Here is a 57482-nt window from a genome sequence, read left to right as displayed (position 1 = left end):
GGTTCGTATAAGCAGTGTATCGCCTTTGAGTCAAAAAACTTTAGACCCAAAAGGCAAAAACCCGGCACGCGGTAAACGCAGCCGGGTTTTTGCCGTGGACGCCGGGAGTCAGCCCGATTTCTGTGCGTTCAGCGAGGTGAAGAACGACGTAATACTAGTGGCGGTCTGCTTCAACTGCCCGACCACCAGGTCCATGGCATTGTACTTGGCGGTCAGCGTGGCGGTCAGGTTGGTGACATGCAGATCCAAGGCCGCCTGCTGATTGGTCAGGTCAGTGGACTGAGTCTTCAGACTGGTGCTGCGCTGATCGAGCAATCCGCCGGTCTTGACGTAAGGATCGATAGCCTTGGTCATCCGCGCCAACAGACCGTCCGCACCAGAGTTTGCGGTAGTGCCGGTAAACAGCGTCTGCACCTGGCCACTCAGACCATCGGTGGTCATGGCCCTGGTGAACGTGGCGCTGTTGAAGTTCAACTGCCCCGTGGTCTGGTCGGTTGCCACCCCCAGCTGAGAGAGTACCGCCAACCCACTACTCGCCCCCGGAGTGGTGAGCGCGCCACGTATGTCGGCGATCAGCGAGCGCGGCAACGAATCGCCGGTAAACGCCGCTGAAACGGTTGGTTTGCCATTGGCATCCAGGGTCGCCGTACTCAGCGTATTCACTGTCTGCATCAGGGTATTGTAGGCACTCACGAAAGTCTGGATCGAGGTCTGCAGACCGGTGGTGTTGGTGCCCACGGTAACCGTCGAGCTTCCCGCCGCAACCAAGTTCAGTGTCAGCCCACTGACAGCACTACTGACGGTATTGGTCTTGCTGGTAACCGTCAGACCATCAATGGACAGGTTCGCATCCTTGGCCAACGCAGAGACCGTCCCCGAGCTCGTCGCCGACGGGGGATTGCTCATCACCTGAGTGCCATCGATCGCCAGCCCGGCAATACCGCTGACCGACAAGTCGGAACCGGCTCCCGTGGTAGTCGAACCGAGCACCAGGCGCGAACCGTTGCTGTCGGTCACAATGTTGGCGGAAATACCATTGGCCGACAACGTGGAGTTGATCGCATCCCGCGTAGTCTGCAAGGTGGCATTGGCCGGGATGGTGACGTTGTAATTAGTGCCATTCTGACTGATGGTCAGGGTACCACTCGGAATGGCACTAGTCGCACCACCGGCAAACGAAGCACTGGCTACCTTCGAGCCCGTGGCAAGGTTAGTGACGGAAATGCTGTAGGTACCCGCTACCGCAGTATTATCGGTGGTGGCCGTCAAAGTCGACGGAGTCCCCGATGTTGCCGAAAAACCCGGGAACTGTGGAGTGGTTGTACTGTTAAGATTGGTCAGCGCGGTCTGGAACGCTGTCAGCGCGCTTTTCAGCGAGCCCACGCCAGAAAGCTTCAGCGTGTTGCTTTTTGTCTGAGTGTCGATCTGCGACTGCTTGGCCGACTTATCGGCACCGACCAACGCATCCACGATCGAACTGATATTCAGGCCGGAACCCAGGCCCGTACTCGTTGAAATTGGACTTGCCATGCCTATCTCCCCACAATTTGCTGCCAGTCTTTTGACCTTTGCCAGCGCCTGAAGAACTTGCAAACACTATTCATGCCAGCTGTCAGGCTTTCGCGTCGAACAGCACGTGGCTCGCCGAACTCAAGTTGTCAGCCAGTTTCAAGGCCTCTTCGCTGGGAATCTGTCGCACCACCTCGCCGGTCTCGCTGGCGATGACCTTGACCACGACTTGCCCCGAGTGCTCGTCGATGGAAAACTCCAGATTGCGCTTGATCGACTGCACGAACTTTTCGATATCCTGCACAGCCTGCTTGAGCCTGTCGGAAGACCCCGAGTCCTTGCTGGTGGCCGAAACGGCTTTTACCGTATCCGCCTGAGGCGCCGTGACCGTTTTATCGGCAACAGGGCTTGAACTGGTCGGCGTAACAGCTGGGTAAGACGAATTAAGCTTTACACTCATGTCCACGTCCATCACCTCTCAACGTGAAAAAGCGAGAGAGCGCGACCAGCACACTCCCCCGCCAAAACTCATTCCGAAATTACTGAAGCAGCTTCAGTACAGCGGAAGGCAGTTGGTTGGCTTGAGCCAGAACAGAGGTGGAAGCCTGTTGCAGGGTCTGGCTCTTGGTCAGCTGAGCGGTTTCAGCAGCGAAGTCGGTGTCCTGTACGCGACCTTGTGCAGCGGTCACGTTCTGGGTCACGTTCTGCAGGTTGGAAATGGTGCTGGTCAGACGGTTCTGCGAAGCACCGAGGTTGGCACGGGTAGCACCGATTGCAGCGATTGCGGCGTCGATCGCGGTGATCGCGTTATCGATGTTCGATGCCGCGGCGGCGCTGGTAGCACCGGTCAGAACCAGAGTACCGCTGTCCACGGACATGCTGGCGGCGTCGAACTTGGAGCTCAGTACCAGGTCGATGTGGTTAGCCGAACCAGTGTTGGAGCCCACTTGCAGGGTAACGGTACCAGCCGAGCCGTCCAGCAGGTTTTTGCCGTTCAACTGAGTGGAGTTGGCGATACGAGTCAATTCGTCCGACATCTGGGCGAATTCAGCGTTGGTCGCTTTCTGGTCAGCAGTACCGTTGGTGCCGTTACGGGCTTGAACAGCTAGTTCACGCATACGCTGCAGGATGTTGGTGGATTCTTGCAGCGCGCCTTCAGCGGTCTGCGCCAGGGAGATACCGTCGTTGGCGTTTTTAACCGCAACGTTCTGACCACGGATCTGGCTGGTCATGCGAGTGGAGATCTGCAGGCCGGCGGCGTCGTCCTTGGCGCTGTTGATTTTCAGGCCCGAAGACAGGCGCTGCATGGAAGTGGACAGGGCGTCTGCTGCGTTGCTCAGGTTCTTCTGAACATACAGCGAAGTCACGTTGGTGTTTACGGTTAAAGACATGACGAAATCCTCGTTGGTTGGGTACTGCGGCTTCCGGCCCTGGCAAGCGCCGGGTATGGCCTAGAGAACCTTCGTAATAGTTATCGTCGGGATTGCAAGTTGCTTGAGGGCTTTTTTTAAAAATTTTGCCATCACCCTGCCACCCCTTGGAAAACAAGGACTTGGCGCCTCGTCCCAGGAGAAAAAATGACGTCAGGGAATTGCCGCCGACTCCAGCAACCCCACCAACTCATACTCCATCCAATCGGCCAGCCCCAACCAGTCCTGTGACTCCTGGCACGCCAACATGCGCGTCAGCAGTTGCGCCCACTGTTGCCGGACCTCCTGCGGCGCGCCTTGCAATGCCAGCTGAGCCGTGTCGAACACTTCGACCATCTCCAATGCCGCCTCCACATCACGCCCCAGGCGAAACAGCCCGGCACATTCGCGAGCATCCTCGATGCACTGCGCCAACCGATTCATCGCACAAACTCCTGGTCGAATCCGCTGCCGAGGATCCGGGCCCCCGCCCGACTGCTGTTCAGGAAAGTCACCTGCGGATGACAGGCGATATAGCGCTCCAGTTCAACCAGGTAGCGACGGAAGTTCAACTGGGTCCTGACCCGCTGCCCCTGGCCATCCAGCACCCAGTGCCGTGCCAGCTCGACACCCGGGCCGAGATCGCCATCCTTCCAGCCCGCATGCGTCTTGTTCAGCGGGAAAGCGAAGTCGGCGCCGAACAGGGTGATGCGCGCCGCGCCCATCTTCACCGCCAGGTCGACCGCTGGATGCAGGACGCTACCCCCGACGAATAGCAGACCTCTATGAAACTGCTCGCGGACCGAGGCATAGATCGGGCTGATGGAACAACCGCCGTAGCGCGGACCTTTCCAGGCGTGCAACACCTGGGGATCGCTCAACGGCATATAGACCAGGGGAATACCGTCGGACGCTTCGGGGGGCAAATGCCGAAAACCGATGCGCTGGTCGATGCTGACCACGATATCCGGCCTGATCCCGTGCTCGCGCAAGGGCCGATAAGCGGTGTCGACACTGATGAACAAGGGGCGGTCCGGCTGCTCGCCGATCGCACGCAACTTGTCGAACTGCTGCTCCAATGTCGGCCCGGTGCCAATCACATAGATGTGCTGGCCCACGCGCGTCGAAAACAGCTCGGCCACATCGCGATCGGCACCGAACACCTCGCGCGTGTCCCGTAGACGTTGAACTATCACCGCGGACCTCGGATCGAATTCACGGTTGTTGAAGCTCAGGAGCACCTCGCCAACCAGACGATCACGCATCCGCGCATTGCAATCATCGGCCAATGCCAGTTCGGCCGGCAGCGCGAAAAACGGCAGAAGAATCTCGGGATGATCGGCGGCATAGCTCAATTCAACCCGCGGATCGTCCAACCACGAACGCTGGTCCAGCAGGCCCAGTACCAACTTGAACAGCGCCCCATTGAGGATATGGACGCGCAGGCGCTGCAAGCTCGGCAGCTCCAGCAGGACCTGTTGCAGATCGCCCAGCCCCGTACCGTACAGGTGCAGCAAGGGGCTGCCCGGCTGCAGGCTGGCGGCCTGTAGCCGGGCCTCGGCGACGCGATCGTGCCGACTGGTGAGCTGAATCCCACCCACGCTCAGGGTTGAGCCGAGCCCCTCCACCAGTTCGACCGCCAGCGACTCGCTGTCCTCGGCCAATAGCCGCGCCAACAGGCCCGGCCAACGAGCGCCGATGACCTGCAAGTTGTCCTCGAAATTTTCACTCATGCCATCTCACTCAACATCCACGCAAAAAAATGGCGCTCAAGGTTATTTCACCTGGAGCGCCCTTTCAGAAGCGTTAAACACTCAAGCCCGCTGAATGATCGCAGAGCCCCAGGACAAACCCACGCCAAAGCCGCTGAGGGCCACGCGCTTGAACGTGGAATCGAGCACATGTTTTTCCAGCAACAACGGAATGCTCGAGGATACCGTGTTACCGGTCTCGACCATATCCTTGATGAACTTCTCGGGTTCACCCTCGAAACGCCGTGCCACCGCATCGACGATCGCCGCACTGCCCTGGTGGATGCAGAATGCATCGATATCGTCCGCTTGCAAGCCGGACTCTTCCAGCAACTCGTGCAGGTGCGCCGGGACCTTGAGCAAGGCGAAGTTGAATACCTGGCGGCCATTCATGAAAAACACGCCATCGCTGACCTTCAGGTGTGGCGCGCCGGAACCGTCGGTGCCGAACTTGGCCTTGCCCAGCTGCCAGGGCGCGCCTTCGCCCATCCAGGTTGCCGTCGCCGCATCACCGAAGAGCATGGTGGTGTTGCGATCTTCGGGGTCGACGATTTTCGAATACGGGTCGGCGGTCACCAGCAGGCCATTCTTCAGGCCAGTCGCTTCCATGAAACCCTTGATCGCGTAAATGCCATAGACATAACCGGAGCAGCCCAGGGAAATGTCGAACGCGGCCACGCTGGTCGGCAAGCCGAGCTTGTCCTGGACGATGGCGGCGGTATGCGGCAGGCCTTCTTCATCGCCGTTCTGGGTAACCACGATCAGCACGTCGATGGATTCGCGCGTGAGCTCGGGATTGCGGGCGAACAGCGCGTTCACGGCCTCGACGCACAGGTCCGAGGTTTCCTGCTCGTCATCCTTGCGCGGCAGGAAGGCCGAACCGATCTTGCCGAGGATGAAAGCTTCATCCTTCTCGAATTTTGCACCTTGTGCGTAATTGTCCACGCCGGCTACAGGCACGTAGCTCGCAATGCTTTTTATGCCAATCATTACGGCTTCCCAATAATAAACAGCTGAAAACCCTCGCTCACCAGGACCGAGGGCTGCCGACAAACAGAGATTCGACGCCGCCCCACGGGGGAGCGACTGCCGGAAGAACAAAAGGCTATCACCGGACCGGTCATGGGCCAGGCGCCATCTTCCAGGTCGATACAATACAGTGAAGATGCGCGTTATGACTCGCAGGTCACGCTATTTTGCCGAATCTGCCCTACAAAGGGCTATTCGACCAGTGGCCAATCCAGCGGCGTCCCGCGCTTGATGGCCTGCCGGGCACTGCGCCCGAGCACGGCGTCAAGATGCCTGGGCGCCAATCCCAGGCCAGGGCGGATCGCCCGCAGGTTGTCGGCGCTGAAGGTTTCCCCAGCCACCATGTCCCGGGTGACATACAGCGAACGGCGATACACCAGGGACTTGCGTTCCGCTTCGGTGACGCCATAGTGCACCTGGCCCAGCGCCTGCCAGGCGCGTTCGGTCTCGACTACCAGGCTGGCCAGTTCGGCCGGCTCCAGGGAAAAACTCGCATCCACGCCGCCATCGGCCCGATCCAGGGTGAAATGCTTTTCCACCACCGTTGCCCCCAGCGCCACCGCCGCCACCGCCACCCCGACGCCCATGGAGTGATCGGACAAGCCGACCTGGCAGCCAAACAACTCCCGCAGATGAGGAATGGTCCGCACATGGCTGTTTTGCGGGCTGGCCGGGTAAGTGCTGGTGCATTTGAGCAGCACCAGGTCCCGGCAACCGGCGGCCCGGGCGGCGCGCACGCTTTCATCCAGTTCGGCGACGCTGGCCATGCCGGTGGAAATGATCAGCGGCTTGCCGGTCGCGGCCACGCGCCGGATCAACGGCAGGTCGGTGTTTTCGAAGCTGGCGATCTTGTAGGCCGGCACGTCGAGGCTTTCGAGAAAGTCCACCGCCGTTTCATCGAAAGGCGTGGAAAACGCCAGCATGCCCAGCTCCCTGGCGCGGGCGAAGATCGGCGCATGCCATTCCCAGGGCGTATGGGCCTTTTCATACAAGGCATAGAGCGACGAGCCGGCCCACAGGCTACCCGGGTCCTGGATGAAGAACTCGCCTTCGTCCAGGTCCAGGGTCATGGTGTCGGCGGTGTAGGTTTGCAGCTTGAGCGCATGGGCACCGGCCTTGGCCGCGGCTTCGACAATACGCAGCGCCAGCTCCAGCGACTGGTTATGGTTGCCGCTCATCTCGGCGATGATGAACGGCGGCGCGTCCGGGCCGATCAGCCGCTGGCCGATCTTGAAACTAGTCATGGCATTGATCCTTTACCACTCGCTCGAAACGGCAAACCGACTGGACATAGCCGCCGTGACGGAACAATTCGATGGAAGCCGGGTTGTCCGGCAGTACCTGGGCGGCGATCACCGTCACCTGCGGCCAGTGCTCGCGCACGGCGGCTTCGCCACGCGCCAGCAACGCCCTGCCCCAGCCCAGGCCGGCACGCTCCTGGAACAGGTACAGGGAAACTTCGACGCGATCCCCCTCAAGATCGTAGCGCAGCACGCCTACCGGACCATCCGCGGCCTCGGCGATCAGTAACAGGCGTCCGGGATCGAGCAAGCTCGCGGCCAGCCAGGCCTGATGCGCCGCCCAGGCAATGGGCTCGGGATTCAGGGAGGCACGGCGTACCGACTCGGCATTGCGCCCGTCGAACAACAGACGCGAATCTTCCGCCGTGGCCCGACGCAAGGCCAGGCTCGGGCCAGCCAAGGCCACGGCGAAACGCCGTGCCCCCAAGCCATCGACCAGACGCCGCGACTGTGCAGCCAGACTGCGCCGCAGGCTGATATTACCCAGGACAAAACCGATGGCCTGACGGAGTCCGTCGACATCCACCTCATCGCTACGGCCCAAGTAGACATGCACACCGGCCGCGGCCAATCGCTCGGCATTGGCCCGCTGATTTTCCGCCACTGCAATGCACAGGGTCGGCAGGCCGAGGACGGCGCGTTCCCAACTGGTACCGCCACCCGCCCCGATAAACAGGTCCACCCGCGCCATCAGCGCGGCGAAGTCGCTGACGAAGGTCCGTACCCGCCAGCGCGGACGATCAGCCGCCATGGCCTGGATCGACGCCAGCATCGGATTGGCGGTCCCCGCGATGAAATCCACTTCCAACTCGCCGAAATCCGCCAGGGCGCGCATGGCTTTCCAGGTTTCTCCAGCCGCATCCAGGCCACCAAAATTCACCAGCACCCGACGTGGCTGCAAGGTGATCGGCACGGGTGCCTGGCGGAACTCGTCACGAATCAGCGCATAGCGCGGGCCAAAAAGCTCACGACAGGGTTGTAGGCAGCGGTTGGCATACTCGGGGTCGCCGGCGGTGAAGTTCTGGTCGAAGAGAATATCCACGGCATGTCGACGATTATTCAGGTCGTCGATGGCCGCGATACGCCGCGCCCACTGGCGAGCGGCGGTTTGCCAGGCGTGATCGAGACCATAGTGATCGACGACAATCCAATCGAACCCCGGCTCGGCGCCCAGACAGCTACCCAGCGCGGCGATATCCGCCTGCCACGGCAAGGGCGCCTCGATACCCGCCGCGGGCTCCTCGCCCGCGTACGCGGCCGGCAACGCCAGAGCCCGAAAACCCTGCTCGGCGATGCGCGCCAGCGAATGGCCGGGCAAGGCCCGACAGGCGAACAGCACTTCGGCGCCAGCGCCGCGCAGCACCCGCGCCAGCGTCAGGCAGCGCGCCACATGTCCGCTGCCAATGGCTGGCGAGGCATCCGCGCGAATCAGCACTCTCATGCTTCCAACTCTCCAGCGGCGAGCAAGGCAGTGTAAAGATACTCGGCGCGCCGCCAATCCTCTTCGGTGTCAATGTCCTGGACCAGATAGCGCGGCAGGATGACCGGCAGGCTTCTTTCCGAATACAGCACATCGCCCCGCAGCCAGGCTTCGCCGCGCCCCCAGTAGAACTGCCCGGCGTCCTGAAAGGCCACTGGCAAATCCTGGGAGCGGGTCAGGCGGTATTCGGGATACAGCGCGGTCAACGCGCCGTGCGCGTCGAGCGTCAGCGCACGCTGGACGGGAAAACCGAACTCGCAGACCGAAAAAGCAAAGGACTTGTCAGCCTGTTCCAGCAGCAGATCACGCCCCTGGCGCAGAAAACGTTTCTGCAGCAACGGCGCCGTGGCATAGATGCAGCAGGCCAGGGCAAAGTCCTCGCCAGCCCGGCGCAGGACCTCCACGGCATGGGCCATCACCGCCGCCGTGCCGGTGAAGTCGTCGGCCAGGGCCGCCGGACGCAGAAAAGGCACCTGTGCGCCCCGGGCTCGGGCCAGGCTGGCGATTTCCTCGTCATCGGTACTGACGATCACGCGCTCGAACAGCCCCGAATCGAGCGCCAGGCGAATCGAACGGGCAATCATCGGCTCGCCATGGAACAACTTGAGATTCTTGCGCGGGATGCGCTTGCTGCCACCGCGCGCCGGAATGATTGCAATCGCGCTCAAGGACGTTTTTCCAGCAGGAACCAGTTGATATCGTCGGTCGGGAACTGCGGATCGCGGTGGTAACCGAAGCCGTAGTCCAGCAGTTGCAGGTCCGGGTAACGATCAAGCATTTCCCCGGCGAAATCGCGCTTGAACAGTTTGCCACTGTTGCCGCGATAGGACACTTCCACCGGCACCGGATTGTAGTACTCGGCAATCAGGATATAGCGCCCGCTCAGCCTGTACAGCTGCTCATAGGCCATCGCCAGCAACTCCGGCGCCAGGTGAATCAGCACGCCCTTGCTCAGGGTCAGATCGAAGGTTCGCTCCGGTGGGTAATCGAACAGCGAGCCGTGCCAGATCTCGGCGATGCCCAGGCCACGTGCCTGCTCGCAGGCCTTGGCATTGATTTCCACGCCCTGCAGGGCACAGCCGGGCAGGAGTTGATGCAAGGCTTGCAGATTGTTGCCGGTATTGGTGCCCAACTCCAGCAGGCTGGCGAGCCGGCCGGTGCGCGCCAGGGCCTTGGCGAACAGCGCCAGGTTGGCGGCAACCAGCGCCTGCCCCTGGTTGCGACCTACGTACTGATCGCCGAAGTCGCCACGCCAGAACACTTCCTGTTCGCTGAACTCACGCATGTCGGGTGCTTATCCTCGGATCATTGAGTGTCGTTTAACCGACAAGGTTTCGTAGCTGTTCGACCACATAGTCCTGCTGCGCCTCGGTGAGCAGCGGGAACAACGGCAGGCTGAGAGCTTCGCTGAAATAGCGCTCGGCTTCGGGGAAGTCGCCGTCCTTGAACCCCTGCTCGCGGTAGTAGGGTTGCAGGTGCACGGGAATGTAATGCAGGTTCACGCCGATGCCGGCCGCCCGCAACCGCTCGAAGACTTCGCGTTGGCTGAGCGGGATCCGCTCCAGTTGCAAGCGCACCACGTACAGGTGCCAGGCGGACTCGGCACCGGCCTGGGCCACCGGCAGCCGCAGCGGCAGATCGGCCAGCAAACGCTCATAGCGGGCGGCCAGCTCACGGCGCCGGGCGACAAAACTGTCGAGTCGGGCCGTTTGCGACAGCCCCAGTGCCGCGTGCAGGTCGGTCATCCGGTAATTGAAACCCAGCTCCAGTTGCTGGTAGTACCACAGCCCCTGCGCGGGAACCTTCATCTGCGCCGGATCGCCAGTGATTCCATGGCTGCGCAGGCGGCGCAGGCGTTCGGCCAGTTCGGGTCGGTTGGTCAGGACCATGCCGCCTTCGGCCGAGGTGATGATCTTCACCGGATGGAAACTGAAAATGGTCATCGCGGCAAAGGCACCGCAGCCCACCGGTCGCCCAAGGTAGGACGCGCCGACCGCATGGGAAGCATCCTCGATCAGGGTGAAACCATAGCGCTCGGACAATTCGGCCATGGCGCGCATATCGCAACTCTGGCCGGCAAAGGCCACGGCCACCACCACCTTGGGCAGGCACCCGCCCGCCTCGGCGATTTCCAGCTTGCGCGCCAGCAGGCGGGCATCAAGGTTCAGAGTCTGGGGGTCGATATCGACAAAGTCCACCTCGGCCCCACAGTAGCGGCCGCAATTGGCCGATGCGACAAAGGTGTTGGGGCTGGTCCACAAGCGGTCCCCCGGCCCCAATCCCGCCGCCAGGCAGGCGATATGCAGGGCCGCCGTGGCATTGCACACGGCCACGGCGAAATCGGCCTGGCAATGTTCGGCCAGCGCCGCCTCGAAACGCGGGATGGTTGGCCCCTGGGTCAACCAGGGCGATTTGAGCACCGCGACCACCGCGTCGATATCGTCCTGTTCGATGCTCTGGCAGCCATAGGGAATCTGATACGGCGTCATACCGGCAACCCGGCATGCAGATCGGCAATCTGCCTCACATCGAGGAAATCCGGATTGGTATCGGAACGGTATTCGAAGTCCTCGCTGACCGCCTTGCCCTGCTCACCCAGCCCATCCACGGCGAAATCGACATCGACGCTGGTGAAGCGGATCGACGGCTGAATGGTGTAGTGGTCGGCGAACTCCAGGGTCATGCGCGCATCGTCCAGCGGCACCATCAGTTCATGCAGTTTCTCGCCCGGGCGAATGCCCACCTGCTTGTGTGGCAGGTGCCCGGCCATGCCGGACGCCAGGTCGACGATACGGATCGACGGGATCTTCGGCACGAATACTTCACCGCCGTGCATGCGCGCGAAGCTGTCGAGGACGAACTGCACGCCGTGGTCGAGGGTGATCCAGAAGCGGGTCATGCGCTCATCGGTGATCGGCAGCTCGCGGGCCCCCTCGGCGATCAGCTTGTTGAAGAACGGCACCACCGAGCCGCGTGAGCCGGCCACGTTGCCGTAGCGCACCACGGCAAAGCGGGTCGCCTGCTCGCCGGCAATGTTGTTGGCGGCAACGAACAGCTTGTCCGACAGCAGTTTGGTCGCACCGTACAGGTTGATCGGGCTGGCTGCCTTGTCGGTGGACAGGGCCACGACTTTCCGCACGCCATTGTCGATGGCCGCGGCAATGATGTTTTCCGCCCCGTTGACGTTGGTGCGGATGCATTCGGTGGGATTGTACTCGGCCGCCGGCACCTGTTTCAGGGCCGCGGCATGCACCACGAAATCGATGCCGCGCATGGCCAGGCGCAGGCGCTCGGCATCGCGCACATCGCCGAGGAAATAGCGCATGCACGGCGCGTTGAACGTCTGCTGCATCTCGTACTGCTTGAGTTCGTCGCGGGAGAACACCACGACGCGCCTGGGCTGGTACTGCTCCAGCAGGCGACGGATGAAGTTGCGCCCGAACGAGCCGGTACCGCCGGAGATGAAAATCGATTTGCCGTTGAACATGTGGTGAGTCCCTTTAACTGCCTGCCAGGCTTAAACGAGCAACTGTGCCCAATCCACAGGGCTGGCACTGCCCAGGCTGAAGCCTTTGCCGCTCAAGGACAGGTGCTGGTTGTAGGCCGGGTCGTGCTGGAAGCTCGCGGCCCATTTCTCACGCAGAACCGCCAGGGCCTGAGGCGCCTCGGGCAAGGTACCGGGGTGCAGAACCTGCACCTGCGGCGTCCACGACACCAGGGCACCGACCTGGCCGATCTTGAGGCACAGATCAACATCGCTGAAAGCCTCGGCGAAGTCGCCTTCATCCAGCCCGCCGACCGCCTCGAACAGCGCCTTGCGTACCATCAGGCACACCGAGGAGACCGCCGAATAGTTCTGCTCCACCACCAGGCGTTGCATGTAGCCCTTGGCATCCTTCTTCTCGCCGACGAAAGGCGAACCGACGCCGCCGTTCAAGCCAAGGATCAGGCCCGCCTGGGAGATCTTCGCATCACGGCTGTAGAGCTTGGCGCCGACCACACCGACTTCCGGGCGCAGGGCCTGGTTGAGCAGGGATTCGATCCAGTTGGGGTTGACCACTTCGCTGTCTGCCGCGAGCAGCAGCAGATAGTCGCCCAGTGCCTGGCGCGCCGCCGCGTTGCAGAAAGCCGAGGTGCCCGACCAGTCGGATTGCAACACACTGACCTTGCCGGCCTGCGGTTGTGCCTGGAGCCAGCTCGCGAGTGCTTCGCCATAGCTCGGCTGATCGGCCACCAATACTTCATATTTCAAGTAACGGGTTTTTTGCAGGACCGCGTCCAGGCAGCGTTGCAGCTCGGCGAAATCCGCCTGGCCGTGGAGGATGATCGACACCAGCGGGCGCTCGGCATGCCGATAATCGACAAAATAGCTCCCTGGCCGTTGCGAAGTGACCTGGGCCTTGTAGCCGCGCGTGCTCAGATGGCGGATCAGCGCCAGGCGCTCATGGGCGTTCTCCTCGATCGACGGCACGCTGCAAATCAGCAGCGGTTCGTCCAGATGGGCCAGCCCGGCCATGCCACCCTGCTCGATAAGACGCAGCAACAGATCAAATTCCAAGGCCTTGCTGAAGTCGGCCTTGTAGCCGCCGACCTCCAGCAACACTTCACGGCGGATCAGCCAATGCCTGGCCATCAGGGCCGGCACGCTTTGCAGCAGATCGAGGTTGAAGCCCGGGCGGAACACGTCGCTCAGGGCGCCATTGGCGTCGCGCTGAATCTCATCGGTGGCCACCGCGCGGCAACCGTCGGCTTCGCGCAACTCCAAACCGGCGCGCAACAGACCGCTGGCGGTGAACTCGTCACCCGCCTCGCTCAGCAGCACCCAGTCGCAAGGCAACTGGCGGATCGTCTGGTTCAGCTTGTCGACCAGATTGCCCGGAGTCACCCGAATGAAGTGCAAGGTGTTCTGCAAGGTGGTTGCCGCCTGCGGCTCGCCCGTGGTGAAGACGACGATCCGGAAGGCTTTGCTGTGCCCTTCCAGCAGGCTGTCGAGGGTCACCTGCAGCTTGCCGATATCATTCTCCAGGTCCAATACCAACAGGCCAAAGACCGGATCGCTCCCCTGCGCGAACTGGTAAGCGCCAATCGCCTCAAGTTCGCGGGTGGACGGCTCGCGGACTTTCAGCCAGTTGAGCAGGCGTCCCGAGAGCATCGCCTCGAAGGTCGAGTGGTTGTCATCGGTACAGACGGCATCCAGGCGCTCGGCCCAGGCGAACATATCCCGTGCCTCGTCCTCTTCGCCCAGGCTCTCCAACTGCCGGGCCAGGCGCTTGACCACCCGGCGATTGAACAGGTTGCATTCCTGGGCCTGCCAGAGACGGTCCACCACGCTTTCCGGGGTATCGTTGTTGTGCGGGCGCATCAGGTCGTCCTGACGGGTCCACACCCCCTCCAGTCCCTGCAACTGCACGCGACCGGCCGGCATCGCATGGAGCAGGAATTCGAACTGGGTCAACTGATCGAAAAACGCCTGGTTGTAGTAGGGCATTTCCATGTACTGCTTGGGTCCAAAGCGCCGTACGGGGGCTTCTTTGATACTGACCCACTTGGACTCGAAAAGCCCTTCCATGGTCAGTGCCCGCCCGGTACGCAAGCTATCGGTCATGGCTTCGAAACTTTCCAGGGCAAAGGCCTTGGCCTGTACCGGGTCGAGCCCTTCGATAGCAGTCGGCAACGACGCCAGGAACTCGGCAAAAGCCTCCCGCTCGGCCACTGACTTGGCATCGGTGTAGGTCAGCGAGTGGTAGACCTCGGTGCTGTGTTCCGAATCGCCATAGTTGACCTCACGGACCACGTAAGGGATCGGCAGGATCCGCGCCTTGGCCCTGGCGAGCATGTAGTAAACATGACCAATTTCCTGCCATTGGAAACTGGTGCCTTGCGGTAAGGCAGAATGCCAGTCACGCATCAGGGCGGTACGGTGGACGGCGTAGAAAGGTGGCAAATACTGGAGCATATAGTCCAGCACACGATCCTGGGCCCGCTCGGAGGCGTAGTCCTCACAGACTTTCTTGTCGCGACGGTAGTAGCTGACGCTGCCCGCCAATGACAGATACATCATGCAGTAGCCATGGCACATGCCATAGTCGGCATTGTTCTCCAGAAAGGCTACCGACTCGCCCAGCGCGCCATGCAGGATAAAGTCATCGTCGGCGGCAAACACCATGTACGGCGTGGTCACGCTCATCACGCCGTGGGCGAACTTGTTCTGCAGCTTCCAGTAGTCGTACTGAGGTACATGCAGGTACTCGACCGAGTCGTATCCGTGCGCGACCTCGGCATAGGCCACGGGCGAGGAATCCAGCACCAGCAGTTTGCAAGGCAGCGCACCATAGAACTTGACCGCCCGGCGCAAAAACGCCGGCCGGTTATGGGTGACCAGCACCACCGTCAACAAATCGCCCAGGAGTTGCAAATTGCCCTGGAGCGGTGCCTGTTCAGAAACGTACTTGCCTTGCATAACCTTTCCCCAAAACTGCCGAATCGACCAATGAACCCAGGATGACGTTGCTAATCAGCGAACCCGGCGCAGATAACCGTCAGGTGCAACGGTGACCAGCAATTTGTTCTCCAGCTGTTTGTCGATCTCGAAATCACGGTTCTCTTCCAGGTATGCCCAGACCGCAGTCTTCGGGTTGTCACCCGGCCCCCATGGACGATCGGGGAAGAATTCCGGCGGCATATCCTCGACCACGGTGTCCATCACCACACAGTAGCTGCCGACCGAGACCAGCGGTGCGTACAGACGCAACTCTTCCAGTACGTGATCGTGAGTATGGTTGGAATCAAGAACCAGGATGACCTTCTTGCCCTCGGCGGCGGCACGGACCTGTTCGGCGGTCGACTGCGCGATGCTCGAGCCCTCGATCATGCGGATGCGCTTGCTCATCGGATGGCTCTCGATGGCCTCGCGGTTGTGCCGGCGGATATCAAGGTCGATGCCCAGCACTTCGCCGTGCCCCTGCAACTCCAGCAAGGAGGCGTAATAGATGATCGAACCACCATGGGCGATACCACACTCGATCACCAGATCCGGTTTGACCTGCCAGATGATCTCCTGCATCGCCATCATGTCCTGGGGCAATTGAATGATCGGCCGGCCCATCCAGGAGAAGTGGTAGCTGTACTTGTGCTTGGCCGACTCGTTGAAGAAATCGCGGGCCAGGCCCTGGAGTTTTTCATCCTGGCCCTGGGCGGCGATTTCGGCCTGGCATTCAGCTTCGAAAGCTTGCATAACGGTCTTGGTCATTGTCTGGTCTCGCAAAAGTTCATTGAAAGGAGGCACTGTCGACGGCGTGGTAGACGTAGCGTCCAGCCGTCATGCGCTTGATTTCTTCGAGGTAATTGGAATTCATCACAAACAGGTTGGCACCGATGGGCAAGTTATCCAGGGCCTCCTGCGGCGACGAGACACGCACACCGCTGAGCGGCAGGTAGCGCCCCTGCTTGGCCGGGTTGATATCCACCACCTGGTCCACCGCCACCCCCGCCCGCTGCAGGAACAACGAATAGATCACGCCCTTGGAGGACGCGCCCCAGATACAGGAACCTTGTTCGGGCGCCTCGCGGATAATGCCGATCGCCTTGGCCAGGCTGCCGGTGAAATCATCCGGCAATTGCTGGCGTCGCACCGGCTCGGTCGGCGTCAGGCGCAGACTGCCGAGGTCGGCGACGATGTACAGGTACTGCCCGCCAAACAGGTGCCCGGCTTCATGCACAGTGCCGAACAAACGGCGCAAGTCATCGAGACGGAAGTAATTCACGTGTTCATAGAACAGGTCGAACCAGGCCCGGTGCTCGACGATCCAGTCGAAACACGGCACCTCGATATAAATCTGTCCGCCCTGATTGGCCTCGGCCATCGCCGTCAGGAAGGCCAGCGGGTCGGCGATATGCTCCAGTACATGACGCAACACCAGGGCATCGGCGGCCAGGCCCAGGCCACGAGTGAACGGCGCCTTGATCACCTCGGGATTGCTGCCCTCATAGGCTGGATCGATGCCGGTGATGGCATAGCCCAGGCCGCGCAGCAGCTCAAGGAAATAGCCCTTGCCACAACCGACCTCGATCAGGCTGCGGCCCTTGAAGTGCCGGGCAATGATGCCTTCCACATCGTTCAGGTGCTGCTGGAACTGGCCGGAATGGGCCTGTTCGTTCTGGTAATCGCTGTCGTAGCTCAACTTGTTGGCATCGAAGGCCTGGTTGAAAATCAGCCCGCTGACTTCATCCTGCACCAACACGATATCGGCGCTAGCCGAAGCCCTGGCCGAGGCCGCGTCGGCAAAGGTGCGGTTCTGCAGGACCGGCAGATCGCTCGCTCGATACAACTCATGCGCCATGTTCGACTCCCAGTAGCTGTTGCAAGCGCTCGGCCACGCCCCAAAACGCCATCGGCTCGTGACTGGCATAACCGTAGTGACCCAGGTTGAGTTCAATGGACGAGCCGCGCTCACGCAGGCGCTGCTCGACCAGGGTCCTGACTGCTATCGGCCGGCCACTGGCACAATTGACCACGCCGGAAAAATCCCGCTGTTCCAGCAGCCGGGCCAGGTAATCGGTGGCCACTTCAATGGCCAGGTAGTCGCGCAGTTGCTCGCCCGCCGACATGTTGAAGTGACTGTCGCCGGCCTCGATGGCGCGGTCCAGGCTGGCCAGCAAACTGTTGGGATTCTGCCCCTCGCCGTACAAGTAGAACAGGCGGGCCCATTGCAGGTTGAACGGTTTTTGCTGGCGCAACGTCTCCAGGAACAGGCGCAGGGTATTCTTCGCCAGGCCGTAGGGATTGCTCGGCTGCGCCGCTGTCGTTTCGCTCAACGGCCCGCTCTGCATGCCATATTCGAAGCAGGTGCCGGTCACCAGCACCTGCGGCACACCGGCCTCGACCGCCTGCTTGATAAAACGATAATCGGCGAACAGGTTATGTTCGAAGTGAAACAGCCCCTGGTAGTTCGGCAATCCTGGCCAGGCCAGGTGCGCCAGGGCATCGACGCCCTCGGTCAGGGTGGTCACGTCAAGGTCCGTGGCATGCAGGTCGGCACAGAGGAATTCCACCTCATTGATCCACGGCAGGCTTCGGGCGGTTTCAGGATCGCGGGCGACAGCCCGTACCGAATGTCCGCGCGCCAGCAAGGCCGAGACCAGATGGCGACCGACAAAGCCGGTCGCACCGGTCACCAACACGTTGAGCGCGCTCACAGGACCGTCAACTCGGGAACGGCGACGACAAAGCGTCCGCCCCACTCACGCACGCTGGCCTGTTGCTGACTCACTTCCTGCAACAGGTTCCACGGCAACACCAACACGTAGTCCGGTTTTTCCGCTTCGATACGCTCGGGCGAGACCACGGGAATACGACTGCCTGGCAGGAACTTGCCCTGTTTGTGCGGGTTGGCATCGGCGACCCAGGCCAGCAGGTCGGGCCTGACCCCGGCATAGTTGAGCAAGGTGTTGCCCTTGGCCGCCGCGCCATAACCCACCACGCGCTTGCCCGCGGCCTTGGCCTCCAGCAAGAACCGCAGCAGGCCGTGCTTGATGCGCTCGGCGGCCGGGGCCAGGGTGGCGTAGAACGCCGGGGTTTTCACCCCCGCGGCCAGCTCGGCCGCCAACACCTGTCGCACCACCGGCTGCGGCGCGCGCCGCGAACCGTCGACGCGCTGCACGAAGACCCGCAGGGAACCGCCATGGGTCGGCAAGCCAGCAACGTCGAAGATCTCCAGGCCGTTGCGCTCGCACAAGGCTTGCACGGCGGTCAGCGACAGATAGGAGTAGTGCTCGTGATACAAGGTATCGAACTGCTGCCCGGCGATCAGGGCGAGCAGGTGCGGGAACTCGAAGGTCGCCACCCCCGTGGGCTTGAGCAGCGTTGCGAAGCCCTGGAGAAAATCATTGATGTCCGGGACATGGGCCAGCACGTTGTTGGCTGCCATCAGGTCGGCCGCCCAGCCCTCCTCGCGCAACTGCAACGCGGTGTCCCGCCCGAAGAACAGCTCGCGGATCTCCAGGCCCTTGTCCCGCGCCGCCTGCGCGGTGCTACGGGTTGGCTCGACGCCCAGGCAAGGGATGCCACGCCCAGCCACATATTGCAGCAGGTAGCCATCGTTGGCGGCTACCTCGACCACCCGGCTGTCGGCGGTCAGCGCGAAGCGCTCGACCATCTCCGCCACATAGCGCTCGGCATGGGCCAGCCAGGTACTGGAAAACGAGCTGAAGTAGGCGTAGTCGGCGTCGAACAGGCTATCGGCGCGGGTGTAGTCCTCGGTTTGCACCAGCCAGCAGCTCTGGCACACCGCGACTTTCAATGGTACCCATGGCTCCGCCTGATCCAGCTGGTCAGCCCGCAGATAAGCGTTGGACGGCGGTGCGGTGCCCAGATCGATCAGCGGCAAAACCAGCGGGGTACCGCAACCTCGGCAGTTCATAAACGCACTCCAGGAAAAGACGCGTCGATCAGGGGGTGACTGGCATCCCTGGCCGACAGATTTTTGACAGCCTCGGGCCAAACGATGGCCAGGCGTGGGTCGAGTACCGACAGGCCGCCCTCACAGTCCGGCGTGTAGTCGGCGCTGTGCAGGTACAACAGCTCGGCATCGTCGCTCAGGGCCTGGAAACCATGGGCGAAGCCGGCGGGAATCAACACGCTGCGACCGTCGCCAGCCCGCAAGTGTTCGGCATGCCAGTGCAGGAAGGTCGGTGAATCCACACGCAGGTCGACCGCGACATCCCAGACCTCACCGCGCAGGCAGGTGATCAGTTTGGCTTCCGGCGCCTGTGCGTTCTGATAATGCAGTCCACGCACGCTGCCGCGCTCACGGGTACATGAATGATTGATCTGGCGGATATGGAAAGGCTCGCCGAACGCGCTCAGGCTGCCTTCGCAAAACAGCCGGGAGAAATGCCCGCGCTGATCGGCGTGATGTTTGTGCTGCACGCTGAACAGGCCCTTGAGGGGCAAGTGATGAATCAGGAACTCACTCAAAGCCCACCCCGGTACAGATTCAGTTGCGCCAGGGTCACGCTGCGCATGTCCTCGCCGTTTTTCCAGGCCAGGTGCCAGTCGAGGGTGTGTTCCAGACATTGCTGCAATGACCAGCGCGGTTGCCAGCCAAGCAATTGCCGGGCGCGACTGCTGTCCAGGCGCAACAGGCCGGCCTCATGCAGTTCACTGGGCTCGACACGCAGACCCGGCGCTTGTGGCCAGCGTTCGGCAAGCCGCCCGACCACGTCGCCGACACTGCACATATCGTCTTCACCCGGCCCGAAGTTCCAGGCCCCGGCCACTTCCGGCCCGCGCTCATAGAGCGCGGCGGCCAGTTGCAGGTAACCGGCCAGTGGCTCCAGCGCATGCTGCCAGGGCCGTACCGCCTGTGGATAACGCAGGGTCACCGGCTCATCCGCCGACCAGGCCCGAAGTACATCGGGAATCAGCCGCTCCGGGGAAAAGTCGCCGCCTCCCAGGACATTCCCGGCCCGCGCGGTTGCCACCGCCAGACCATGGGCCTCGTAGCGTTCAGCAGGAAAAAAGGAGGCCACGTAGGACTGGGCCAGCAGCTCGCAACAGGCCTTGCTGCTGCTATAGGGATCATGGCCGCCGAGGGCTTCGTTCTCGCGATAGGGCCAGGCCCATTCCTGGTTGGCGTAGACCTTGTCGGTGGTGACCAATACACAAGCGCGCACGCCGCCGACCTGGCGAATCGCCTCCAGCAGATTGAGGGTGCCCATGACATTGCTCGAATAGGTGCCGAGCGGATCGCGATAGGCCTCGCGCACCAGCGGCTGGGCCGCCAGGTGCAGGACGATTTCCGGTTCGGTCTCGGCGATCAGCTCCAGCAAGGCGCCCAGGTCGCGCAGGTCACCGCGCTGGTCGTTGAGGCTTTCGTCGACGCGGGCCAGGGCGAAAAGACTGGGCTCGGTGGCCGGGTCCAGGGCGAAGCCGCTAACCTCGGCTCCCAGGCTCTCGAGCCACAGCGCCAGCCAACTGCCCTTGAAACCGGTATGGCCGGTCAGCAGGACCCGTTTGCCGCGCCAGAAGGCCGGGCTCAGTCCCACTGCTTCCATGGGGCCTCCCCGCTCTGCCACAGTTGCTCCAGGTGATTCTTGTCACGCAGGGTGTCCATCGGGTGCCAGAAACCGTCGTGCTGGAAGGCGTTCAGTTGCCCCAGGGTGGCAAGTTCCGTCAACGGTTCGGCTTCCCAGACGGTACTGTCGTCACTGAGCAGCGATAGCACCTTGGGCGACAGGACAAAGAAACCGCCGTTGATCCAACCGCCATCGCCACGGGGCTTTTCGATAAAGCCACGGACCATGTCGCCATCGCGCTCCAGCGCGCCGTAGCGACCTGGCGGCTGTACGGCGGTGACCGTCGCCAGTTTGCCGCTGGAGCGATGGAAGTCCACCAACGCGCCGATATTCAGGTCCGAGACGCCGTCACCGTAGGTGAAGCAGAAAGCCTCTTCGTTTTCCAGGTAACGTCCGGCACGGCGCAAGCGGCCGCCGGTCATGGTGTCTTCGCCGGTATCGATCAAGGTCACGCGCCACGGCTCGCTGTAGTTCTGGTGAACGTCCATGCGATTGTTGCTCATGTCGAAGGTGACGTCGGAGGTGTGCAGGAAGTAGTTGGCGAAGAAGTCCTTGATGGCGTAGCCCTTATACCCCAGGCAGATCACGAAGTCGTGGATACCGTGGGCGGAGTACTGCTTCATGATGTGCCAGAGAATTGGCTTGCCGCCGATCTCGATCATCGGCTTGGGCTTGAGGTGCGATTCCTCGCTGATCCGCGTGCCCAGGCCACCCGCCAGAATAACTGCCTTCATCAACGTCCCCTCTTGTTCGACACAGGGCCTGTTCAGGCGCTGTGGGACTTCCCAGACTGCCGGGTCAAATCGCGGTAATCGGCTCACGGCCCGTGGGCCGCGCCGCCAAATGCACGATTTATGGCGATATGCAGGGGGACTTGCAGGAAACGCGCCAGCTCCACAGGCCGGGCCCGCCGAAGACGCCTGCGCAAACCCTGAGCCGGCTTGCCGGCGATGAGGTCCGCGAGATCGAGGCAAGACTTGCCGGCCTCTTCGCCGGCAAGCCGGCTCAGGTTCGCGTCATGCTTGAGAGGGGGATCAATCGGCCAGCCAGCCGTTCTCCCAGTAACGCAGGTTGTCGCCGCGCAGCATGTAGTCGCGCAGGACGATCTCGCGCAGTTCGTCACCCATGCGGTAGCTGGCATCGGGGTCGGCCAGGTGCATGCGAATGGCCTGCAGCCATTCATCGGTGGTATTGGTCTTGACCTTCGTGCACGGCAGGTACCCGGTATAGGCCTTGGTATCGGTGCAGATCACCGGATAACCGCAGGCCCCGTACTCCAACAGGCGCAGGTTGCTCTTGCAGTCATTGAAGATATGGAACTCCAGCGGTGCCAGGGCCAGGTCCAGGTTCAGGCTCGCCAGCTTCGCCGGGTAGACCTCCAACCCGATAACCCCATGGAACTCATGCATGTAGGGGCGCAGCTCCTCCGGGCACATGCCGAAAAAGACCCAATCGACTTCCGTCGCCAACTCGCGCACGACATCGGCAATCACCGCCAGGTCGCCGGAGTGACTGGTGCCGCCACCCCAGCCGACGCGGGGCTTTTTCGAGGTGCGGCGCTGGCCCTTCAAGCCCGTCCACAGATGCGTCGCGAGCATATTGGGAACGACACGAATATCACTGTGCATGGACGACAAGGCATCGGCCAGAGGCGCGGTCGACACCACGACCCGATCGCACAGGGCTATGCCACGACGAACCAGCGCCTCCATCTCGTCACGGGTCGGCATATTGCGGACGTGGGCGTTTTTCTTGGTCGGCTGAATCACATAGTCATCCAGCTCGTAGATGCGCCGGGCATTCGAGTAGGTCTTCAGCGGCACGCATTCATTGATCGGCCCTTCGGTATAACGCCCCTGCAGCACGATAACGTCAGGAGACTGACGCTCCACCTCGATAATCGAGGGCATTTCATACATGACCCGCCCGACCGCTCGCCCCGCGGCCTGCAATTCGATCAATGGCTGCGTCACCCGATAGTGGCCGATGGCCGAGGCATTGACCGGAATAGCCAGGACCTTCGGCAGGCTGCGAACTGAAAACGGACTCCACCCGGACAGCAGACCCGGCTCGAGACCGAAACTGCCGTTGCCCAGAGTGCGCAGGCTCAGGTTGGGATTGTAGGCAGGATCGCGAGCGATGACCGGCAACCAACGCAAGTAGAACGCCTCCTGCTCACGCTCGCGGGAGACTTGTTGATCCGCCTCGAGCGCGACGCTTGGGCGAGCCCCCAGGGCCAATTGCGCATGAGGGGTCCAGACCACCAGATAACCGCCGCGCCCGATCTTCAGGCACAAATCGACCTCATGCAGTGTCTGGCCCAACAGTGCTTCATCCAGCCCCTGGACGCTGTCAAACACGTCCTTGCGCACCATCAGGCAATCGGCGCCGACCGCACTCAGGTCATGGGCCACCTGCAAACGATGCATATAACCCGCGGACTGCCGGGGCTCGCCATAGAAAGGAATGCCCGCCGGCCCGTGCAATCCAAGCACCAGGCCGGCGTGCACCACTCGTCCGTCGGCATTGAACAGCTTGGGGCCCACTACGCCGACTTCCGGACGCTGCGCGTGGTTCAGCATCTCGTCGAGCCAAACGCCATCGGTCACAACCAGGTAGGGGCTGAACAACAGCAGATAGTCGCCCCTGGCGTGTCCGGCAGCGGCATTGATAACAGCCGCACTCTCCTGTTGTGTAAAGGTCAGGACGCGCAAACGCTCACTGCCCATGCTGGCCATGGCGCTCAGCCAGGCCAGCGTCTCGGGATTTTCACTGCCATTGTCCACCAGCAGCAGCTCGTATTCGCTGTAAGCGGTTTTTTCCAACAGACTTTCGACACAACGCTGCAACGCCGCCAACTGATCCTTGCAGACGATGATGATCGACACCAGCGGTCGATCGGCGTGCAGATAATCCACCCGATTGAACAGCGCCTGCCCCCTGTCACGCAGTTCATGAGCCACGCCGAGACGCCACAGATGCGCCTCGAGCACCTGCGCGTTCAGTTCGAGCAACGCCGGCAATGACATCCATTGGGAAAGCGACAGTACAGACTCCACCAACACTTCGGCGACATGTCCGACCGCCTGGGTACCGACCTGCTCGACCATTCGCCAGAGCAAGTCGTGAGGCGCCAATTCGCCATGGCGCGACTCGAAGCCACCGAGCGCCAGGAAAGGTTCGCGCTTGAAGGCCAGCACACGCCCCACATAGGGGTAGCTGCGCATCAGATCCAGGTTGAAATCGGGTTTGAAAACCGGCTCCGCCGGCTCGCCGTCGCGCAAGCGACCTTCGTCGCTGTAGAAACAGACTGCTTCGCTCGTCTGAACGATACGATCGGCCAGCACCAGGAGCGCGGGCTCGACCAAACGATCGCCGGCATGTAACAGATAAAACCAGTCAGCCCCCTCGACCTGAGCCAACAGCTCATTGAGTTGCTGCTGCCAATCCTCTTGCAAGGGCAAGGTAAACACCCGGTCCAACAGGACGGCTTCGCTGCAGGCATCGGACAGTACCAGGGTCAATTCCGGCGGATAGAGCTGCCCGGCCAGACTCTGCAGGGTACTCTCCAGGCCGGCGACACCGGTTTCCCGATCGATGACCACGGCCACGATCTTCGGCTGCCACGACCACTCGAGCAGGGCATCGGGTAGCAGCTTGCGCTCGGGCTCGGTCAGGGTCCGACAGGCCAGCCACTGGGCATACATTTCGGAAAAACTTTCGCTGGTAACACCGACTCGCCAGATCTCGGTGGTCTGCTTGGTCCCCAGGGTCCGCAGCAACGCCAGCTCACCCCAGACGCGTGGCGACTCTTGGGCACGGGTCAACGGCAACAAACGGACCCAGCCATGGGCCGGCGCCGATTCGCCACTGCGCGCCTTGAGCATCTGTACCAACCATTCACGCTCCGAGAGCACTGCCTCGCGCATCGCCTGCTGTCGATTGGGACGCTCCGGATAACGACGCTCGACACTCAGGACATGGTTGAGCATCACCATATTGCCGCGACGCAACAGACAGATGTAAAGCGCGAGCTCCAACGAAGCGACAAAACAATGGTCCGGCTGGGTCAAGGCCGGCAACCATTCCAGCACATCCGCGCGACGCAACAGCGCATTGCTGAAGCCTCCCAGAATGTTGACCGGAAAGGTCTCGAAAATCGCCAGCAGGTCCTCACCCTTGAACACTGAGCAATTGGGGGCCAGCGTCGCATTCTCCAGCCGCACCGGAAGCTGCATATCGTCGGCGTCCCAGAACATCCGCTGTGCCAGCACCAGATTGACGTCGGACTGCTCGACCAGAACCTGCGCCTGACGTTCGATACAGGCACCAAACAGCTGGTCGTCATCATAGAGAAACTTGATGAACTCACCCTGGGCCAGCTCGAGGCCCGCGAGCACGTTACCGACATGGCCGAGCTTGTGCGAGTGACGGACATAGCGCACCGTCCGGCCACCCTCTGCGTTCGCGGCCTCGACCAAACGGCCGATCTCGTCACCCTGGCTGTCATCGCAAACGATGACTTCAAGATTACCGTAGCTCTGGTTCAACGCACTGTGCAGGGCTTTGCCAAAAAAACGTGGATTGACGGCGGGAATGACGAGGCTGACGAGTGGGGCTGGATTCACGACGGGGCTCGCAAGCGGCGGGACTCACCCGAACGGACGAGCCACTGGAACCGCTGAAAAAGGCGGTTGATAGAGACGCGAGAGCAGTGATCGCTCTCGCGCCCGGGTCGAATCAGATCTTGTTGAACAGGCCCAACTGGCTGATCTTGCTGAACGCCAACTGCGCCGCCTGCAGCATGGTCTGCTGCAGGGTCAGACGGGTCATCACCTCAGCCGGGTCGGAGTCGCGAATCGCCGATTGGCTGCTGGTGTTGGCCAGCACCAGGCTCTGGTTGGTGGCGCTCTGGTCGTCCAGGGCCTGGCCTCGGGAACCGATCGAGGTGACCGCGCTGCCGGCCTGATTCATCGCGCTGGTGATATTGCTGATACCGGCGCCCATTGTCGCCAGCAGCTTCTGCTGGGCAACCGGGTTACCGTCGGCCGGTGTATTCAGCGCCGTGATCATCTGGTTCAGCGTGTCGAGGATATTCTGGGTCTGGTGATTGTTGGGCTGGACCACAAACTGGTCGCCCGTCGCTGGCGCACCGCTGAAGGTCAGGCTGACACCCGCCGCCGTCGCCGTCGAACCGGCCATGGTGCCCGAGGACACCGGCCTGCTGCTGGCCGTGACCGGCGCCGCGTACAGGTCATAGGCCGTGGCGCTGGTGAACTTGAGGATCGCACCGCCAGGAGGGAAGGTACTGTCGTAGGCCGCCTGGTTGGTCGTGGTCGCCGCAGTCACCACCGCCGTCGATGGGTTGCCCGCGCTGCGCGAGGTATTGAAGGTGTCCGGCTGCGCAGCCAGGGTGAAGGTATGCCCGGCAATCACGGTATCCGGTACATCGCCGGACTTGAGGTTGATGTTCAAGCCCAGGTCCACCCCGCGGAAGGTGACCGTCTGGTTCGCGCCATTGCTGTTGCTGATCACACCGTTCTGGCTGGCTTCGGAGGTGACATCGGTGCCACCCGCATCGGTGATCTTGATCTGTGTGCTGCTGAGGAAACTGATGGTGTAAGGCTGGCCGCCGGCAAACTTGGCGTCATAGGTCGAATTGTTGCTGACCTGGCCGTTGGACAGGGTCACCCGCCCATCGTCCACGGCCGGCGCAGTCATGGTGGACTGGGTACGGGCGGTGTTGATCGACTGCTGGAAAGCTTCCCAGCCAGTGATGTTCCCGGCCACCGCGGTATTCTCGCCAATCGCCAGGTTCAACTGCGACTGATCACCGTTGTAGCTGTAGGTACCGTCCGAATTGGCGGTATACGGCGGGGTATTGGTCTTCGAACCCGCGAACAGGTAGTTGCCGTTGGCGTCCTGGCTGTTCATCAGGCCCAGTATCGTTTGCTGGACCTGGCCGAGCTCCTGGGCCGCCGCCTGGCGATCGGCGTCGGTCTGGGTACCGTTGTTGGCGGCCAGCGCCAACTCGCGGGCACGCTGCATCGAACTTTGAATCGAAGTCAGGGCAGTCTCGGACTGGCTGTATGCACCTTTCAGCGAGTTGATATTGCTGGCGTACTGGGTCAACGCAGCACTTTGCTGACCCAACTGCAGCAGCCGCGCCGCGCCCACCGGGTCGTCGGCGGCGGTATTGACCTTGACCAGGCTGCTGGCCTCGGCACTGGTCTTGAGCGTGTCGTTGTAGCCGCGCTGATAGTTGGCGGCCGTGGTTTCGTAATACTGGGCGGTGGAAATGCGCATGAATCACGACTCCTTAAAGGCTGCTGATCAGCGTGCTGAAGATGGTTTGGGCGGCCTTGATGATCTGCGACGCTGCCGTGTAGTACTGTTGGTACTTGACCAGGTTGGCGGATTCCTCGTCGAGGTTGACACCGGACAGGGAATCACGGGAGCTCTTGGCGTTGGTCAGGATCGTCGTCGTGGCCGTATTGTCCGAGGTGGCCTGGGCCGCCTTGGTACCGACGTTGGAGACCAGCGTGCCGTAGGCGCCCGAGAGACTGCTGCCCTTGTTCGCTGCATTGGTGCCCACGGTCTGCTTGGTTTGCAGGGCGATCATCGCGGTGCTGTTGCGGTTGTCCGAAGAACCGGCGCCGGTCATGGACATGGTGAAGCTTTCGCCGGTTTTCGGGTTGCCGCTGACCGTGGTCTGAACGGTGAAGGTCTTCTGCACGCCTGCACCGTCCAACACCGGGTTGCCGCTGGAGTCGACCATGTTCACTTTCAGGTTCAGGGTGTTCGCCTGCCCCGGCACGATGGTGCCGGTGCCCATCACGTTGCCCTGGGCATCGGTCAGGGTGTAGCCCTGGGTCCCCGCCGACGCCCCCGTGCCAGGAGCACCGAAGACGATCTTGGCCGGCGTGCCGTACTTGATGGCATCCTGCAACTGGGCGTTATTCGTCGCGTTGGCGGTACCCAATTGGTCGACCAGGGTCGGCTGGGTGTAGGTGCCGCCATTGTTGGCGCTGGTGACGCCAGTCAGCGGCGCCGCCGCGGCAATGTTCTGCGCGTTGGTCATCACCGTCTGGATGTCACTGGCGCCGCTACGGGTCGGGGTTACCTTGAACGTGTCGCCGGCACTCATCGCGCCACCGCCATTGAGGCTCAAGGTGATCCCGTCGATCACCGGAGCTGGCGTGGTCGTGGTGCTGAAGGCGCCCATGTTGGTGCCATCCGAGCGGATGACGCTGTAGTTGGTCGCGCTGCTGAAGGTTACCTGATAATCGTTGGTGGTCAGCGCACCGGTGTCGGCGATGGTTACGTTCAGGTTGCCGGAGCCGGCGCTGTTGTTCGAACTGGCAATACTGCGCTGACTGATCAGGGCCGCGCTGTTGATATCGTTGAAGATCGCCGAACCGAAGTTGCCGTTCTTGTCGATACCCTGGGCCTGCTGCTTGTTCATCTGGTCGGCCGTGACCAGGGCAATGCGCCCCAGCTCGTTCATCGACGGGTCGAGCACATCGCTGCGATAACGCAGCAGACCACCGATCTCGCCGCCGGTCACGGTAGAAGTGATATCGACGGTACTGGTGCCACGATCCAGCTGCAACGCCGACTGGCTCGGGTCGTTCTTGCTCGGCACGGCGGACAGGGTGTTGGTACTGTTGCCCATGACCAGTGGCTGACCGCTGCCGATGTAGACGTCATAACTCGAACCGCGCTCGACCACCTGGGTCCCGACCAGTTGGGACAACTGGCGAACCGCCTCGGTGCGCTGGTCCAGCAGATCGTTCGGCGAGCCGGCGGAGGTGGCGATCTTGGAGATCTGGTCGTTGTACTGGGCGATGCTGCTCGCCAGCTTGTTGACCTGGCTGGCCATGTCCGACAGGTTGGTGTTGATCCCGGTGTTCTGGTTGTTCAACTGCTGGGCGATGGAGTTGAACTTGGCGCTCAAGGCCTGGACGCTGTTCAGCGTCGTCTGACGGGACGCATCATCCGTCGGGCTGCTCGACACGCTCTGCAGGGAGGAGAAGAACTTCTGCAACGATGCGGTCATGCCGGTGTTGGTATCGGACAGCATGGTGTCCGTCGGCGTGACCTGGGCCAGGTACGAGGACGAATCGCTACTGAGCGAGGTCGCGGTCTGCAACTGCGAATCCAGGTAGGCGCTGTAGACCCGACGGACGTCCGCCAGGGTCGTGCCGGTGCCGATGAATACGCTGCCGTATTTCTCCGAGGGATTGGTGCTCTGCACGGTCTGCTGGCGCGAATAACCGGCGGTATCAACGTTGGAAATGTTGTTGCCGGTGGTTGTCAAAGCCGTCGAGGCCGCGTTCAACCCCGTCATACCGATATTGAGCAAGCTCATGATTCAGACCTTATAAATTCGTGGAAGCGCCCGCCGCAGCGTAGTTCTGGTAGCTCTTCATCTGTTTTGCTATTTGCGAAATCTTGCTGGCGTAGTCCGGATCGGTGGCATACCCGGCCTTTTGCAACTCGCGTACAAACTGTTCCGGTTTATCGGCCGACTTCAGCACATCTTGATAGCGATTATTGCTTTGCAACATGGTCACCAGGTCGTGGAAGCTGTCCTGATAGGAGGCATAGGAACGGAAGTCCGCGGTCTCCTTGACCATCCGGCCATTCTTGAACTCGCTGGTGATGGCGCGAGCCTGGGGCCCCTGCCAACTGCTGCCGGCCTTGATGCCGAACAGGTTGTGACTGCTGCTGCCGTCCTGCTGGCGCATGACCGATTTGCCCCAACCGGTTTCCAGGGCCGCCTGGGCCACCAGATAACGGGGGTCGACACCGATGCGCCTGGCCGCCTGCTCCGCCATCGGCAGCATGGTGGCGACGAATTCGTCGGCCGAGCTGAAGGCGTGCTTGGCCGGCGCCAACGGCGGCTGGGCCACGGCGCGACCGTAGATCTGCATGCCGCTGGCCGGCACCCGGCTCAGGCTGCGGGCAGCCTGTCCCTGGAGCAAGGAATCGGTGGAGGCACTGTTGCGCTCCGGCAAGGCCTGGGTATTGACCGCGGCCAGGCTGCCATCGGCCGACGGTACCAGTCCGGCCACCAGACGGTCGGTCAACTTGCTCGGCAGGGACAGGCGGCGCTGGTTGATCTTGGCCATATCGTTGCGCAGGCTACCGTCGCTGTTATGCAGCGGACTGGCGACCCGCGAAGCCCATAGCGGATGCTGGCCATTGGAGCGCACGAACGGTGAAGCCGAGGTCGCCGTCGTGGTGGTCCCGGCGCCGATCGGTGTCTCCACCGGCGCTTCGACCGCAACCGTACCGGCTGGCGGCCCAACCTTGAGCCCACCCTCGGAAGGCCGCGTCGGTTTGTTCTTGGTCATCTGCCGCACCAGCACATCGGCCAAGCCGATACCACCACCCTGGCGCGACATGGTCACGGCCAACTGATGATCGTACATTTCCTGGTATTGCTTGGTCGTCGGCGTATTGAGCGGATTGTCCTTGGCCAGCACATCACTGGCCGAGCGCGCGGACTTGAGCATTTCGCCGATGAACAGCGATTCGAACTCCTGCGCCACTTTGCGGATATTGGCGTCGCTGTCGCGATTGCCGACCTTCAGGTTGTTCAGTCGATTCAGGTCGCTGTAGGCACCGGAGTCGCTGGTGCTGACCAGCCCGCTCTTGCGCATGTCCATATCGACGGCCTCAAATCACGATCAGGTCGGCTTGCAGGGCGCCGGCCTGTTTCAAGGCTTCGAGAATCGCCATCAAGTCGCCTGGCGCCGCTCCAACCTGGTTCACCGCACGGACGATCTCGTCCAGCGTGGTCCCCGGGCCGAACTTGAACATCGGCTTGGCTTCCTGCTGGGCATTGACCCGCGAACGCGGTACCACTGCCGTGGTGCCATTGGACAGCGGCCCCGGCTGGCTGACGATCGGGTCTTCGGTAATGGTCACGGTCAGGCTGCCGTGGGTCACCGCGGCCGGCGACACCTTGACGTTCTGGCCGATCACGATGGTGCCGGTACGCGAGTTGATGATGACTTTCGCCACCGCCTGGCCCGGGTCGACCTCGAGGTTTTCCAGGATCGACAAGTAGTCGACCCGCTGGCTCGGATCCAGCGGCGCGGTCACGCGAATCGAACCGCCATCGATGGCCTGGGCCACGCCCGGGCCGAGCATGTCATTGATCTTGTCGACCACCCGCTTGGCGGTGGTGAAGTCGGAACGGTTGAGATTCAGGGTCAGGCTGTTGCCCTGGTTGAAACCGCTCGGTACCGCCCGCTCTACCGAGGCCCCGCCAGGAATACGACCGGCCGATGGAACGTTGACGGTGATCTTCGAACCGTCCGCGCCCGAAGCATCGAAACCACCCACCACCAGGTTGCCCTGGGCGATGGCGTAGACGTTGCCGTCGATCCCCTTGAGCGGCGTCATCAACAGGGTGCCGCCGCGCAGGCTCTTGGCATTACCGATGGACGAGACGGTGATATCCACCACCTGACCCGGCTTGGCGAACGCCGGCAGATCGGCACTGATCGACACCGCCGCGACGTTCTTCAACTGCACGGTACCGGCGTTGGCCGGTACCTTGATGCCGAACTGCGAGAGCATGTTGTTGAAGGTCTGCAGGGTGAACGGTGTCTGGGTGGTCTGGTCACCCGAGCCATTGAGGCCGACCACCAGACCGTAACCGATCAATTGGTTGGAACGCACACCGGAAATACTGGCAATGTCCTTCAAACGCTCGGCCTGGACAGCGCAAGCGGTGGACATCAGCAGCACGGCCGCCATCAGATGCTTGAGATTGAACATGGTCATAGCACCTAGAAAGGCCAGAGCGGGCTGAGGAAGAAGCGGTCGAGCCAACCCGGCTGGCTCGTATCGGCAAAGGCGCCGGTACCCGAGTAGGTGATGCGCGCATCGGCCACGCGAGTGGACGGCACGGTGTTGTCGGTGGCGATATCATCGGCCCGGACCATCCCGGCGATGCGTACCAGCTCATTGCCGGTGTTGAGGGTCAGCCACTTCTCGCCGCGTACGGCAATAATACCGTTGGGCAACACGTCGGCCACGGTCACGGTAATCGAACCAGTCAGGCTGTTGCTCTGCGCGGCCTTGGACGTGCCGTCAGTGGTCTTGGTACCGCCATAACCGATCCCCAGGTTGACGTTGCCACTGGTCACCGGCGAACCGAAGAGAGAGGTCAGGCCAAAGTTGTTGGCGTCCTTCTTCGACAGGTCGGAGTTGGCGTTCTTGCTGGCCTGGGTGGCTTCGTTCAGGGTAATGGTGATGATATCGCCGACCCGGAAAGCCTTGCGGTCGCCATACAGGTTCTGCTCGAAACCTGCCTGGTAGATCGAACCGTTGTTCGCCGCGGCGGGCAGCGGGGTGCGCGGCAACACCGGCGCGTAATACGGGTCATTGGGCTTGGGCGGCGGGCTCATGCAGCCAGCCAGCAGCGCCATCGCGCTCAACGCGAGCATGGAAAACAACCGATTCATGACCCTATTACCTCACGGTGTTGCAGGCGCCCTTCAGGCCGCCTCATAGACTTGATTACAGGTTCTGTGCGACGTACTGGAGCATCTGGTCGGCGGTGGAAATCACCTTGGAGTTCATCTCGTAGGCACGCTGGGTAGTGATCATGTTGACCATCTCCTCCACGGTGCTGACGTTGGACGTTTCCAGGGTGCTCTGCTCTGTGGTACCGAAACCGTTGAGGCCCGGCGTGCCGACTTGCGGCGCACCGCTGGCGGCGGTTTCCAGGAACAGGTTGCCGCCCACGGCCTGCAAGCCGGCCGGGTTGATGAAGTCGGCGGTCTGGATATTGCCGATCACTTGCGAAGCCGGGTTGCCAGCGACGGTGATCGAGACCGTGCCGTCCTTGCCGACGGTGAAGGTCTGGGCATTGTTCGGGATGATGATTGCCGGCTGCAGGGTGAAACCGCTGGCGGTGACAATCTGACCGGTGTTGCTCAGGTGGAAGGTACCGTCACGGGTGTACGCCGTGGTGCCATCCGGCTGCAGGATCTGGAAGAACCCCCGGCCATTGACGGCCATATCCAGCGGCTGGTCGGTGGTTTGCAGGCTACCGGCGGTGAAGTTCTTTTGGGTGCCGACGATCCGCACACCGGTACCCAGTTGCAGACCCGACGGCAGTTCGCTGTCCTGGGTCGACTGGGCGCCCGGCTGACGTTTGATCTGGTACAGCAGGTCCTGGAACTCGGCGCGATCACGCTTGAAGCCGGTGGTCGAGACGTTGGCCAGGTTGTTGGAAATAGTCGTCAGGTTGGTGTCTTGTGCCGCCAAACCTGTTTTTGCAACCCATAGAGCCGGAAGCATTCTGTTCTCCTTCGCGCGCCTGTTTTACGGCGCTACGTTCTGGTGATTAGCTGTTCTGCAAGACCCGAGCCATAGCCGTGTCATCGTCTTTGGCGGTGTTCATCATCTTGATGTGCAATTCGAACTGTTTGGACAGGGCCAGTACCGAAGTCATTTCCTCGACGGCATTGACGTTGCTGCCTTCCAGGAACCCCGACACCACCTTGACGTTGGCGTCGGCAGGTGCCGGCGTACCGTCCGCGGTATGAATCAAGGCGTCAGGTCCCTTGGTCATGGACTTGAGGTCCGGGTTGACCAGCTTGATGCGGTCGACCACGGCCACCACTCGCGGCCCTTCACCCATGGAGCGAATGCTGATGGTGCCATCCTCGCCCACTTCGATCTTCGACTCCGGCGGCACGGCGATCGGCCCGGAGTTGCCCATGACCGGCATGCCGTTGCCGGCGCGCAGCACGCCAAGGGCGTCAATATTCATGCTCGCGGTGCGCACATACCCCTCACCGCCATCAGGCGTCTGCACGGCAACCCAACCGTCGCCGGACACCGCCACATCGAGGTCGCGACCGGTTTGCACCATGGGCCCGGCAGTGAAGTCGGTGGCCGGACGCTCGGTCATGGCATAGGCACGCGACGGAAAGCTGTCGCCGAACACCGGCATCGAACGGGCCTGTTCCAGGTCGCGTTGAAAACCGTTGGTCGAGAGGTTCGCCAGATTGTTGGCATGGGCCTTTTGCGCCAGGGCATTCTGGCTGGCACCGGTCATTGCCACGTAAAGGTACTTGTCCACAGTCTTTCCTCTTCCTGACGGACGTTTGCCGCCACCGCTGTACTGCGAGAGGCGCAAGCAATTTCCGAACCAACTTGTTTTTTGACGCAGGACAAGCCACTGGGCCGGGGGCTTGAGTACATTTCACGGGTTTCCAAGGCCTTGAGGCCAGACGAAAAAACGGCGCCCTTATGCCGCTGGCGGCAAGTTTCGGTCTTCCCCTCCCAGGAAGGCTGGCGTCAGAAAAACCACCCTGGAATGGACCTTGCAAGCCAACCTGGCAAACGGCGAACGAGATTAAGTTTGCCCAGGGGCTGCCGACATTCAGAATCAGCCACAAGTATTCAGGAGGACTACAGTGAACCTGTACATCAACCAGCTACAGAAAAAAGCCGACTTCAAGGAAGCGATCTATTCAGGTGACATCTTCCTGGATACCCAGCTGGCGACCGCCAAGGAACTCTGTGTCTTCGCCAAGGAAAGCATCACCCTGGCCTTCGACGGCGAAACCGATCACCAGTCCCTGCACAAGATGATGCCGGTCGAAGAATTCGTCAGCCGGGTCACCCGCCTCAAAGGCCAGTTCACCAACAGCCAGCGCGTCAAGGACCTGATCCTGGGGTTTATCCATGAGGTCGGCCTCGACCCGCGCGAGTACATCTTCGACGTCCCGCGCTTGCGCGTGGTGCCCAACTACAATTACCTGCACGCTGGCGTCAGCTATGCCTACAAACCGCATCGCGACAGCTGGTACGGCAGCGTGGATTGCCAGATCAATACCTGGATGCCGGTCTACACCATTACCCCGGACCAGACCATGATGATCAACCCCGGCTACTTCGAAAAGCCGGTACTCAACACTTCGAAGGACTGGAGCCTGAACGACTGGATCAACAACCAGCGGCACAAAGCCAAGGACAACCTGACCGAAGAAGCACGCGTGCACCCGGTGCCGCTGGCCGAGATCGACACCGCGTCGGAAATCCGCATTGCCGGCAACACCGGCGAGATGCTGATCTTCTCCGGTTCACATTTGCATGGCACCGTACCCAATTACACCGAACAAACCCGTTTCAGCGTGGACTTCCGCCTGATGCACCTGGATGACCTGCAACACAAGCGCGGCGCCCCCAACGTCGACAGCGCCTGCCCGGATGTTGGGGCCGGCTTCAAAGACTACTTCCACGCCCACGACTTCTCGAATTTCCAAGGAATCTATCAATGACCAAGCGCCGCATTACGCCTGCCGAGGCCCAATACAATGAAACCCGCGCCGGCGTGCTCAAGCGGGTCGATGCCGAGTACGTGGCCGACGCGCCGTTCGTGTTCGCCAACCGCATCAACGTGACGGCCGCGCTGTCGCGCATGGAGCTGTTCAAGAAGGTCATGGACGTGCCGGGCGCGATCATCGAATGTGGCGTGTACAAGGGCAACTCGCTGATGCTCTACATGCACCTGTCGATGATCCTGGAACCTTACGCCATCAACCGTTCGATCGTCGGCTTCGATACCTTCGAAGGCTTCACCAGCATCAACAAGGATGAAGACCCGGCCGACATCAACGAGAACATGTTCTCCGATACCGACCAGTCGCTGATCCAGGACATGATCGATGCCAACGACCTGCTGCGTCCGGTCAACCGCATCCCGCGCTGCGAACTGGTCAAGGGCGACATCTGCAAGACCGTGCCGGAGTTCGTCAAGTCCCGTCCGGACCTGGTGGTGGCCATGCTGATCCTCGACACCGACCTCTACGAGCCGACCAAGGTCGCCCTGGAAACCTTCCTGCCGTACATGCCCAAAGGCGCCATCGTGGTCCTCGACGAGGTTGCCTATCGCAACTTCCCGGGCGAAACCAAGGCCCTGCGCGAAGTGTTCGACATGAACAAGATCGAACTCAAGCGCCTGCCGTTCGACTCGTGCGTGGGTTACTTCCACATCTGATGCGGTCCTGACCCTTCAAAACCGCCAAAAGCTTCGCGGCGGTGCGGCGTCATTGCCCGCCCTTGCCCACGTCATACGCCTTCAGCTTGTTGGCAATGGTGGTATGGGAAACCCCCAGTCGCTTGCCCAGCAAGCGACTGCTCGGATACTCCGAATACAAACGTTCCAACACCGCTCGTTCGAATCGCCCGACAATCTCGTCCAGCCCACCCTCCAGGGAAAAATCCCCCAGGGGCTGGCGCACGCCATAGTCCGGTAAACGGATATGCTCGACCTTGACCACCCCGCCCTCGCACAAGGAAACCGCCTGGAACAACACGTTTTCCAACTGCCGGACATTACCCGGCCAGTGATAACGCGAAAGCCGCTCCATCGCCGTCGGCGCCAGCTTCGGCAAGGGGCAGCCGATCTGCCGACTGGCCTGATCGAGAAAATGCTCCACCAGCGGTGTCAGCCCATCCAGGCACTCCCGCAGGGGCGGAATATGCAGCGACAACACATTGAGACGGTGATAAAGGTCTTGGCGAAACTCGCCCCGCGAACACAGCTCCGACAGATCGACCTGGGTGGCGCAGATCACCCGCACATCCAGGTAGACCTCCTCATCACTGCCGACCCGCCGAAAGCCGCCGTCCTGAAGAAAACGCAGCAGCTTGACCTGCAAGCGCGGGCTCATCTCTCCCACTCCGTCGAGAAACAAGGTGCCGCCAGCCGTCAGCTCCAGCAGCCCGAGCTTACCCTCGGCCCTGGCGCCCTCGAACGCGCCAGGGCCGTAACCGAACAGCTCGGTTTCGGCCATGGGCTCCGGCAAGCCGGCGCAATTGAGTGCCATCAGCGGCGCCTGCCCGCGCGGACTGGCCAGATGGCAGGCGCGGGCGAGCAGTTCCTTGCCGGTCCCGGTCTCGCCCTCGATCAGCAACGGCGCATCCAGTGGCGCCATGCGCCGGGCTTCACGCACCACCGCGGCCATGACTTTCGAGCTCTGGAAAATACTGTCGAAACCGCGCAACTCCTGTTTGCGCACATTGTAGATACGCTCGCCGACCTGATCGGCGCGGTGCAAGGTCAGCACCGCGCCGGCCATGGCCTCGCTGTCATCGTGCTCCGACTGCAGCGGGGCAATATCCGCCAGGAAAACGTCACCCTTGATCTTGACCCGCAGACCATTGATCCGCGACTGGTGGGCGCGCACCAACTCCGGCAGGTCGAAATCCGGCGCATAGCGCGCCAGTGGAATGCCCGGCACCTCGTCGACCCGAACCCCCAACAGCTGCGCCGCCGCCCGGTTGGCCGCGACAATCGAGCCGCCCATATCGATGGACAGCACCGGAAACTCCAGCGCGCCGAGCAAGGCGTTGAGTTCCATATGCCGACGCTCGCTGGGCATCAAGCCGACGCGCTTGACGCCAAAGACCCCGGCAATGGTCTCGAACTTCGGTCGCAGCGCCTGGAATTGCAGGTTGATCAGATTTGGGCAATGCAGGTAGATGGCGTTGCCCTGGTCGCCACCGACCTCGCCACGGGCGACATTGATGCCGTAATCCACCAACAGATTGAGGATGTCGCGAAGAATGCCGATGCGATTCTGACAGTGCACTTTGATACGCATGGAAAGGCTCGAAAAATGGCGATGGCCGGGACACGCATGCTCCCTGTAGGAGCAGCACTTTTTTCAGTATGCCGCAGTTAGTCGTCAAGATTATGTGACAAAAATCCACTCGATCGCCACGCCAAAACGCCTTAAGCACCAGCAGAAGGCCAATTCGTAACGTTTTCTTTACGAAATAAAGCAATCCACCCCGCCCCTTGCCGCCCTACTCCGGATGCGCAAACCCGCCCAACGGGTTAACACTAGGCCTAATGCCGCACATAACAAAAACGAATCCCCCCGCAGGAGAGCTGTATGAAGCAGACGCAGTACGTGGCTCGCGAGCCCGATGCGCAAGGGTTTATCGACTACCCGGCCGCCGAGCATGCCGTGTGGAACACCCTGATCACTCGTCAACTGAAAGTGATCGAGGGCCGCGCCTGCCAGGAATACCTGGACGGCATCGACAAACTGGCCCTGCCCCACGAGCGGATTCCACAGCTCGGCGAGATCAACCAGGTCCTCGGTGCCAGCACTGGCTGGCAAGTCGCCCGGGTCCCGGCGCTGATTCCATTCCAGACCTTTTTCGAGTTGCTCGCCAACAAGCAGTTTCCGGTCGCGACCTTCATTCGCACGGAAGAAGAACTCGACTACCTGCAAGAACCGGATATTTTCCACGAGATCTTTGGCCACTGCCCGCTGCTGACCAACCCCTGGTTCGCCGAGTTCACCCACACCTACGGCAAACTCGGCCTGCAAGCCAGCAAGGAGCAACGGGTGTACCTGGCGCGCCTGTACTGGATGACCATCGAATTCGGCCTGGTGGACACCCCGCAAGGCCGGCGCATCTATGGCGGCGGCATCCTCTCCTCGCCGAAGGAAACCCTGTACAGCCTGTCCAACCAACCCGAGCATCAGTTGTTCGATCCGCTGGAGGCGATGCGCACGCCGTATCGCATCGACATCCTGCAGCCGCTGTACTTCGTCCTGCCGAGCCTCAAGCGCTTGTTCGACCTGGCCCACGAAGACATCATGGGTATGGTCGAGCGCGGCATGCAGTTGGGTCTGCACGCCCCGAAATTCCCGCCCAAGGCCGCCTGATCCGCGACTTTGCGCGGTACGTGCGGCTTTCTCGAACCGACGTTTTCGAATAGCGTATTCGAACGGCGTCCTTGAATAAAAAAACGATTTCAGGAATCCACCATGAACACCTTGAACCAAGCCCACTGCGAAGCCTGCCGCGCCGATGCCCCCCAGGTCAGCGACGAAGAACTGCCAATGCTGATCAAACAGATTCCGGACTGGAACATCGAAGTGCGTGACGGCATCATGCAACTGGAGAAGGTCTTCCTGTTCAAGAACTTCAAGTTCGCCCTGGCCTTCACCAATGCTGTCGGCGAAATTTCCGAAGCCGAAGGCCATCACCCGGGCCTGCTGACCGAATGGGGCAAAGTCACCGTCACCTGGTGGAGCCATTCGATCAAGGGCCTGCACCGTAACGATTTCATCATGGCGGCACGTACCGACGAGGTCAGCCAAGCCGCCGAGGGCCGTAAATAATGCATTTCGACGCCATCGCCCGTGTACCTGGCGACCCGATTCTCGGGTTGCTGGAGGCTTATGCCCAGGACCCCAATCCGCGCAAGTTCGACCTGGGCGTTGGCGTCTACAAGGATGCCCAGGGCCTGACCCCGATCCTGCAGTCGGTCAAGCGGGCCGAGCAGCGGCTGGTGAACGAGCAACTGACCAAGTCCTATATCGGTGGTCACGGCGACCTGCGCTTCGGCAGCCTGCTCAATGAGCTGGTGATGGGGGCCGACTCGCCGCTGATCGCCGCCCAGCGCGTCGGCGCGACCCAGACTCCAGGCGGCACCGGCGCCTTGCGCCTGAGCGCCGACTTCATCGCCCACTGCCTGCCGGGCCGTGGTATCTGGCTCAGCGATCCGACCTGGCCGATCCACGAGACCATCTTCGCCGCCGCCGGTTTGAAGATCGGTCACTACCCTTACGTCGGCAGCGACAACCGCCTGAATGTCGAAGGCATGCTCGCCGCGCTGGAACAGGTGCCGCAGGGCGACGTGGTGCTGTTGCACGCCTGCTGCCACAACCCGACCGGCTTCGACCTGGCCCACGACGACTGGTACAAGGTGCTGGACATCGTCCGCCGCCGCGAACTGCTGCCGCTGATCGACTTCGCCTACCAGGGCTTCGGCGATGGCGTGGAGCAGGATGCCTGGGCCGTCCGCTTGTTCGCCCGGGAATTGCCGGAAGTGCTGATCACCAGTTCCTGTTCGAAGAATTTCGGGCTGTATCGCGAACGCACCGGCGCCCTGATCGTCTGTACCCAGGATGCCGAGAAACTGCTGGATGTGCGCAGCCAACTGGCGGCGGTAGCCCGCAACCTGTGGTCGAACCCACCGGATCACGGTGCGGCCGTGGTGACCAGCATTCTCGGCGACCCCGAGTTGAAAAGCCTATGGGCCGATGAAGTGGAAGCCATGCGCCTGCGCATCGCGCAGCTGCGCAGCGGCCTGGTGGAGGCACTGCAGCCCCATGGTCTGGCCGAACGCTTCGCGCATATTGGCGTGCAGCGCGGGATGTTCTCCTACACCGGTCTGTCACCGACACAGGTCAAGCGCCTGCGCGACGAGCACAGCGTATATATGGTCAGCTCCGGTCGGGCCAACGTTGCCGGCATCGACGCAACGCGCCTGGATGCGCTGGCGCAGGCGATAGCCGCCGTGTGCCAGGACTAACCACAGTCCTCTGTAGGAGCGTCGACCGGCTGCTCCTACAGTCCTCGCGATCAAACCGGGCGTCTTGAACGTACAAAGCCCCGCGCCGAACTCACAGCCCCTTCTCGATCAACTGCCCGAACGCCTCGAGTTCGCCTTTCTCCAGGTCCGAAACCAGGATGAAACGCAGGTGATCGCGCCGCCATGCCACCACGTTGTAGCCGCGCAGCGACAGGCTCTCGCGGGCTCGATCAGCCTCTGCCGTCGGCAGGATGAACAGATTGATGGTGTGCTTGGCATGCCGATACGCCAACGCGGCAGCCGTCTGGTGTCGCAGATAATCCAAGCGCCCGCCCAGCATCGGATAACCTTGCGCCGCATAGTCGAAAACCGGCGGCGCGAAGTCGAGCTTGCCGGTAAACCAGGGCTTCACCGTATGCCGGTCGGATGACACCACATCGTTCAAATGTTCGGCCATCAGCGAACGCACATGACTGGACACCGCCTCATCCAGCCAGGGCTGCTCGGCGGACGGTGTCACCACGTAGAGCATGAGCGCCAGACTCAACGCCAGGGCGGAAAACGCCGGGGCCCACCAGCGGCCCGACGCCGTTCGCAAGCCCCGTATGAAACCGGCAGCCACCGAGGGACGCGCCGCGGCGCCGGCCAACAGGCTCCGACTCAGAGACTCGGGCGCGCGGTAATACGGAGCCCGAATCTTGACATCAGCCATCAACTGGCGGGTCTGCTCATGCAGGTAAGCGCACTCGGCGCAGCCCGTCAGGTGTTCGGCCACCCGCGCCGAGGTCGCGGCGTCCAGTTCATGGTCGAGGTAACCATGGATCAAGCCATGGCAGGTCTTGCAGTCGAGGTCATTCATAAGGGTGCAACTTCAGCAGTTCGCGCTTGAGCATCGCGCGCGCCCGGGCCAGCCGCGACATGACGGTTCCCAAGGGGATATCGACGATTTTCGCTATGTCCTTGTAGGGCATGTCTTCCAACTCCTTCAGCACGATCACCTCGCGGAACACCGGTGCCAATGCCAGCAGCGCCCGCCGTACCTGCTCGGCCTCCTGGGCCCGGATGATCTGTGACTCGGGTGTGCGGACATCGGCCAGCGCCGGGTCATCCTCCAGCCATTCTTCGTCAATGGCCACCCAACGCCGCCCCATCGAGGCCTTGAGCCAGTTGTAGCTTTCATTGCGGACAATGGTCAGGAACCAGGCCTTGGCATTGCCGTCGATGAACCGGTGCTGAAACTTGAAGGCCCTGAAGGCGCTTTCCTGGACCACATCCCGCGCGGCGCTCTCACTGTCGGTGAGCCAGCGCGCGAGGTTATAGGCCGCATCCAGATGCGGCGCGAACAGCGCCTCGAATGGCTTCATAGTGGCTCCGATACCTTTGTCCCTATAACGGTGAAAGGCCCCGCTTTATTCCCGAAAGAATTTATTTATTTTCAGGAATAAAGCCTCGCACCGCCCGGTTTTACAGATGTGAGCTCCATCACTGTAGACCGCCAGCGAGGACATCCCCATGGACATACACCCAACACCCCACGACAGACGTACCGACGGCCCGCTCGACCCTGAGCGCCGGACACTGCTCAAATGCTCGGCCTGGGCCGGCGCCGGGGTCCTCTGGGCCCTGAGCGGCGGTATTCCGCGAGCCTTTGCCCTGGACCAGGACGGCAAACCCACGGACCCGGCCGCCTTGGCCAGCAACTTTCACTTCGTGCAAATCAGCGATTCGCATATCGGCTTCAACAAGGAAGCCAACCCCGACCCCGTGAAGACCCTGCAAGTGGCCATCGACAAGGTCATCGCGCTGCCTAAACGGCCGGCGCTGATTCTCCACACCGGCGATATCACCCATCTCAGCAAGCCGCAGGAGTTCGACACCGCCGCGCAACTGCTCAAGGCCCTGCCCGCGACCGCGCACTATGTGCCGGGCGAGCACGACACCCTCGACGAGGGCGGCGGCCAGCTCTACCTGCAACGTTACGGCAAGGGTACCAAGGGCAACGGCTGGTACAGTTTCGACGACCACGGCGTGCATTTCATCGCACTGGTCAATGTCTTCAACTTCCAGGCCGGTCGCGAAGCCAACCTCGGTGCCGACCAGCTCGCCTGGCTGGCCGACGATCTGCGGGCGGTGGCGACGAGCACGCCGATCGTGGTGTTCACCCATATTCCCCTGTGGACCATCTACCAGCCCTGGGGCTGGGGCACGGAAGACGGCGACCAGGCCATTGCCCTGCTGCGCAAATACGGCTCGGTGACCGTGCTCAACGGGCATATCCACCAGGTGATCCAGAAAGTCGAAGGCAACATCACCTTTCACACCGCGCGCGGCACGGCCTACCCGCAACCGGCACCGGGGGCGGCAGCGGCGCCGGGACCGATGACGGTGGCCGCCGATCAGTTGCGCAATTACCTGGGGATTACCGATGTGCGCGCGACACAGGGCGATCACCCCTTGGCGCTGATCGATTCGACACTGATTTAGAGAGGGCACTCGAATGAAAAGACTTTTGCAGATACTGACACTGGGTTGCCTCGCGGTCTCGATACCGGTGTGGGCGCAGGACGTGAGAATCGATATCAAGGAATTCATGTTCGGGCCCAAGGACCTGACCGTCGCGCTCGGCACCAAGGTGACCTGGGTCAACGACGACCAGATACCGCATACGGTGGCCGAAACCCACAAAGTGTTTCACTCGGGCGCGCTGGACACCAACGACAGCTTTTCCTATGAGTTCAAGACAGCGGGCACCTACGAGTATTTCTGCGTCCTGCATCCGCAGATGATCGGGAAAATTACCGTCACGCCTTGACCTTGCAAGGAGCTGGCTTGCCGGGACGCCGCATCGCAACGATGAGGCCCTTGCGCCTGACCGCGCCCTCACCAGCAAGCCGGCTCCCGCCGGTTCCGTACTCCAGTCTGAAAAAGTGCCTGCCCTGACGAATGGCGCTCGGAGCCAGGGCGAAAAAATCTTTCTGTCATTTGCACTGCTGTATCCTGCCCAGGCTTTTTAAAAGCGCGGATCTACCCAGCGATTTAAAAAACAGACCTTGCGAGGAGCGACGACGATGCATGAGATACCCAACTTCCCCTTCCCAAGCCTGCACGAGACTGAGCAGAAAAACCCGCCAAAAACCGCAGCCCAACAGCCGGTAAACAAAGAGGCCAAAGACAGCCTCAAGGCCAACAGCAAAAACTGAACGGCTGAACAACCGGTCGCGTGAAAAGCCCGCTCCCTGGTGTTTTCACGCAGCCGGATACAGACCCCGCCAAGGTTTTTTTTCAATTTAACGCCCCTGCTACCCGCCTCGCGCCGTTATCATAAGCCGCCTATCTTTCTTCTCCGCGGCAACGGTGATTCTTGTCCATGTCAGATACCCAGCGTCCCCTGGCGGTCACGCTGCAAGTCGTTTCCATTGTCCTGTTTACCTTCATCGGTTACCTGAACATCGGCATTCCCCTCGCCGTGCTGCCCGGCTATGTCCATAGCGACCTGGGCTTCGGCACGGTGATCGCCGGGCTGGTGATCAGCGTCCAGTACCTGGCGACCTTGTTGAGCCGTCCCTACGCCAGCCGGATCATCGACAACCGGGGCAGTAAGCGCGCGGTCATGATCGGCCTGGCCGGCTGCGGCCTGAGTGGCGTGTTCATGCTGCTGTCGAGCTTTCTCCAGGCGTTGCCGCTGCTGAGCTTGGTCAGCCTGTTTATCGGCCGCCTGGTGCTGGGCAGCGCGGAAAGCCTGGTGGGCTCCGGCTCCATCGGCTGGGGCATCGGCCGGGTCGGCGCGGCGAATACCGCCAAGGTAATTTCCTGGAACGGCATCGCCAGCTACGGCGCGCTGGCGATCGGCGCGCCGCTGGGGGTGTGGCTGGTCAATCAGCTCGGCCTGTGGAGCATGGGCGTGAGCATCCTGCTACTGGCCACGCTGGGGCTGTTGCTGGCCTGGCCGAAGCCGGCGGCGCCGATTGTCGCTGGCGAGCGCCTGCCCTTCCTCCATGTGCTCGGTCGCGTCCTGCCCCACGGCACGGGCCTGGCCCTGGGCTCCATCGGTTTCGGCACCATCGCGACCTTTATCACCCTGTATTACGCCACCCAGCATTGGGCCAACGCAGTGCTCTGCCTGAGCCTGTTCGGCGCCAGTTTTATTGGCGCGCGGTTGCTGTTCGGCAACCTGATCAATCGACTCGGCGGCTTTCGCGTGGCCATTGCCTGCCTGTCGGTGGAGACCCTCGGCCTACTGCTGTTGTGGTTGGCAGCGGACGCCCACTGGGCGCTGGCGGGTGCGGCATTGAGCGGGTTCGGCTTCTCGCTGGTGTTCCCGGCGCTGGGGGTGGAGGCGGTGAACCTGGTGCCGGCGTCCAGTCGCGGCGCGGCGGTGGGCGCCTACTCGCTGTTCATCGACCTGTCGCTGGGCATCACCGGGCCTTTGGCCGGAGCCATTGCAGCGGGCCTGGGCTTTGCCTCGATCTTCCTGTTCGCCGCCCTGGCGGCATTTTCGGGATTGATGCTGAGTCTTTATCTCTACCGCCAGGCACCGAAACAGCGCGCGTTGCGGGAAAAAGCCTGAAGACCTAGAAATCGATCTTGCCGCGTCCAGCCTTGATCGCACCGCGCTGGGACTTGCCTTCCAGGCGGCGCTTCTTCGAGCCGAGGGTCGGCTTGGTCGGACGGCGTTTCTTCTCCACCTTGGTGGCACTGAGGATCAGCTCGACCAGGCGTTCCAGAGCATCGCTGCGGTTCTGCTCCTGGGTCCGGTATTGCTGGGCCTTGATCACGATCACCCCTTCGCTGGTGATGCGGCTGTCGCGCAGGGCCAGCAGGCGCTCCTTGTAGAACGGCGGCAGGGACGAGGCCGGGATATCGAAACGCAGGTGCACGGCGCTCGATACCTTGTTGACGTTCTGCCCACCCGCACCCTGGGCACGAATGGCGGTCCACTCGATCTCGGCATCGGGCAGATGCACGTTGTTGGAAATCACCAGCATTGGAAAAGCGTCCGACATCAGGGTGTTCAGGATACCTGATCCGCGCCGCAACGAACCCGTTCGCGCCGACGGCGGCCGCGCATAAACGACAAACCCGGCAAAAGCCGGGTCTGTCGCTGCCACCGAGTACGGCCTACTTCACCGCCAGCAGCGCCTGCTGGACACTACGCCGGTTCTTGATGCCATAGCAGACCCACATGAACGCCAGCCACACCGGGATCGCGTACACCGAGACCTGGATCCCCGGAATCATCAACATCACGCCAAGGATGAACACCACGAAGGCCAGGCACACATAATTGCCATAGGGGTACCACAGGGCCTTGAACAGCGGGTTCTGTTGGCTGCGATCCATGTGCTGGCGAAATTTGAAGTGCGAGTAGCTGATCATCGCCCAATTGATCACCAGGGTCGCCACCACCAGCGACATCAGCAACTCCAGGGCCTGTTGCGGCATCAGGTAGTTCATCACCACTGCGATGAAGGTCACCAGCGCCGAGGCCAGGATCGAACGCACCGGCACGCCGCGCTTGTCGATCTTGGCCAGGACCTTCGGTGCATCGCCCTGCTCGGCCATGCCCAGCAGCATGCGACTGTTGCAGTAGGTGCCGCTGTTGTACACCGACAGCGCCGCCGTCAGCACCACGAAGTTGAGGATGTGCGCCGCAGTGCTGCTACCGAGCATCGAAAACACCTGGACGAACGGACTGCCGCTATAGGAATCGCCCGAAGCGTTAAGCGTGCTCAGCAGGCTGTCCCACGGGGTCAGCGACAACAGAATCACCAGGGCACCGATATAAAAAATCAGGATTCGGTAGATCACCTGGTTGATGGCTTTGGGAATCACGGTTTTCGGCTGGTCGGCTTCGGCGGCGGTGAAACCGAGCATTTCCAGGCCACCGAAGGAAAACATGATGATCGCCATGGCCATCACCAGGCCGCCGACCCCATTGGGAAAGAACCCACCGTGTTCCCACAGGTTGCCGACCGAGGCCTGCGGGCCGCCGTGGCCGCTGACCAGCAGGTAGCTGCCCAGGGCAATCATGCCGATGATCGCCACCACCTTGATAATCGCGAACCAGAATTCCGCCTCGCCAAAGACCTTGACATTGGCCAGGTTGATCGCATTGATCAATACGAAGAAGGCTGCGGCCGATACCCAGGTCGGCACGTCGGGCCACCAGTAGTGAATGTACTTGCCGACCGCGGTCAGCTCCGACATGCCCACCAGGATATAGAGGATCCAGCAGTTCCAGCCCGACAGAAAACCGGCGAAACCGCCCCAGTACTTGTGGGCAAAGTGGCTGAACGAACCTGCAACCGGCTCCTCGACGATCATTTCGCCCAACTGGCGCATGATCATGAAGGCGATAAAGCCGCAGATGGCATAGCCGAGGATCATCGACGGGCCGGCGGACTTGAGCACTCCGGCCGAACCGAGGAACAGGCCGGTACCGATGGCGCCACCGAGGGCGATCAATTGGATATGACGATTCTTCAAGCCGCGCTTAAGCTCGCCCGAAGCCAGGGGTGTATCAGGGGTCATGCGTCACCTGTTTGTTTTTATCTGTGACGAAATCGAACCCATCACGCTTATGACGCGATGGAGTGAACAAGGCGGGTAGCCTTGAGAGCATGGGCTTTGGGGGCATCGCAAGGCCGCCGCCGAAAGCCACAAGAATGCGCGGGTACGCAGTTGAGTCACAGGTAAAACGCCGCGCATTGTACACCGCCAGACCGCCACTGGCAGGCGTCCGCGCATCTCACCGCCGTCGACGCACGAGGGCAAGGGGTGTTTCCGGAACAAGGAACAATCCTATAGTCCCCCTCGGCAACTATTCCTTACGCCTGCCGGAACAGAGTGTTTATCGACGCTTTAACTGCCCATACCGTCAACTTTTCCTGACAATCCGTAACGTTTTATTGCCAACAAAGGCGCGCGCCCCCGGTGTTCGAAAATTGACAGGCAAGCTGTTCAACTCGGGCTTTCCCAGATGAAAGCCTGTTTTTCCTGAAGAAGTTTTTTTGCCTCCAACTCATGTAAAAAGTTTTTCAAAATAACTTTTTGCAGCGTTGGACATCCTGCACTAGGTTTTCAGCCACTTGCCGAAACCCATAGTCGGCAAGTCGGAGAAATGGATTTCACGCCTGGGACTTTTCCTAGCGGAAGGCCTTTTCGACCGTCCAGCAACAACATTCCCAAGGAGATTCACCATGCAAGTCTCGGATCAGGACGTAAGCACTGAACTGCAACTGGACGATTGGTTTGAAGCCCCGACCCACGACGCGGCCGTGGAAATGATGCAAGCCGATGCTGTCGTGCCATTTGGCACCGCGATGTGGCCTTTCTAAGGCCTTCAGGTGGGTGCGGTTCACCGCACCCACCCTCTGTTGCCCCAGGAACGACGTCATGGACAAGACCCGCGCCCTCGAACACTTTCTCTACTACCTCGCCCGGCATCCGGCCCTGGAGGGGCTCAGCCGACCGAAAGTCCTGCTGGGTCATACCCAGGACTACAGCGAAATTGCCACGGCCATCCGCGAACAGGATGCCCAGCACCGGCAATTCGATTTCAGCGCCCTGCGCCTGGACCTCGAGCCCGCCCAGAGCTTGATCGAGGCCATTGGCGACAGCGATCTGTATATCTTCTTCTACGACTCCTCAATGCTTTCCCCGCCTCGCCCGCAGGGCCCTGAATTCCTCCATGCCCTGCATGAGGTAATGGCCGAGAAATGGCAAAAATCGCTGCTGTTCAAGGATTATGGCCAGCACTTCTACGACACTTTCAGTGTCAGCCCGCAACGTATTGCCGACCTCAACGAGACCCTGATCCGCCGGCTGTCCCAGGCCACCACCCTGAGCTTCAAGGACCGCCATGGCTCGCATCTGCAGGCGCCGCTGAGCAGCATCCGCAAGTGGACCAATATCAACGGCGTCGGCAACCACGACCTGGCCCCTGGCGAAATAGCCACCCACAGCGACGCCATCAACGGTTGCGTGAAGTTTATCGGGACGTTTCTCGGCACCATTCCCTTTGCCCGCAAATACGGGGTGCTGACATCGCCGCTCGCGCTATGGATCGAGGACTCGACCATCAGCCGGATTGCCACCGAAGTGCCGGGGCTGGAGGCGGATTTCAACAAATACCTGAATGCCAATCCATCGAACCGACGAGTCGAGGAGCTGGGTATCGGCACAAATGAGGGGGTCAAGGCTCTGTATGCGCGCAACTCGGGGTTCGAGGAACGCCATTGCGGCCTGCACCTGGGGTTGGGCGGCGGGGCCAAGGGCAGCCATCACCTGGACCTGATCTTTGCCAGCGGGGTGTTGGAACTGGATGACAAGCCGGTGTTCGATGGGGAGTTTGCGTTTTGACGGTGACCGGTTAGACCTTAAGGACACCACGAAACCTTGCAGGAGCGGCCGGACGCTCGATTGCCCGTGAAGCTTTTGGCGTCCTTGAAGACGCCTTCGCGGACAAGCCCTGCTCCTACAGGTTGCGGAGTGTTCAAGATCCCGGCCCCTGAGCGACGAACAGGGATCTTGAAGCGACGTTACTCAGGCTTACGCCGCCCGAACCCCGGACGCTGGCCCGAACCGGCCGGTGCGCCACGGCGCTTGCCCGACGGCGCGTCCTTGTCCAGCACCAGGCCTGGACGCTTGGACTTGGCTGCCGGCTTGGCCGGACGCTTGCTGTCCGCCGGACGATCCGCCACTGGCGTACCACGGGTTGACTCACCACGACCGGCCGCCGGACGCGGGGTACGCGGAGCGCGCTCACCGTCCTGACGCGGGGCACGCGGTGCGCGCTCGCCGTCCTGGCGCGGGGCCGGCTTGCGGGCCGGACGCTCGCCTTCGATCCGCGGTTCGCGCTCGCTGCGCTCGGCAACTGTGCCAGCGGCCGGACGCAAGGTCCGTACACGCTCGCCCTTGCCCACCGGACGCGAGGACTTGCGCTGCATACGCTCCAGCTTGTCCTTGCTCTTGGCATTGAGTTGCGGCATGGCCACCGGCGTCAGGCCGACCTCGGCACTGAGGACATCGACCTCGTACTGGGTCATTTCACGCCAGCGGCCCATCGGCAGGTCGGAGTTGAGGAACACCGGACCGAAACGCACGCGCTTCAGACGGCTGACCACCAGCCCCTGGGACTCCCACAGACGCCGCACTTCGCGGTTACGACCTTCCATCACCACGCAGTGGTACCAGTGGTTGAAACCCTCACCGCCAGGCGCTTCCTGGATATCGGTGAACTTCGCCGGGCCGTCTTCAAGCATCACACCAGCCTTGAGCCGGGCAATCATCTCTTCGTCCACTTCACCACGCACACGTACCGCGTACTCGCGGTCCATTTCGTAGGACGGGTGCATCAGGCGGTTGGCCAGTTCACCGTCGGTGGTGAACATCAGCAGGCCGGTGGTATTGATGTCCAGGCGGCCGATATTGATCCAGCGGCCTTCTTTCGGACGCGGCAGCTTGTCGAACACGGTCGGGCGGCCTTCCGGGTCGTCACGGGTGCAGATCTCGCCGTCGGGCTTGTTGTACATGATCACGCGGCGAACCGATTCGGCCGCCTCTTCGCGTTTGATCACCTTGCCATCGATGGTGATAGCGTCATGCATGTCGACGCGCTGGCCGAGGGTGGCGTCTTTGCCATTGACCTTGATCCGGCCTTTGCTGATCCAGCCTTCCACGTCGCGGCGCGAGCCGACGCCGATACGGGCAAGAACCTTCTGCAGCTTTTCGCCTGCTGGGCCGATTTCCTGGTCGTCTTGCTGCTTGATATCACTCATCTGGGCACCTCCCGGTGTGTCGATTCAGGCCTGGCCTGAAGAAATTGAATCTGTTGCCTGGGCGAAGGGATCGCCGCGGGGGCGCGAATCATACGCGTATGTTGGGTATTGTGCACCATCGCCATCAATCCTCGAGCAAGCTTCGCTCCTGTTCGATGGCCTCGGCCAGTGCCAGCGCCTCGGCTTCTTCATCCGTCAGTTGCGGCTGGCCAGCAGCCTTGTCCAGGGCCGCGACAGCCGCGAGCAGCTGTTCCCGCGCCTGCTGGGCGCCAACGAGATCTGGTTCCGCGGCTTCGGGCGTTGCAAGCGCTTCGACTACTCCCGGCTCTTCTTCCAACTCTTCGTCGGTCTCAACTGCCTCAACCGTCACACCCGGCTCAAGCTCTTCAGGCCCGGGCTCTTGCACCTGCAACTCGCCCGCCGGCGCCATCTCGCCGTCACGCAGCAAATCATCAAAGTCGGTCTTGATCCCCTCTTCCATGGAGTCCAGCTCCAGCAACAGGGTATGGAAATTGGTCTCCGCCTTCGGCTCCCCGCCGCCCTCCGGATCGACACTGGCATCGGCCAGGGCTTGCAGGCGCTCCGGCACCGGGGCGTCCTCGACATCGAGCATCGGCTCGGGCTCCAGCTCCCGCAGCTCGGCCAGGGGCGGTAGATCATCGAGGTTTTTCAGGTTGAAGTGATCGAGAAACGCCTTGGTGGTGGCGAACATCGCAGGCTTGCCCGGCACCTCACGATAACCGACAACCCGAATCCACTCGCGCTCCAGCAAGGTCTTGACGATCTGGCTGTTGACCGCCACGCCACGCACATCCTCGATCTCGCCACGGGTAATCGGCTGGCGATAGGCGATCAGTGCCAGGGTCTCCAGCATCGCCCGGGAATAGCGCTGCGGACGCTCTTCCCACAACCGCCCGACCCAGGGGGCGAATTTCTCACGCACCTGGAGGCGATAGCCGGAGGCCACTTCCCGCAGTTCGAAGGCGCGCCCTTCACAGGACTTGGCGAGGATCGTCAAGGCTTTCTTGAAGACCGGCGGCTCGGGCCGCTCGCCTTCCTCGAACAACTCGAACAGGCGCTCCAGGGTTTGCGGCTTTCCCGAAGCCAACAGAAAGGCTTCAAGCAGCGGGGCCAGCTCGCGGGGTTCACTCAGGTTCATGGATTGTGCTCGTTATTCAGCGCGCGCCCGCACATGGATCGCCGTAAAGGGTTCATTCTGCACCAGTTCAACCAGGGATTCCTTGACCAGCTCGAGAATCGCCATAAAGGTCACCACCACCCCCAAGCGCCCTTCCTCGGCCGTGAACAGCTCGACAAAGGGTACGAAACCGCCACCTTTGAGGCGTTCCAGTACATCGCTCATGCGCTCACGGGTCGACAGTTGCTCGCGACTGACCTGGTGGCTTTCGAACAGGTCGCCACGGCGCAGGACTTCGGCCATGGACATCAACACCTCTTCCAGGCTGACCTCCGGCAACAGCCTGCGCGCCCGGGCCTCGGGGGCATCCAGTTTGGGAACCAGCACATCGCGCCCCACCCGGGGCAAGGTGTCGAGCCCCTCGGCGGCGCTCTTGAAGCGCTCATACTCCTGCAGACGACGGATCAGTTCGGCCCGTGGGTCGTCTTCTTCTTCCTCGACTTCGGCCGAACGCGGCAACAGCATCCGCGACTTGATCTCGGCCAGCATCGCCGCCATCACCAGGTACTCGGCCGCCAACTCCAGGCGCACCGACTTCATCAGCTCGACATACCCCATGTACTGGCGGGTGATTTCCGCCACCGGGATATCGAGGATATCGATGTTCTGCTTGCGGATCAGGTACAACAGCAGGTCCAGCGGGCCCTCGAAGGCTTCAAGGAAGACTTCCAGGGCGTCCGGCGGAATATACAGGTCCAGCGGCATCTCGGTGACCGCCCGACCATAGACCAGGGCGAACGGCAATTCCTGCTGGGCATCGGCCTGACTGTCGACGGTTTCCACGGCGGACATTCAGGCCTCGACCATGAAGGGCGCGGGATCGCCGCAACCCACCCGGACCACTTCCGGCTCGCCGTCAGCCAGGTTGATCACCGTGGACGCCTTGATCCCGCCGAAACCGCCGTCGATCACCAGGTCGACCTGATGTTCGAGCAACTGGCGGATCTCGTAGGGATCGCTCATCGGATCAGTCTCGCCGGGCATGATCAGACTGACGCTCATCAGCGGCTCGCCCAACTCCTCGAGCAGCGCCAGGGCAATCGGATGGCTGGGGATACGCAGGCCGATGGTGCGTTTTTTCGGGTGCAGCAACAGCCGCGGGACTTCCCGGGTGGCATTCAGAATAAAAGTATAGGGTCCCGGCGTATGCGCCTTGAGCAGGCGGAACAGGCCGGTATCGACCTTGGCGAACAGCCCCAACTGCGAGAGATCGCTGCAGATCAACGCGAAGTTGTGCTTTTCATCGAGTTGCCGCAAACGGCGCACCCGCTCGACCGCATTCTTGTCGCCGATCTGGCAACCGATGGCATAGGACGAATCGGTGGGATAGATCACCACCCCACCCTTGCGAATGATTTCCACCGCCTGTTTGATCAGGCGCGCCTGCGGGTTTTCCGGATGAATCTGGAAAAATTGACTCACGTTTTCTACCTGTTCAGACGACGGCAGTAGGTTGCTCATGTTTGAAGCGACACCAGAGTGGTGGCAGATCTTCAGGGATCGGGCGGTACTCGCCGATCTCGGACCAGCCCCCGGGACCATGGAAATCACTGCCGGCACTGACCAGCAGCCCGAACTCACGGGCAAGGATCGCCAGACTGCCTACCTGCTCGGCGGGTTGATGCCCATTGACCACCTCGATTGCGTGGCCACCTGCTTGAATATAGTCCGCAATCAGCTTGCGGCGCTTGCTTCGGGTCAAATCATAGTGCCACGGATGCGCCAGGCTGACCCAGGCCCCGGACTCGCGCAGGGTGGCGACGGTGTCTTCCAGGGTCGGCCAGTGCAGCTTGACATCCCCCAGTTTGCCCGCGCCGAGCCACTTGCGAAAAGCTTCGGCACGGTCCTTGACGAAACCGCCGCGCACCAGGAAGTCGGCAAAGTGCGGACGCGCCGGGGCATTGCCGCTATCGCCCAGTTCCTGCTGGATCGCCCGCGCGCCCTCGAGCGCGCCGGGCATGCCCTTGAGTGCCAGCTTGCGGCTGATTTCCTCGGAACGCAGCCAGCGGCCCTCGTGCAAACGGGCAATGGCCTCGACCAGCACCGGCGCCTTGACGTCGAAGCCGTAGCCCAGCACATGGATGGTCGCGCCCCCCCAGGTGCAGGACAACTCGACCCCGTTGACCAACCGCATGCCCAAGGCATCCGCCGCCACACGGGCTTCGGCCAGGCCTTCGAGGGTGTCGTGATCGGTCAGGGCCAGGATCCGCACGCCTCTCTCGTGCGCACGGGCCACCAGGACCGCGGGCGCGAGGGCGCCATCGGAGGCCGTGCTATGACAGTGCAGATCGATTTCCACGGGAATTGAATAACCTCTAGGCGGCGCTTTCGCTGGCATTGATGTTTGTTATTATGCCGTCACATCCTGCTTCTGGCTGCCACTGTGAAACAATTCATCGATTTCATCCCGCTCTTCCTGTTCTTCATCGTTTACAAAATCGAACCACGGGTCATGGAGATCGCCGGCCACAGCCTGACCGTGGGCGGCATCTACAGTGCCACGGCGATGCTGATCGTCAGTTCCCTGGTGGTCTACGGCACCCTGTTCATCACTCAACGCAAGCTGGAGAAGAGCCAGTGGCTGACCCTGATCGCCTGCCTGGTATTCGGCAGCCTGACCCTGGCCTTCCACAGCGAAACCTTCCTCAAGTGGAAAGCCCCGGTGGTCAACTGGCTGTTTGCCCTGGCCTTTGCCGGCAGCCACTTCATCGGTGACCGCCTGCTGATCAAGCGCATCATGGGCCACGCGCTGAATCTGCCCGAACCGATCTGGACCCGGCTGAACCTGGCCTGGATCGTGTTTTTCCTGTTCTGCGGTGGCGCCAACCTGTTCGTCGCGTTCACCTTCCAGCAGTACTGGGTCGACTTCAAGGTGTTCGGCAGCCTGGGCATGACCCTGCTGTTCCTGGTCGGCCAGGGTATCTACCTGTCCCGTCACCTGCACGACGCCGATCCGACCCTTCCGAAAACCGAGGACTGACATGCTCTACGCGATCATCGCCACCGACGTCGAAAACTCCCTGGACAAGCGCCTGGCCGTGCGCCCGGCGCACCTGGAACGACTGCATCAACTCCAGGCGCAAGGACGTCTGGTCCTGGCCGGCCCGCACCCGGCCGTGGACAGCAACGACCCGGGCGCCGCCGGTTTCAGTGGCAGCCTGATCGTCGCCGAGTTCGACAGCCTGAACGCGGCGCAAGCCTGGGCCGGGGCCGATCCATTCGTCGCCGCGGGCGTCTACGCCAATGTACTGGTCAAGCCGTTCAAACAAGTCCTGCCATAAAATTCTCCCCCTCGCGATGAACCTTCATGGTTCATCGCGGCCCAATCGCTCATTATTCTCGTCCAGCAGCCGACAACCTGCCCAATGCCGATTGGAATCAGGAGTTTGCGATGCGCCAAGGTACATTGTTGCTGCTAGTGGTCATCTTATCGATCGGGGCCGCCGCCCATGCCGAGGAGAGTCAGGGTTCGAGTAACTCGACCCCCCTGTCCTTGAGCGCTGGCAGCCAGATCACCGACTTGCAGCAACGCTTGAAAGAAAGCGAGCGACAACGAGAAGAGTTGAGCCAACAATTGCAGAGTGCCGACGCGACGCGCGAAAGTGCCCAGTTGGGCCGTCTGCGCCAGGAAAACCAGCGCCTGAAGCTGCAACTCAAGGAAGCCCAGGCCAGTGCCGGCCCACGCCTGCTGACCGATCAACAGCAATGGTTTGTCACCGGTGCGGGAGTTGCACTCCTGGCCCTGCTCTGCGGTATCTTCGCCAGTGGCGGACGTAGACAACGTCGGCAATGGCTGAATTGAGCAGGCCATTAGCGATCCGTAATCGAGAGAGTCATGAGCGACCTGTTACTGATAGACGATGACCAGGAGTTGTGTGAGCTCCTGACCAGTTGGTTGAGCCAGGAAGGCTTCCAGGTACGCGCCTGCCACGATGGTCACAGTGCGCGCAAGGCCCTGGCGGACAGCGCCCCCGCTGCCGTGGTGCTGGATGTCATGCTGCCCGATGGCAGCGGCCTGGAGTTGCTCAAGCAATTGCGCAGCGAGCACCCGGAGTTGCCCGTGGTGATGCTCTCGGCCCGTGGCGAGCCGCTGGATCGCATCCTCGGCCTGGAACTGGGCGCCGACGACTATCTGGCCAAACCCTGCGATCCCCGGGAACTGACCGCCCGCCTGCGCGCCGTGCTGCGCCGCAGCCACCCCACCGCCACGCCGAGCCAGATGGAACTGGGCGATCTTTGCTTCAGCCCGGCACGTGGCGTGGTCACCATCGACCAGCAGGACTTCACCCTCACCGTCTCCGAAAGTCGCCTGCTCGAAGCCCTGCTGCAGCAACCCGGCGAGCCTCTGGACAAACAGGAACTGGCGCAGATCGCCCTGGGTCGCAAACTGACCTTGTATGATCGCAGCCTGGACATGCACGTGAGCAACCTGCGCAAGAAGATCGGCCCGCACCCGGACGGTCGCCCGCGCATCGTGGCCCTGCGTAGTCGCGGTTACTACTACAGTCTGTAACCCTTTGTGGATCTCTGTGGGAGCCGGCTTGCCGGCGTTGCGGTTCCTGCAAGTGTCAACCCGCGACAAAAACGTCTTTACCCAAGCTTTACCCTCCGCTGACCGCCGCTGACCTTGAACTCCTTAATCTGTACTCATCCGGACTGACCGGAATCGAGACAAGGAGAAACACCATGCGCAAGACCCTGATCGCCCTGATGTTCGCTGCCGCCCTGCCCACCGTGGCCATGGCCATGCCTGAAGACGGAGGTCCGATGGGCGGCCCGATGGGTGGCCCGGAATACGGCCAGCATCGCGGTAGAGATGGCTTCCAGAGACTGGACCTGAGCAAGGAACAACGCCAGCAGATCCGCCAACTGATCGGCGAGCAACGGCACGATCGCCAAGCGATCGTCGGCAAGTACCTGGAAAAACTCTCGCCGGCCGATCAGGCTGCGTTCAAGGGTGAGCTGGATGCCGCGCACCAGAAAACCCAGACCCAGATCCGCGCCTTGCTCAAACCCGAGCAGCAGAAAGCCTTTGACGAGATGCAGAAGAAACAGGCCGAACGCCGCGCCGAATGGGCCGAATTCAAAGCCTGGAAAGCGCAACAAGCGCAAAAAGCGCAATAATCCGCTTATGCTCCAGCCCGACGGCCGCCGCCGTCGGGCTTTCTTTGTTTGTACCCTTTGTTGAGGATTTGCTGTGCGATCACTGTTCTGGCGCATCTTGGCCAGCTTCTGGCTGGCCATTGCCCTTGTCGCGGGCTTATCGATCCTGCTCATGCACATCCTCAACCAGGACACCTGGATTCTCAGCCGTCATCCAGGACTGAACAGCCTGGCCGAAGAGTGGACGCAAACCTATGAAAACCAGGGCGAAGAAGCGGCCCAGGCGATTCTGGAGCAACGCAAGCAGCGCTATCACATCGATGTGCAGGTGCTTAACGAAGGCGGCGACCCGCTGGTCCGCGGGACTTTTCCACGTCGGGCCGCGGCCTTTGAAGCGCGCCAGAACAACGATGACCGCAAGCTGCCCTGGCGGCGCCTGACGGTCGAGTACACCAGCCCGCAAAGTGGCGAGACCTATCTGCTGATCTACCGCATTCCACACCCGGAACTGGACGCCTGGCACCGCGAAAGCCTGTTGCGCCCACTCAGTGCATTGGGCATTGCCCTGGTGGTCCTGACCTTGTTCAGCCTGCTGGTGACCCTCTCCATCACTCGCCCCCTGAGCCGCCTGCGCGGCGCCGTGCATGACCTGGGGCAGACCACTTATCAGCAGAACAGCCTGGCGAAACTGGCGGCGCGGCGCGATGAGTTCGGCGTACTGGCCAAGGACTTCAACCTGATGGGCGCGCGCCTGCAAAGCCTGATCGGCAGCCAGCGCCAATTGTTGCGGGATGTCTCCCATGAATTGCGTTCACCGCTGGCGCGCCTGCGCATTGCCCTGGCCCTGGCCGAACGCGCCGGGCCCGAGGAACGTGAACGACTGTGGCCGCGTCTGACCCGCGAATGCGACCGGCTGGAAGCGCTGATCAGTGAAATTCTTACCCTGGCCCGAGTGGATTCCGATCAAGCCAGCGCCGAGGAGGTCGACCTTGAGACGCTGCTCGACACCTTGCAGAAGGATGCCAACCTGGCCTGCCCGGAACAGCCGGTACAATTCGACGGTGAACCGGTGCTGAACTTCAAGGGTTGGCCGACCATGATCGAACGGGCGGTGGATAACCTGCTGCGCAACGCCCAGCGTTTCAATCCCGCGGGGCAACCCATCGAGCTGCGCGCACAACGGGTGGGTGAACGTATCGAAATCAGCGTGCGCGACCATGGCCCCGGCGTGGAGCCCGCGCACCTGGCGCAACTGGGCGAGCCCTTCTACCGGGCGCCTGGGCAAACAGCCCCGGGCCATGGCCTGGGACTGGCCATCGCCCGGCGGGCGGCGGAACGGCATGGCGGCAGCCTGGTGCTGGCCAATCATCCCGAGGGAGGGTTTATCGCCAAACTGGATCTGCCTTTGGAGCCTGGGGCACTGGTTTAAGTACCTGTCAGGGATACTCTTGCCGTGCATGCAACACGGTG

Annotated in this window: 55 protein-coding genes; 17 read left to right on the top strand and 38 right to left on the bottom strand. The window is 61.7% G+C overall.

Annotated features, from left to right (window positions below):
* Positions 1–108 precede the first annotated feature (108 nt).
* From fliD to PFEN_RS20930, 28 genes are all read right to left on the bottom strand, one after another.
* The gene (fliD, locus tag PFEN_RS21065; RefSeq protein ID WP_191488642.1) at positions 109–1530 is read right to left on the bottom strand and encodes a flagellar filament capping protein FliD; all 1422 of its coding nucleotides are present in this window, start codon (positions 1528–1530) and stop codon (positions 109–111) included.
* 82 nt (positions 1531–1612) lie between these two features.
* A complete protein-coding gene (locus PFEN_RS21060; protein WP_191488726.1) occupies positions 1613–1975 on the bottom strand; it encodes a flagellar protein FlaG in 363 nt (120 codons plus the stop codon).
* A 73-nt stretch (positions 1976–2048) separates the two neighbouring features.
* Complete coding sequence (locus tag PFEN_RS21055) at positions 2049–2900, bottom strand: flagellin domain-containing protein (RefSeq protein ID WP_191488641.1); 852 nt, start codon at positions 2898–2900, stop codon at positions 2049–2051.
* 192 nt (positions 2901–3092) lie between these two features.
* A complete protein-coding gene (locus tag PFEN_RS21050) occupies positions 3093–3362 on the bottom strand; it encodes a hypothetical protein (protein ID WP_191488640.1) in 270 nt (89 codons plus the stop codon).
* On the bottom strand, positions 3359–4651 hold the full coding sequence (locus PFEN_RS21045; RefSeq protein ID WP_191488639.1) for a motility associated factor glycosyltransferase family protein: 1293 nt from the start codon (positions 4649–4651) through the stop codon (positions 3359–3361). The genes PFEN_RS21050 and PFEN_RS21045 overlap by 4 nt, the downstream gene beginning before the upstream one ends.
* Before the next feature lie 81 nt (positions 4652–4732).
* Positions 4733–5659, bottom strand: coding sequence for a ketoacyl-ACP synthase III (locus PFEN_RS21040; protein WP_191488638.1), 927 nt, complete (start codon positions 5657–5659; stop codon positions 4733–4735).
* Positions 5660–5889: 230 nt separating this feature from the next.
* Positions 5890–6942 (bottom strand): pseudaminic acid synthase, encoded by a 1053-nt coding sequence (gene pseI / locus PFEN_RS21035; RefSeq protein WP_191488637.1) that lies wholly within the window; start codon positions 6940–6942, stop codon positions 5890–5892.
* Entirely contained in the window at positions 6935–8440 is a 1506-nt protein-coding gene (gene pseG / locus PFEN_RS21030; protein ID WP_191488636.1) for a UDP-2,4-diacetamido-2,4,6-trideoxy-beta-L-altropyranose hydrolase, read from the bottom strand. The genes pseI and pseG overlap by 8 nt, the downstream gene beginning before the upstream one ends.
* Entirely contained in the window at positions 8437–9147 is a 711-nt protein-coding gene (gene pseF / locus PFEN_RS21025; protein ID WP_191488635.1) for a pseudaminic acid cytidylyltransferase, read from the bottom strand. The genes pseG and pseF overlap by 4 nt, the downstream gene beginning before the upstream one ends.
* Positions 9144–9764, bottom strand: a complete 621-nt coding sequence (locus tag PFEN_RS21020) for a pseudaminic acid biosynthesis-associated methylase (protein WP_191488634.1) — start codon at positions 9762–9764, stop codon at positions 9144–9146. The genes pseF and PFEN_RS21020 overlap by 4 nt, the downstream gene beginning before the upstream one ends.
* A gap of 34 nt (positions 9765–9798) precedes the next feature.
* A complete protein-coding gene (pseC, locus tag PFEN_RS21015) occupies positions 9799–10968 on the bottom strand; it encodes a UDP-4-amino-4,6-dideoxy-N-acetyl-beta-L-altrosamine transaminase (RefSeq protein WP_191488633.1) in 1170 nt (389 codons plus the stop codon).
* Positions 10965–11966 (bottom strand): UDP-N-acetylglucosamine 4,6-dehydratase (inverting), encoded by a 1002-nt coding sequence (pseB, locus tag PFEN_RS21010; protein WP_191488632.1) that lies wholly within the window; start codon positions 11964–11966, stop codon positions 10965–10967. Before pseB ends, pseC begins: the two co-directional genes overlap by 4 nt.
* A gap of 30 nt (positions 11967–11996) precedes the next feature.
* Entirely contained in the window at positions 11997–14939 is a 2943-nt protein-coding gene (locus tag PFEN_RS21005; RefSeq protein WP_191488631.1) for a TIGR00180 family glycosyltransferase, read from the bottom strand.
* Positions 14940–14993: 54 nt separating this feature from the next.
* Positions 14994–15728 carry a cephalosporin hydroxylase family protein gene (locus PFEN_RS21000; RefSeq protein WP_191488630.1) on the bottom strand — a complete coding sequence of 245 codons (735 nt, stop codon included), beginning with the start codon at positions 15726–15728 and terminating at the stop codon, positions 14994–14996.
* Positions 15729–15747: 19 nt separating this feature from the next.
* Positions 15748–16818 carry a class I SAM-dependent methyltransferase gene (locus PFEN_RS20995; protein WP_191488629.1) on the bottom strand — a complete coding sequence of 357 codons (1071 nt, stop codon included), beginning with the start codon at positions 16816–16818 and terminating at the stop codon, positions 15748–15750.
* Entirely contained in the window at positions 16808–17674 is an 867-nt protein-coding gene (locus tag PFEN_RS20990; RefSeq protein WP_191488628.1) for an NAD-dependent epimerase/dehydratase family protein, read from the bottom strand. Before PFEN_RS20990 ends, PFEN_RS20995 begins: the two co-directional genes overlap by 11 nt.
* Complete coding sequence (locus tag PFEN_RS20985; RefSeq protein WP_191488627.1) at positions 17671–18897, bottom strand: class I SAM-dependent methyltransferase; 1227 nt, start codon at positions 18895–18897, stop codon at positions 17671–17673. The genes PFEN_RS20990 and PFEN_RS20985 overlap by 4 nt, the downstream gene beginning before the upstream one ends.
* Positions 18894–19454 (bottom strand): dTDP-4-dehydrorhamnose 3,5-epimerase family protein, encoded by a 561-nt coding sequence (locus PFEN_RS20980; RefSeq protein WP_191488626.1) that lies wholly within the window; start codon positions 19452–19454, stop codon positions 18894–18896. The genes PFEN_RS20985 and PFEN_RS20980 overlap by 4 nt, the downstream gene beginning before the upstream one ends.
* Positions 19451–20533, bottom strand: coding sequence for a CDP-glucose 4,6-dehydratase (gene rfbG / locus PFEN_RS20975; RefSeq protein WP_191488625.1), 1083 nt, complete (start codon positions 20531–20533; stop codon positions 19451–19453). The genes PFEN_RS20980 and rfbG overlap by 4 nt, the downstream gene beginning before the upstream one ends.
* Positions 20515–21288: a glucose-1-phosphate cytidylyltransferase gene (gene rfbF / locus PFEN_RS20970; RefSeq protein WP_191488624.1), complete on the bottom strand. Its 774-nt coding sequence runs from the start codon at positions 21286–21288 to the stop codon at positions 20515–20517. Before rfbF ends, rfbG begins: the two co-directional genes overlap by 19 nt.
* 300 nt (positions 21289–21588) lie before the next feature.
* A complete protein-coding gene (locus tag PFEN_RS20965) occupies positions 21589–25182 on the bottom strand; it encodes a glycosyltransferase (RefSeq protein ID WP_191488623.1) in 3594 nt (1197 codons plus the stop codon).
* Positions 25183–25294: 112 nt separating this feature from the next.
* On the bottom strand, positions 25295–26860 hold the full coding sequence (locus tag PFEN_RS20960; protein ID WP_191488622.1) for a flagellar hook-associated protein 3: 1566 nt from the start codon (positions 26858–26860) through the stop codon (positions 25295–25297).
* Positions 26861–26873: 13 nt separating this feature from the next.
* A complete protein-coding gene (gene flgK, locus PFEN_RS20955) occupies positions 26874–28925 on the bottom strand; it encodes a flagellar hook-associated protein FlgK (protein WP_191488621.1) in 2052 nt (683 codons plus the stop codon).
* 10 nt (positions 28926–28935) lie between these two features.
* On the bottom strand, positions 28936–30228 hold the full coding sequence (gene flgJ, locus PFEN_RS20950) for a flagellar assembly peptidoglycan hydrolase FlgJ (protein ID WP_191488620.1): 1293 nt from the start codon (positions 30226–30228) through the stop codon (positions 28936–28938).
* A 10-nt stretch (positions 30229–30238) separates the two neighbouring features.
* On the bottom strand, positions 30239–31348 hold the full coding sequence (locus tag PFEN_RS20945) for a flagellar basal body P-ring protein FlgI (RefSeq protein WP_191488619.1): 1110 nt from the start codon (positions 31346–31348) through the stop codon (positions 30239–30241).
* Between the two features lie 11 nt (positions 31349–31359).
* Positions 31360–32037, bottom strand: coding sequence for a flagellar basal body L-ring protein FlgH (gene flgH, locus PFEN_RS20940; protein ID WP_191488618.1), 678 nt, complete (start codon positions 32035–32037; stop codon positions 31360–31362).
* Between the two features lie 55 nt (positions 32038–32092).
* A complete protein-coding gene (gene flgG / locus PFEN_RS20935; protein ID WP_191488617.1) occupies positions 32093–32878 on the bottom strand; it encodes a flagellar basal-body rod protein FlgG in 786 nt (261 codons plus the stop codon).
* A 46-nt stretch (positions 32879–32924) separates the two neighbouring features.
* Positions 32925–33665 carry a flagellar basal body rod protein FlgF gene (locus PFEN_RS20930; protein WP_191488616.1) on the bottom strand — a complete coding sequence of 247 codons (741 nt, stop codon included), beginning with the start codon at positions 33663–33665 and terminating at the stop codon, positions 32925–32927.
* Between the two features lie 337 nt (positions 33666–34002).
* On the opposite strand from PFEN_RS20930, the gene PFEN_RS20925 reads away from it, so the two are divergent.
* Entirely contained in the window at positions 34003–34869 is an 867-nt protein-coding gene (locus PFEN_RS20925; RefSeq protein WP_191488615.1) for a hypothetical protein, read from the top strand.
* Positions 34866–35588: a TylF/MycF/NovP-related O-methyltransferase gene (locus PFEN_RS20920; protein WP_100938982.1), complete on the top strand. Its 723-nt coding sequence runs from the start codon at positions 34866–34868 to the stop codon at positions 35586–35588. The genes PFEN_RS20925 and PFEN_RS20920 overlap by 4 nt, the downstream gene beginning before the upstream one ends.
* 49 nt (positions 35589–35637) lie before the next feature.
* On the opposite strand, the gene PFEN_RS20915 is transcribed toward PFEN_RS20920, so the two are convergent.
* Positions 35638–37197, bottom strand: coding sequence for a sigma-54-dependent transcriptional regulator (locus PFEN_RS20915; protein ID WP_191488614.1), 1560 nt, complete (start codon positions 37195–37197; stop codon positions 35638–35640).
* Positions 37198–37491: 294 nt separating this feature from the next.
* Here PFEN_RS20915 and phhA point away from each other — a divergent pair, with 294 nt between their 5' ends.
* The 3 genes from phhA (at position 37492) to PFEN_RS20900 (ending at position 39932) form a co-directional block, all read left to right on the top strand.
* Entirely contained in the window at positions 37492–38277 is a 786-nt protein-coding gene (gene phhA / locus PFEN_RS20910; protein ID WP_191488613.1) for a phenylalanine 4-monooxygenase, read from the top strand.
* A 102-nt stretch (positions 38278–38379) separates the two neighbouring features.
* A complete protein-coding gene (locus PFEN_RS20905; protein WP_191488612.1) occupies positions 38380–38736 on the top strand; it encodes a 4a-hydroxytetrahydrobiopterin dehydratase in 357 nt (118 codons plus the stop codon).
* A complete protein-coding gene (locus tag PFEN_RS20900) occupies positions 38736–39932 on the top strand; it encodes an amino acid aminotransferase (RefSeq protein WP_412071462.1) in 1197 nt (398 codons plus the stop codon). The genes PFEN_RS20905 and PFEN_RS20900 overlap by 1 nt, the downstream gene beginning before the upstream one ends.
* Before the next feature lie 91 nt (positions 39933–40023).
* Here the strand turns inward: PFEN_RS20900 and PFEN_RS20895 are convergent, their stop codons facing one another.
* Positions 40024–40791, bottom strand: coding sequence for an anti-sigma factor family protein (locus PFEN_RS20895; RefSeq protein ID WP_191488611.1), 768 nt, complete (start codon positions 40789–40791; stop codon positions 40024–40026).
* Complete coding sequence (locus PFEN_RS20890) at positions 40784–41296, bottom strand: sigma-70 family RNA polymerase sigma factor (RefSeq protein ID WP_191488610.1); 513 nt, start codon at positions 41294–41296, stop codon at positions 40784–40786. Before PFEN_RS20890 ends, PFEN_RS20895 begins: the two co-directional genes overlap by 8 nt.
* 148 nt (positions 41297–41444) lie before the next feature.
* Here PFEN_RS20890 and PFEN_RS20885 point away from each other — a divergent pair, with 148 nt between their 5' ends.
* The 4 genes from PFEN_RS20885 to PFEN_RS20875 all read left to right on the top strand — a co-directional run bounded on the left by PFEN_RS20885 (position 41445) and on the right by PFEN_RS20875 (position 44499).
* Positions 41445–42416, top strand: a complete 972-nt coding sequence (locus PFEN_RS20885; RefSeq protein WP_191488609.1) for a metallophosphoesterase family protein — start codon at positions 41445–41447, stop codon at positions 42414–42416.
* Between the two features lie 13 nt (positions 42417–42429).
* Positions 42430–42744, top strand: coding sequence for a cupredoxin family copper-binding protein (locus tag PFEN_RS20880; RefSeq protein ID WP_191488608.1), 315 nt, complete (start codon positions 42430–42432; stop codon positions 42742–42744).
* Between the two features lie 256 nt (positions 42745–43000).
* Positions 43001–43132, top strand: a complete 132-nt coding sequence (locus tag PFEN_RS31100; RefSeq protein ID WP_263596621.1) for a hypothetical protein — start codon at positions 43001–43003, stop codon at positions 43130–43132.
* A 167-nt stretch (positions 43133–43299) separates the two neighbouring features.
* Positions 43300–44499 (top strand): MFS transporter, encoded by a 1200-nt coding sequence (locus PFEN_RS20875; protein ID WP_191488607.1) that lies wholly within the window; start codon positions 43300–43302, stop codon positions 44497–44499.
* 4 nt (positions 44500–44503) lie between these two features.
* Here the strand turns inward: PFEN_RS20875 and arfB are convergent, their stop codons facing one another.
* Entirely contained in the window at positions 44504–44917 is a 414-nt protein-coding gene (gene arfB / locus PFEN_RS20870; protein ID WP_191488724.1) for an alternative ribosome rescue aminoacyl-tRNA hydrolase ArfB, read from the bottom strand.
* 133 nt (positions 44918–45050) lie between these two features.
* Complete coding sequence (locus PFEN_RS20865; RefSeq protein ID WP_191488606.1) at positions 45051–46463, bottom strand: amino acid permease; 1413 nt, start codon at positions 46461–46463, stop codon at positions 45051–45053.
* Positions 46464–47131: 668 nt separating this feature from the next.
* Here PFEN_RS20865 and PFEN_RS20860 point away from each other — a divergent pair.
* Together PFEN_RS20860 and PFEN_RS20855 are read left to right on the top strand one after the other, a co-directional pair.
* Positions 47132–47269 carry a hypothetical protein gene (locus PFEN_RS20860; RefSeq protein WP_177100072.1) on the top strand — a complete coding sequence of 46 codons (138 nt, stop codon included), beginning with the start codon at positions 47132–47134 and terminating at the stop codon, positions 47267–47269.
* Between the two features lie 58 nt (positions 47270–47327).
* Positions 47328–48293 (top strand): leucyl aminopeptidase, encoded by a 966-nt coding sequence (locus PFEN_RS20855; RefSeq protein WP_191488605.1) that lies wholly within the window; start codon positions 47328–47330, stop codon positions 48291–48293.
* 179 nt (positions 48294–48472) lie between these two features.
* On the opposite strand, the gene rluB is transcribed toward PFEN_RS20855, so the two are convergent.
* The 5 genes from rluB to PFEN_RS20830 form a co-directional block, all read right to left on the bottom strand.
* Positions 48473–49711 (bottom strand): 23S rRNA pseudouridine(2605) synthase RluB, encoded by a 1239-nt coding sequence (gene rluB, locus PFEN_RS20850; RefSeq protein ID WP_191488604.1) that lies wholly within the window; start codon positions 49709–49711, stop codon positions 48473–48475.
* 124 nt (positions 49712–49835) lie between these two features.
* On the bottom strand, positions 49836–50870 hold the full coding sequence (scpB, locus tag PFEN_RS20845; protein WP_191488603.1) for an SMC-Scp complex subunit ScpB: 1035 nt from the start codon (positions 50868–50870) through the stop codon (positions 49836–49838).
* 12 nt (positions 50871–50882) lie between these two features.
* The gene (locus PFEN_RS20840) at positions 50883–51581 is read right to left on the bottom strand and encodes a segregation and condensation protein A (protein WP_191488723.1); all 699 of its coding nucleotides are present in this window, start codon (positions 51579–51581) and stop codon (positions 50883–50885) included.
* Between the two features lie 120 nt (positions 51582–51701).
* A complete protein-coding gene (locus tag PFEN_RS20835; protein ID WP_191488602.1) occupies positions 51702–52331 on the bottom strand; it encodes an L-threonylcarbamoyladenylate synthase in 630 nt (209 codons plus the stop codon).
* A gap of 13 nt (positions 52332–52344) precedes the next feature.
* Positions 52345–53208, bottom strand: a complete 864-nt coding sequence (locus tag PFEN_RS20830) for a PHP domain-containing protein (RefSeq protein WP_191488601.1) — start codon at positions 53206–53208, stop codon at positions 52345–52347.
* Between the two features lie 84 nt (positions 53209–53292).
* Here PFEN_RS20830 and PFEN_RS20825 point away from each other — a divergent pair, with 84 nt between their 5' ends.
* The 6 genes from PFEN_RS20825 (at position 53293) to PFEN_RS20800 (ending at position 57441) form a co-directional block, all read left to right on the top strand.
* Positions 53293–53889: a septation protein A gene (locus tag PFEN_RS20825; protein ID WP_191488600.1), complete on the top strand. Its 597-nt coding sequence runs from the start codon at positions 53293–53295 to the stop codon at positions 53887–53889.
* A gap of 1 nt (position 53890) precedes the next feature.
* Positions 53891–54190 carry a YciI family protein gene (locus PFEN_RS20820; RefSeq protein WP_191488599.1) on the top strand — a complete coding sequence of 100 codons (300 nt, stop codon included), beginning with the start codon at positions 53891–53893 and terminating at the stop codon, positions 54188–54190.
* Between the two features lie 110 nt (positions 54191–54300).
* Positions 54301–54711, top strand: a complete 411-nt coding sequence (locus PFEN_RS20815; RefSeq protein ID WP_191488598.1) for a translation initiation factor 2 — start codon at positions 54301–54303, stop codon at positions 54709–54711.
* A 33-nt stretch (positions 54712–54744) separates the two neighbouring features.
* Complete coding sequence (locus PFEN_RS20810; RefSeq protein WP_191488597.1) at positions 54745–55422, top strand: response regulator transcription factor; 678 nt, start codon at positions 54745–54747, stop codon at positions 55420–55422.
* A gap of 173 nt (positions 55423–55595) precedes the next feature.
* The gene (locus tag PFEN_RS20805) at positions 55596–56033 is read left to right on the top strand and encodes an LTXXQ domain protein (RefSeq protein WP_191488596.1); all 438 of its coding nucleotides are present in this window, start codon (positions 55596–55598) and stop codon (positions 56031–56033) included.
* 73 nt (positions 56034–56106) lie between these two features.
* Positions 56107–57441, top strand: coding sequence for a sensor histidine kinase (locus PFEN_RS20800; protein ID WP_191488595.1), 1335 nt, complete (start codon positions 56107–56109; stop codon positions 57439–57441).
* The last annotated feature ends 41 nt before the right edge of the window (positions 57442–57482 follow it).

Origin of the sequence: Pseudomonas sp. FEN, from assembly GCF_904067045.1 — a bacterium.
Lineage (GTDB): Bacteria > Pseudomonadota > Gammaproteobacteria > Pseudomonadales > Pseudomonadaceae > Aquipseudomonas.
The sequence above is the reverse complement of the archived record's forward strand: the minus strand, read 5'-3'. Positions and strand labels throughout refer to the sequence as shown.

What these genes read in the sequence shown, in the direction of transcription:
- fliD (WP_191488642.1), bottom strand. Translation starts at nt 1,530, where the DNA reads ATGGCAAGTCCAATTTCAACGAGTACGGGCCTGGGTTCCGGCCTGAAT.
- phhA (WP_191488613.1), top strand. Translation starts at nt 37,492, where the DNA reads ATGAAGCAGACGCAGTACGTGGCTCGCGAGCCCGATGCGCAAGGGTTT.
- pseI (WP_191488637.1), bottom strand. Translation starts at nt 6,942, where the DNA reads ATGACTAGTTTCAAGATCGGCCAGCGGCTGATCGGCCCGGACGCGCCG.
- PFEN_RS20895 (WP_191488611.1), bottom strand. Translation starts at nt 40,791, where the DNA reads ATGAATGACCTCGACTGCAAGACCTGCCATGGCTTGATCCATGGTTAC.
- PFEN_RS20855 (WP_191488605.1), top strand. Translation starts at nt 47,328, where the DNA reads ATGGACAAGACCCGCGCCCTCGAACACTTTCTCTACTACCTCGCCCGG.
- PFEN_RS20880 (WP_191488608.1), top strand. Translation starts at nt 42,430, where the DNA reads ATGAAAAGACTTTTGCAGATACTGACACTGGGTTGCCTCGCGGTCTCG.
- PFEN_RS20820 (WP_191488599.1), top strand. Translation starts at nt 53,891, where the DNA reads ATGCTCTACGCGATCATCGCCACCGACGTCGAAAACTCCCTGGACAAG.
- PFEN_RS21045 (WP_191488639.1), bottom strand. Translation starts at nt 4,651, where the DNA reads ATGAGTGAAAATTTCGAGGACAACTTGCAGGTCATCGGCGCTCGTTGG.
- rfbF (WP_191488624.1), bottom strand. Translation starts at nt 21,288, where the DNA reads ATGAAGGCAGTTATTCTGGCGGGTGGCCTGGGCACGCGGATCAGCGAG.
- PFEN_RS20905 (WP_191488612.1), top strand. Translation starts at nt 38,380, where the DNA reads ATGAACACCTTGAACCAAGCCCACTGCGAAGCCTGCCGCGCCGATGCC.
- PFEN_RS20900 (WP_412071462.1), top strand. Translation starts at nt 38,736, where the DNA reads ATGCATTTCGACGCCATCGCCCGTGTACCTGGCGACCCGATTCTCGGG.
- PFEN_RS21000 (WP_191488630.1), bottom strand. Translation starts at nt 15,728, where the DNA reads ATGACCAAGACCGTTATGCAAGCTTTCGAAGCTGAATGCCAGGCCGAA.
- rfbG (WP_191488625.1), bottom strand. Translation starts at nt 20,533, where the DNA reads ATGGAAGCAGTGGGACTGAGCCCGGCCTTCTGGCGCGGCAAACGGGTC.
- PFEN_RS31100 (WP_263596621.1), top strand. Translation starts at nt 43,001, where the DNA reads ATGCATGAGATACCCAACTTCCCCTTCCCAAGCCTGCACGAGACTGAG.
- scpB (WP_191488603.1), bottom strand. Translation starts at nt 50,870, where the DNA reads ATGAACCTGAGTGAACCCCGCGAGCTGGCCCCGCTGCTTGAAGCCTTT.
- PFEN_RS20960 (WP_191488622.1), bottom strand. Translation starts at nt 26,860, where the DNA reads ATGCGCATTTCCACCGCCCAGTATTACGAAACCACGGCCGCCAACTAT.
- flgG (WP_191488617.1), bottom strand. Translation starts at nt 32,878, where the DNA reads ATGCTTCCGGCTCTATGGGTTGCAAAAACAGGTTTGGCGGCACAAGAC.
- PFEN_RS20805 (WP_191488596.1), top strand. Translation starts at nt 55,596, where the DNA reads ATGCGCAAGACCCTGATCGCCCTGATGTTCGCTGCCGCCCTGCCCACC.
- flgJ (WP_191488620.1), bottom strand. Translation starts at nt 30,228, where the DNA reads ATGGACATGCGCAAGAGCGGGCTGGTCAGCACCAGCGACTCCGGTGCC.
- PFEN_RS21005 (WP_191488631.1), bottom strand. Translation starts at nt 14,939, where the DNA reads ATGCAAGGCAAGTACGTTTCTGAACAGGCACCGCTCCAGGGCAATTTG.
- rluB (WP_191488604.1), bottom strand. Translation starts at nt 49,711, where the DNA reads ATGAGTGATATCAAGCAGCAAGACGACCAGGAAATCGGCCCAGCAGGC.
- flgK (WP_191488621.1), bottom strand. Translation starts at nt 28,925, where the DNA reads ATGAGCTTGCTCAATATCGGTATGACGGGGTTGAACGCGGCCTCGACG.
- PFEN_RS20915 (WP_191488614.1), bottom strand. Translation starts at nt 37,197, where the DNA reads ATGCGTATCAAAGTGCACTGTCAGAATCGCATCGGCATTCTTCGCGAC.
- PFEN_RS20815 (WP_191488598.1), top strand. Translation starts at nt 54,301, where the DNA reads ATGCGCCAAGGTACATTGTTGCTGCTAGTGGTCATCTTATCGATCGGG.
- PFEN_RS21050 (WP_191488640.1), bottom strand. Translation starts at nt 3,362, where the DNA reads ATGAATCGGTTGGCGCAGTGCATCGAGGATGCTCGCGAATGTGCCGGG.
- pseB (WP_191488632.1), bottom strand. Translation starts at nt 11,966, where the DNA reads ATGTTCAACGGCAAATCGATTTTCATCTCCGGCGGTACCGGCTCGTTC.
- arfB (WP_191488724.1), bottom strand. Translation starts at nt 44,917, where the DNA reads ATGCTGGTGATTTCCAACAACGTGCATCTGCCCGATGCCGAGATCGAG.
- PFEN_RS20875 (WP_191488607.1), top strand. Translation starts at nt 43,300, where the DNA reads ATGTCAGATACCCAGCGTCCCCTGGCGGTCACGCTGCAAGTCGTTTCC.
- pseC (WP_191488633.1), bottom strand. Translation starts at nt 10,968, where the DNA reads ATGACGCCGTATCAGATTCCCTATGGCTGCCAGAGCATCGAACAGGAC.
- PFEN_RS20985 (WP_191488627.1), bottom strand. Translation starts at nt 18,897, where the DNA reads ATGAACTGCCGAGGTTGCGGTACCCCGCTGGTTTTGCCGCTGATCGAT.
- PFEN_RS20865 (WP_191488606.1), bottom strand. Translation starts at nt 46,463, where the DNA reads ATGACCCCTGATACACCCCTGGCTTCGGGCGAGCTTAAGCGCGGCTTG.
- PFEN_RS20945 (WP_191488619.1), bottom strand. Translation starts at nt 31,348, where the DNA reads ATGTTCAATCTCAAGCATCTGATGGCGGCCGTGCTGCTGATGTCCACC.
- PFEN_RS20995 (WP_191488629.1), bottom strand. Translation starts at nt 16,818, where the DNA reads ATGGCGCATGAGTTGTATCGAGCGAGCGATCTGCCGGTCCTGCAGAAC.
- PFEN_RS20810 (WP_191488597.1), top strand. Translation starts at nt 54,745, where the DNA reads ATGAGCGACCTGTTACTGATAGACGATGACCAGGAGTTGTGTGAGCTC.
- PFEN_RS20860 (WP_177100072.1), top strand. Translation starts at nt 47,132, where the DNA reads ATGCAAGTCTCGGATCAGGACGTAAGCACTGAACTGCAACTGGACGAT.
- PFEN_RS20890 (WP_191488610.1), bottom strand. Translation starts at nt 41,296, where the DNA reads ATGAAGCCATTCGAGGCGCTGTTCGCGCCGCATCTGGATGCGGCCTAT.
- pseG (WP_191488636.1), bottom strand. Translation starts at nt 8,440, where the DNA reads ATGAGAGTGCTGATTCGCGCGGATGCCTCGCCAGCCATTGGCAGCGGA.
- flgH (WP_191488618.1), bottom strand. Translation starts at nt 32,037, where the DNA reads ATGAATCGGTTGTTTTCCATGCTCGCGTTGAGCGCGATGGCGCTGCTG.
- PFEN_RS21055 (WP_191488641.1), bottom strand. Translation starts at nt 2,900, where the DNA reads ATGTCTTTAACCGTAAACACCAACGTGACTTCGCTGTATGTTCAGAAG.
- PFEN_RS21040 (WP_191488638.1), bottom strand. Translation starts at nt 5,659, where the DNA reads ATGATTGGCATAAAAAGCATTGCGAGCTACGTGCCTGTAGCCGGCGTG.
- PFEN_RS21020 (WP_191488634.1), bottom strand. Translation starts at nt 9,764, where the DNA reads ATGCGTGAGTTCAGCGAACAGGAAGTGTTCTGGCGTGGCGACTTCGGC.
- PFEN_RS20920 (WP_100938982.1), top strand. Translation starts at nt 34,866, where the DNA reads ATGACCAAGCGCCGCATTACGCCTGCCGAGGCCCAATACAATGAAACC.
- PFEN_RS20885 (WP_191488609.1), top strand. Translation starts at nt 41,445, where the DNA reads ATGGACATACACCCAACACCCCACGACAGACGTACCGACGGCCCGCTC.